Annotated in this window: 42 protein-coding genes and 1 pseudogene (1 of these 43 running past the window's edge); 21 read left to right on the top strand and 22 right to left on the bottom strand. The window is 72.3% G+C overall.

The features are described from left to right. The 5 genes from ABD481_RS04350 to ABD481_RS04330 all read left to right on the top strand — a co-directional run. Positions 1–334 carry the 3' portion of a carbohydrate ABC transporter permease gene (locus ABD481_RS04350; protein WP_344664384.1) on the top strand. 650 nt of this gene lie to the left of the window's left edge, so only the last 334 of its 984 coding nucleotides appear in the window; its start codon lies beyond the left edge, outside the window; it ends in the stop codon at positions 332–334. Beyond that, positions 331–1,161, top strand: a complete 831-nt coding sequence (locus ABD481_RS04345; RefSeq protein WP_344664193.1) for a carbohydrate ABC transporter permease — start codon at positions 331–333, stop codon at positions 1,159–1,161. The genes ABD481_RS04350 and ABD481_RS04345 overlap by 4 nt, the downstream gene beginning before the upstream one ends. A 14-nt stretch (positions 1,162–1,175) precedes the next feature. Continuing rightward, on the top strand, positions 1,176–2,894 hold the full coding sequence (locus ABD481_RS04340) for a beta-N-acetylhexosaminidase (RefSeq protein WP_344664192.1): 1,719 nt from the start codon (positions 1,176–1,178) through the stop codon (positions 2,892–2,894). A 41-nt stretch (positions 2,895–2,935) separates the two neighbouring features. Next, positions 2,936–3,694, top strand: coding sequence for a GntR family transcriptional regulator (locus tag ABD481_RS04335; protein ID WP_344664191.1), 759 nt, complete (start codon positions 2,936–2,938; stop codon positions 3,692–3,694). Positions 3,695–3,853: 159 nt separating this feature from the next. Then, a complete protein-coding gene (locus tag ABD481_RS04330; protein WP_344664190.1) occupies positions 3,854–4,279 on the top strand; it encodes a universal stress protein in 426 nt (141 codons plus the stop codon). Positions 4,280–4,441: 162 nt separating this feature from the next. Here ABD481_RS04330 and ABD481_RS04325 read toward each other — a convergent pair. Beyond that, positions 4,442–5,098, bottom strand: a pseudogene (locus ABD481_RS04325) (nitroreductase); the annotation flags it as partial. A gap of 167 nt (positions 5,099–5,265) precedes the next feature. Here ABD481_RS04325 and ABD481_RS04320 point away from each other — a divergent pair. From ABD481_RS04320 to ABD481_RS04310, 3 genes are all read left to right on the top strand, one after another. Next, a complete protein-coding gene (locus ABD481_RS04320) occupies positions 5,266–7,578 on the top strand; it encodes a hypothetical protein (RefSeq protein WP_344664189.1) in 2,313 nt (770 codons plus the stop codon). Positions 7,579–7,659: 81 nt separating this feature from the next. After that, complete coding sequence (locus ABD481_RS04315; RefSeq protein WP_344664188.1) at positions 7,660–8,166, top strand: nucleoside deaminase; 507 nt, start codon at positions 7,660–7,662, stop codon at positions 8,164–8,166. 183 nt (positions 8,167–8,349) lie between these two features. After that, a complete protein-coding gene (locus ABD481_RS04310) occupies positions 8,350–12,717 on the top strand; it encodes a KR domain-containing protein (RefSeq protein WP_344664187.1) in 4,368 nt (1,455 codons plus the stop codon). 55 nt (positions 12,718–12,772) lie between these two features. Here ABD481_RS04310 and ABD481_RS04305 read toward each other — a convergent pair whose 3' ends face one another. Then, a complete protein-coding gene (locus ABD481_RS04305) occupies positions 12,773–14,188 on the bottom strand; it encodes an NsdA family TPR-like regulatory protein (protein ID WP_344664186.1) in 1,416 nt (471 codons plus the stop codon). A gap of 333 nt (positions 14,189–14,521) precedes the next feature. Between ABD481_RS04305 and ABD481_RS04300 the strand changes: the two genes are divergently transcribed. Next, positions 14,522–15,487, top strand: a complete 966-nt coding sequence (locus tag ABD481_RS04300) for a hypothetical protein (RefSeq protein ID WP_344664185.1) — start codon at positions 14,522–14,524, stop codon at positions 15,485–15,487. A gap of 87 nt (positions 15,488–15,574) precedes the next feature. Here ABD481_RS04300 and ABD481_RS04295 read toward each other — a convergent pair whose 3' ends face one another. The 7 genes from ABD481_RS04295 to ABD481_RS04265 form a co-directional block, all read right to left on the bottom strand. Beyond that, positions 15,575–17,248 carry an FAD-binding dehydrogenase gene (locus ABD481_RS04295; protein WP_344664184.1) on the bottom strand — a complete coding sequence of 558 codons (1,674 nt, stop codon included), beginning with the start codon at positions 17,246–17,248 and terminating at the stop codon, positions 15,575–15,577. A gap of 10 nt (positions 17,249–17,258) precedes the next feature. Continuing rightward, positions 17,259–18,065: a SigB/SigF/SigG family RNA polymerase sigma factor gene (locus ABD481_RS04290; protein ID WP_344664183.1), complete on the bottom strand. Its 807-nt coding sequence runs from the start codon at positions 18,063–18,065 to the stop codon at positions 17,259–17,261. A gap of 2 nt (positions 18,066–18,067) precedes the next feature. Then, positions 18,068–18,505, bottom strand: a complete 438-nt coding sequence (locus ABD481_RS04285) for an ATP-binding protein (RefSeq protein ID WP_344664182.1) — start codon at positions 18,503–18,505, stop codon at positions 18,068–18,070. A gap of 163 nt (positions 18,506–18,668) precedes the next feature. Beyond that, on the bottom strand, positions 18,669–21,200 hold the full coding sequence (locus tag ABD481_RS04280; protein WP_344664181.1) for a SpoIIE family protein phosphatase: 2,532 nt from the start codon (positions 21,198–21,200) through the stop codon (positions 18,669–18,671). Next, on the bottom strand, positions 21,197–22,018 hold the full coding sequence (locus ABD481_RS04275; protein ID WP_344664180.1) for an ATP-binding protein: 822 nt from the start codon (positions 22,016–22,018) through the stop codon (positions 21,197–21,199). The genes ABD481_RS04280 and ABD481_RS04275 overlap by 4 nt, the downstream gene beginning before the upstream one ends. Positions 22,019–22,277: 259 nt before the next feature. Beyond that, complete coding sequence (locus ABD481_RS04270) at positions 22,278–27,056, bottom strand: HAMP domain-containing protein (RefSeq protein WP_344664179.1); 4,779 nt, start codon at positions 27,054–27,056, stop codon at positions 22,278–22,280. A gap of 168 nt (positions 27,057–27,224) precedes the next feature. Then, positions 27,225–27,890, bottom strand: a complete 666-nt coding sequence (locus ABD481_RS04265) for a PRC-barrel domain-containing protein (protein ID WP_344664178.1) — start codon at positions 27,888–27,890, stop codon at positions 27,225–27,227. 125 nt (positions 27,891–28,015) lie between these two features. Between ABD481_RS04265 and ABD481_RS04260 the strand changes: the two genes are divergently transcribed. Then, positions 28,016–29,539 carry an FAD-dependent oxidoreductase gene (locus ABD481_RS04260; protein WP_344664177.1) on the top strand — a complete coding sequence of 508 codons (1,524 nt, stop codon included), beginning with the start codon at positions 28,016–28,018 and terminating at the stop codon, positions 29,537–29,539. A gap of 82 nt (positions 29,540–29,621) precedes the next feature. Further along, complete coding sequence (locus ABD481_RS04255; RefSeq protein ID WP_344664176.1) at positions 29,622–30,773, top strand: glycosyltransferase; 1,152 nt, start codon at positions 29,622–29,624, stop codon at positions 30,771–30,773. A gap of 235 nt (positions 30,774–31,008) precedes the next feature. Here ABD481_RS04255 and ABD481_RS04250 read toward each other — a convergent pair whose 3' ends face one another. The 3 genes from ABD481_RS04250 to ABD481_RS04240 form a co-directional block, all read right to left on the bottom strand. Continuing rightward, positions 31,009–31,272 carry a hypothetical protein gene (locus ABD481_RS04250; RefSeq protein WP_344664175.1) on the bottom strand — a complete coding sequence of 88 codons (264 nt, stop codon included), beginning with the start codon at positions 31,270–31,272 and terminating at the stop codon, positions 31,009–31,011. Positions 31,273–31,307: 35 nt separating this feature from the next. Then, positions 31,308–31,751, bottom strand: coding sequence for a sugar:proton symporter (locus ABD481_RS04245; RefSeq protein WP_344664174.1), 444 nt, complete (start codon positions 31,749–31,751; stop codon positions 31,308–31,310). A 113-nt stretch (positions 31,752–31,864) separates the two neighbouring features. Continuing rightward, complete coding sequence (locus ABD481_RS04240; protein WP_344664173.1) at positions 31,865–32,596, bottom strand: hypothetical protein; 732 nt, start codon at positions 32,594–32,596, stop codon at positions 31,865–31,867. 163 nt (positions 32,597–32,759) lie between these two features. Here ABD481_RS04240 and ABD481_RS04235 point away from each other — a divergent pair, with 163 nt between their 5' ends. Further along, on the top strand, positions 32,760–33,200 hold the full coding sequence (locus ABD481_RS04235; protein WP_344664172.1) for a hypothetical protein: 441 nt from the start codon (positions 32,760–32,762) through the stop codon (positions 33,198–33,200). 33 nt (positions 33,201–33,233) lie between these two features. On the opposite strand, the gene mscL is transcribed toward ABD481_RS04235, so the two are convergent. Together mscL and ABD481_RS04225 are read right to left on the bottom strand one after the other, a co-directional pair. Continuing rightward, a complete protein-coding gene (gene mscL / locus ABD481_RS04230) occupies positions 33,234–33,701 on the bottom strand; it encodes a large conductance mechanosensitive channel protein MscL (protein WP_344664171.1) in 468 nt (155 codons plus the stop codon). 114 nt (positions 33,702–33,815) lie between these two features. Further along, complete coding sequence (locus ABD481_RS04225) at positions 33,816–34,229, bottom strand: hypothetical protein (protein ID WP_344664170.1); 414 nt, start codon at positions 34,227–34,229, stop codon at positions 33,816–33,818. 119 nt (positions 34,230–34,348) lie between these two features. Here ABD481_RS04225 and ABD481_RS04220 point away from each other — a divergent pair, with 119 nt between their 5' ends. The 3 genes from ABD481_RS04220 (at position 34,349) to ABD481_RS04210 (ending at position 37,021) form a co-directional block, all read left to right on the top strand. Next, complete coding sequence (locus ABD481_RS04220) at positions 34,349–35,188, top strand: patatin-like phospholipase family protein (RefSeq protein WP_425559111.1); 840 nt, start codon at positions 34,349–34,351, stop codon at positions 35,186–35,188. Next, positions 35,185–36,237 carry a 1-acyl-sn-glycerol-3-phosphate acyltransferase gene (locus ABD481_RS04215; protein WP_344664168.1) on the top strand — a complete coding sequence of 351 codons (1,053 nt, stop codon included), beginning with the start codon at positions 35,185–35,187 and terminating at the stop codon, positions 36,235–36,237. Before ABD481_RS04220 ends, ABD481_RS04215 begins: the two co-directional genes overlap by 4 nt. Before the next feature lie 241 nt (positions 36,238–36,478). Continuing rightward, positions 36,479–37,021 carry a response regulator transcription factor gene (locus ABD481_RS04210; protein WP_344664167.1) on the top strand — a complete coding sequence of 181 codons (543 nt, stop codon included), beginning with the start codon at positions 36,479–36,481 and terminating at the stop codon, positions 37,019–37,021. Between the two features lie 109 nt (positions 37,022–37,130). Here ABD481_RS04210 and ABD481_RS04205 read toward each other — a convergent pair whose 3' ends face one another. Beyond that, positions 37,131–39,056, bottom strand: coding sequence for a PAS domain S-box protein (locus ABD481_RS04205; protein WP_344664166.1), 1,926 nt, complete (start codon positions 39,054–39,056; stop codon positions 37,131–37,133). 177 nt (positions 39,057–39,233) lie between these two features. Continuing rightward, on the bottom strand, positions 39,234–40,253 hold the full coding sequence (locus tag ABD481_RS04200; RefSeq protein ID WP_344664165.1) for a YihY/virulence factor BrkB family protein: 1,020 nt from the start codon (positions 40,251–40,253) through the stop codon (positions 39,234–39,236). A 226-nt stretch (positions 40,254–40,479) separates the two neighbouring features. Between ABD481_RS04200 and ABD481_RS04195 the strand changes: the two genes are divergently transcribed. Further along, complete coding sequence (locus tag ABD481_RS04195) at positions 40,480–41,010, top strand: ATP-binding protein (RefSeq protein ID WP_344664164.1); 531 nt, start codon at positions 40,480–40,482, stop codon at positions 41,008–41,010. 150 nt (positions 41,011–41,160) lie between these two features. Here the strand turns inward: ABD481_RS04195 and ABD481_RS04190 are convergent, their stop codons facing one another. Further along, positions 41,161–42,759, bottom strand: a complete 1,599-nt coding sequence (locus ABD481_RS04190) for an FMN-binding glutamate synthase family protein (protein ID WP_344664163.1) — start codon at positions 42,757–42,759, stop codon at positions 41,161–41,163. A 186-nt stretch (positions 42,760–42,945) separates the two neighbouring features. Here ABD481_RS04190 and ABD481_RS04185 point away from each other — a divergent pair, with 186 nt between their 5' ends. Continuing rightward, the gene (locus tag ABD481_RS04185; RefSeq protein WP_344664162.1) at positions 42,946–43,815 is read left to right on the top strand and encodes a class II glutamine amidotransferase; all 870 of its coding nucleotides are present in this window, start codon (positions 42,946–42,948) and stop codon (positions 43,813–43,815) included. A 201-nt stretch (positions 43,816–44,016) separates the two neighbouring features. Here ABD481_RS04185 and ABD481_RS04180 read toward each other — a convergent pair whose 3' ends face one another. Continuing rightward, positions 44,017–44,190 carry a hydrophobic protein gene (locus ABD481_RS04180; RefSeq protein ID WP_344664161.1) on the bottom strand — a complete coding sequence of 58 codons (174 nt, stop codon included), beginning with the start codon at positions 44,188–44,190 and terminating at the stop codon, positions 44,017–44,019. A gap of 196 nt (positions 44,191–44,386) precedes the next feature. Between ABD481_RS04180 and ABD481_RS04175 the strand changes: the two genes are divergently transcribed. Continuing rightward, a complete protein-coding gene (locus ABD481_RS04175; protein ID WP_344664160.1) occupies positions 44,387–44,887 on the top strand; it encodes an SRPBCC family protein in 501 nt (166 codons plus the stop codon). A gap of 178 nt (positions 44,888–45,065) precedes the next feature. Here the strand turns inward: ABD481_RS04175 and ABD481_RS04170 are convergent, their stop codons facing one another. Then, the gene (locus tag ABD481_RS04170; RefSeq protein ID WP_344664159.1) at positions 45,066–46,793 is read right to left on the bottom strand and encodes a thiamine pyrophosphate-dependent enzyme; all 1,728 of its coding nucleotides are present in this window, start codon (positions 46,791–46,793) and stop codon (positions 45,066–45,068) included. A 183-nt stretch (positions 46,794–46,976) separates the two neighbouring features. Between ABD481_RS04170 and ABD481_RS04165 the strand changes: the two genes are divergently transcribed. The 3 genes from ABD481_RS04165 (at position 46,977) to ABD481_RS04155 (ending at position 49,144) form a co-directional block, all read left to right on the top strand. Then, positions 46,977–48,092: a carboxylate-amine ligase gene (locus tag ABD481_RS04165; RefSeq protein WP_344664158.1), complete on the top strand. Its 1,116-nt coding sequence runs from the start codon at positions 46,977–46,979 to the stop codon at positions 48,090–48,092. Between the two features lie 10 nt (positions 48,093–48,102). Continuing rightward, positions 48,103–48,504, top strand: a complete 402-nt coding sequence (locus tag ABD481_RS04160; RefSeq protein ID WP_344664157.1) for a hypothetical protein — start codon at positions 48,103–48,105, stop codon at positions 48,502–48,504. Between the two features lie 103 nt (positions 48,505–48,607). Next, entirely contained in the window at positions 48,608–49,144 is a 537-nt protein-coding gene (locus tag ABD481_RS04155) for a dihydrofolate reductase family protein (protein ID WP_344664156.1), read from the top strand. Between the two features lie 286 nt (positions 49,145–49,430). On the opposite strand, the gene ypfJ is transcribed toward ABD481_RS04155, so the two are convergent. The 3 genes from ypfJ to pulA form a co-directional block, all read right to left on the bottom strand. Continuing rightward, positions 49,431–50,327, bottom strand: a complete 897-nt coding sequence (ypfJ, locus tag ABD481_RS04150; protein ID WP_344664155.1) for a KPN_02809 family neutral zinc metallopeptidase — start codon at positions 50,325–50,327, stop codon at positions 49,431–49,433. A gap of 255 nt (positions 50,328–50,582) precedes the next feature. After that, positions 50,583–51,407 (bottom strand): SAM-dependent methyltransferase, encoded by an 825-nt coding sequence (locus ABD481_RS04145; protein ID WP_344664154.1) that lies wholly within the window; start codon positions 51,405–51,407, stop codon positions 50,583–50,585. 131 nt (positions 51,408–51,538) lie between these two features. Continuing rightward, on the bottom strand, positions 51,539–57,076 hold the full coding sequence (pulA, locus tag ABD481_RS04140; RefSeq protein WP_425559110.1) for a pullulanase-type alpha-1,6-glucosidase: 5,538 nt from the start codon (positions 57,074–57,076) through the stop codon (positions 51,539–51,541). Between the last annotated feature and the right edge of the window lie 595 nt (positions 57,077–57,671).

The raw sequence follows: 57,671 nt of genomic DNA, 5'->3' as shown, positions 1-57,671 counted from the left end.
CCCCGGCGACTACTACGAGGCCGCCGCGCTCGACGGCGCCGGCTACTGGCGGCGGGTGCGGACCGTCACGCTGCCGTTCCTGCGGCCGGTGCTGACGCTGGTCACCGTGATGTCGGTGATCTGGGACTTCAACGTCTTCAACCAGATCTGGATCCTGACCAAGGGCGGTCCGGACGGCGGCACCACCACCATCGCCATCTGGTCGTTCACCAAGGCCTTCGCCTCCCAGTCCTACGGCCAGGGCGCCGCGATCGCGGTGTTCTCGGTGGTGCTGCTGGCGGTGCTGGCCGGCTGGTCGGTACGCCGGCTCGTTCTCTCCGGGGAGGAAGCATGAGGACCTCGCGCCGTTCGCGGACGCTGCTGAACGCCGCGGCCACGCTGTTCGCCGTCGTGTGGGCGTTCCCCGTCTACTGGATGGTGACCACGGCCTTCAAGCCGCAGCACGACATCCTGACCTCCACCCCGCACTTCCTGCCGTTCCCGCTGACGCTGGCGAACTTCGCCGACGCCGTGAAGAAGCCGCACTTCGGCTCCTACGTCGTCAACAGCCTGGCGGTCACGCTGACCGTCGTGGTGGTGGCCACCACCGTCGGCTTCCTGGCCGCGCTGGCGCTGGCCCGGTTCCGGTTCCTGGGCCGGCGGGCGATCCTGGTGACGATCCTGGCGATCCAGATGATCCCGGCGCCGGCGCTGGTGATCCCGCTGTTCCTGACCATGAAAAGCATGCACCTGCTGAACAACCTGCTCTCGCTGGGGCTCACCTACACCGCGTTCGTGGTGCCGCTGACCATCTGGATCCTGCGCGGCTTCGCCCAGGGCGTGCCGGTGGAGCTGGAGGAGGCCGCGCGCCTGGACGGGGCGAGCCCGGCGCAGGTGATCCGGCACGTGCTGCTGCCGCTGCTGGCCCCCGGCATCATCGCCACCTCGATCTTCGCGTTCATCACCGCCTGGAACGACTACGTGTACGCCTACGTGATGATGAAGGACGACGCGCACTACACGCTGCCGGTCTGGCTGGCCACCTTCTCCACCAACACCGGCACCGACTACGCCGGCCTGATCGCCGGCTCCACGCTGTTCGCGCTGCCCGCCGTCGCCTTCTTCATGATCGCGCAGACCAAGCTGACCGCCGGGATGACCGCCGGCGCCGTCAAGGGCTGACAGAAAGGCTCCTTGTGATAATCCCCCGCCCCGCCGAGCACACCGCGCTGCCGGGAGAGTTCGTCCTGGGACCGGCGCTGACCCTGCTGGCCGGCCCCGGCACCCAGCGCGCCGCCGACCTGCTGGCCGAGTACCTCGGCGCCGGCCGGACCCGCAGCGCCGTCGGCCCGCCGATCCTGCTGCGCCTGGACCCCGCCGCCCACGACCACCCGCACGGCTACGACCTGCTGATCGAGCCGGACCAGGTGACCCTGGCCGCGCCGGCCGAGGCCGGGCTGTTCAACGGCGTGCAGACCCTGCGGCAGCTGCTGCCCCCGGAGGCGCTGGACCCCGCGACCGCCGCTTCGGACCGCTGGCGCTGGCCGGCCTGCCGGGTCCGCGACGCGCCCCGCCTGGCCTGGCGCGGCATGATGCTGGACACCGTGCGGCACTTCATGCCGATCGGGTTCCTGCACCGGCTCGTCGACGAGCTCGCGCTCCACAAGCTCAACATCCTGCATCTGCACCTCACCGACGACCAGGGCTGGCGGATCGAGATCGACGGCCTGCCGCTGCTCACCGAGATCGGCGCCACCCGGTCCGAGTCGATGGTCGGCCGCGCCGGCTCCACGGTCTTCGACGGCGTCCCGCACAGCGGCCACTACACCCGCGCGGAGCTGACCGAGCTGGTGCGGTACGCCGCCTCGCGCGGCGTGACGATCGTCCCGGAGATCGGCATGCCCAGCCACACCCGGGCGGCCCTGGCCGCCTACCCCGAGCTGGGGAACCGGCCGGACGTCCGGCTGCCGGTGTGGACGTCCTGGGGCATCAGCGAGGACATCCTCGGCGTGCACGACGCGGCGCTCGACTTCGGACGGCAGGTGCTGTCCGAGGTCATGACGATCTTCCCGTCGCGGAACATCCACATCGGCGGCGACGAGTGCCGCACCGCGCAGTGGGCCGCCAGCCCGGTGGCCCGGCAGCGCGCCGCGGAGCTCGGGTTGTCCGACATCTCGCAGCTGCTGGGCTGGTTCCTCCAGCAGATGCACTCCTTCCTGGGCGAGCACGGCCGCCGCGCGGTGTGCTGGAACGACGGGGTCGGCAACGACGCGCTCGACCCGTCGATCGTGGCCACGGCGTGGCTCAAGCCGGAGCACGCGGCGGAGGCGATCGCGCGCGGCCATCAGGTACTGATGTCGCCGCACGAGCAGACCTACCTGGACTACCGCCAGACCCTGCACCCCGCCGAGCCGCCGTCCCCGGACGACCGGGTGCTGACGCTCGCCGACGCCTACGCCTTCGACCCGCTGCCGCTCGGCCAGCGCGGCGTCGGCGCGGCGGCCCTGGACGACGGCTCCGGCGGGCCGGGAGTGCTCGGGACGCAGGCGCAGCTGTGGACGGAGTGCGCGCCGACGCCCGAGGTGGTGCGACACCTGATCTACCCACGGCTGTGCGCGCTGGCGGAGGGTGCGTGGAGCGACGAGCGGCGCGACCCGGAGGAGTTCACCCGCCGGCTGCGGCACCACCTGCGACGGCTGGCGGCCGTCGGGGCGCTGCCGGAGACGCGGCCGGAGGGATGGGACGACGGGGTGTCGGTGACGGGCGGGTCGGACGAGCGGGGCGGGTCGGACGAGCGGGGCGGGTCGGACGAGCGGGGCGGCTCGGACGAGCGGGGCGGCTCGGGAGGTTCTGGCGGCTCCGGCGATTCCGGCGATTCCGGCGGCCCGGCCGGTACCGACCTCCCGGTCCGATGATCGACTCCTCGTCGACTTCGACATCGACTTCGACATCACCGTTGACGGACCCGGCGCGGCAGGCGGGTCTTCCCGACCGCCGCGCCACCGCCAAGCGCGACCTGGTCCGGGCCCACCTCTTGCAGTTCGCCGACGGCGCGGAGGCCGGCACGGCGATCGTCTCCGAGCGCGAACTCGCCGCCCGGCTCGACGTCTCGCGCCCCACGGTCCGCGCCGCCATCGAGGACCTGGTCGCCGAGGGCCACCTGGTCCGCCGCCCCGGCCGCGGCACGTTCACCAGCCCCCGGAAGGTCACCCAGCAGCTGTCGGCCGACGCCTCCAGCCCGCTCGGCGTCCCGCCCGCCGAGGGCGCCTGGACCAGCCGCGTCGTCGCCCTGCGCACCCGCCAGGCCGGCGCCGTGCGCGCCGCCCGGTTCGCGGTGCCGTCCGAGGACACCATCCTGCACGTCACCCGGGTCCGCCTGGTCGACGCCGAACCGATCGCCATCGAACGCCTGGAGCTGCCGCAGAACCTGGTCCCCGGCCTGAGCATGACCGACCTGGAATCAGGCAACTTCTACCACCTGCTGCGCGAGCGCTACGGCGTGGCCGTCAGCGACGCGATCCAGACCCTCGAACCCGCCGTCGCCAACCCCCACGAGGCCGAACTGCTCGACATCCCGGTCTACTTCCCGCTGCTACGCATCGAGCGCACCACCGCCGACGTGCTCGGCCGCACGGTCGAGTTCACGCAGTCGGTGTACCGCAGCGACCGGTACCGGATCACGTCGCGGCTGCGCTTCGACCAGAGTTCGGGGTGACGCCGGAGGCGGACCTGTCGGAATCCCTGTCGGAATCATGAGGCCTGTTATCTAAATCCTTCACACCAGCACCCCTCCCCGATTGAGCGACTCCGGCCCGCGGGCGATCATGGACGGACCGGACGGACCGGACCGGACGGAGCCACCGAAAGGCCCACCATGAGCGGCATCGTCGTCGGAGTCGATGACTCCCCCTCCTCCCGAGCCGCCCTGCGCTGGGCCGTCGCCGAGGCCGAGCTCCGCGGCACCGGCCTGCACGTGGTCTCGGCCTGGGAGATCCCCTTCGCCAAGGCCGGGCAGGACGACGATGACGACCCGCTCCCCGCCGTCCCCTCGCTGGAACAGGCCGCCCTCAGCGAACTCGCCGCGGCGGTCGCCGAGGCCGGCGGGGACCCGGCGGACCCCGCGACGAGGATCGAACTCGTCCACGGGTCCCCCTCCCGCGTCCTCATCGACGCCGCGAAGGACGCCGACCTCGTGGTCCTCGGCTCCCGCGGCCGCGGCGGCTTCTCAGGCCTCGTCCTGGGCTCGGTCGGCCGGCAGGTGATCCACCACGCGGCGTGCCCGGTCGTGGTCGTGCGGTAGGGCGGCCGGCGGAGCCGCGGTCGCCGACGGAAGCGGGCTTGGTAACTGCGGGCTTGGTGACTGCGGACTCGGTGACTGCGGGCTTGGTATTTGCGGGCTTGGTATTTGCGGGCTCGGTGATTGCGGGCTCGGCGCCGGCAGCGCACTCGCCGGCAGCGCGTCCACGAAGCGGACCGTCTCCCCCACCTCGGCCCGCCCGGTCCGCAACGCCGGCACGTCCGGCCGCTCGTACCCGACCGCGACCCCGCACACCAGCACGAGTCCGTCGTCGGCGCCGACGATCTCGCTCACGGTCTTGCGATACATGGTCCACATCACTTGCGGGCAACTGTGCAGTCCCTCGGCGCGCAGCAGCAGCATGACCGTCTGCAAATACATCCCCGCGTCAGCCCACTGCCCGGGACCCATCACGCGGTCCACGTAGCAGAACAGCACCACCGGGGCCCCGAACGCGCCCGAGTTCAACACGCCGATCTTCCGCGGCCGCAGCGGATCGTCCCGCTCGATCACCAGCGCCCGATAGCGCTGCGCCGCCGCGGCCGCCATCCGCTCGCTGTACGGCGCGCCCATCTCCTCCGGATACATCGGATATTCCCGCTCGTCGCCGGGATCACCGGCCCGGGCGCGCAGCGTCGCGCGCCGCTTCACCTCGGCCAACGGCTCCCCGCTGACCACGTACAACCGCCACGGCTGCACATTCCCGCTGGACGGCGTCCGGGCGGCGGCGGCGAGCACCCGGTCCAGAGCCTCGCGCGGTACTGGTCTGTCGCTGAATGCCCGCACCGAGCGGCGGGTGTCGACGGCTTCGTACACATCCACGACTTTCGACGATAGGCCATGGCGGAACCCGGTTCGCGGGGTGGTCCGCCAGCGGCGATCACGCTCTGTAACTCAGTGTTCTCCCATATAGCCATTGTCCCTCGCCGTCACCAGGATGACGTCGGACGAGCCCCGGGAAACTCCCGGGGACGTCATCAGGAGGATCCATGGGCGCAACGGAACAGTACAGATCCGCCGGGGTCCCACCCCGGCGCCGACGGCTGGTCGCCGCGCTGTCGGTGATCGCGCTGGCGCTGGGCGGAACGCTGGCCGCGCAGGCGGTGAAACCGTCCGCCGCGCAGGCGTTCGGCACCATCAACGGCCTGGGGCAGCGCTCCGAGCATGAGCGGATCACGCGGGCGGCACTGGCGTGCGCGCCGGGGGTGAAGTCCACCGGGGACTGCTTCGAGCCGCGCTCGATGGACCAGCTGGCCGGGCACTCCGGGACGTTCGGCGCGGTCGGGTCGCCGGACCTGGACGAGTTCAACGATCCGACGGCGCACTGCGACAACGCCGACTACCTGAACGTGGCCGGGTATCCGCAGTCGCGCGCCACGGCGACCGCGAACCTGATGGCGTGCGTGAACCACCTGCGCCAGCGGTTCGGCCAGGGGGTGGACGGCGCGGCAGGGCTGTTCGACACCAACGGCGACCTGCGCGGCGACCAGGTGGACCTGACCTCGGACTGCACGTTCGGCGGCGGGTTCTCCGGGCGGGCCAAGTGCAACGCGATCGAGGGCCTGGGCCGCGCGCTGCACGGCGCGCAGGACTTCTACTCGCACAGCAACTGGGCCGACCAGTCGGACCCGAGCAAGCCGATCAGCATCTCCAACCCGCCGGGGCTGGGCCTGCCGGGCCCGTCGCCGATCCTGGACCTGGCCGGGACCTCCACGCCGGCGGTCCCGACCGACCTGACCACCGGCTACTACGCCGGCATCTTCAGCGACAAGTGCCCGGGCGCGACCCGGATCACCCACGCGTGCATGAACAAGGACGAGGCGCTGATCGACCCGGTCTCGGGCACCGCGACCGACCCCAAGACCGTCCGCGGCAGGGTCGGCTCCAACGAGCAGGCCGCGGTGTCCGGCGCCGTCGCCGAGACCCGCCGGCAGTGGTCGGACTTCAAGAACGCGATCATCTCCCGCTACGGCGCCGACCTCGGCAACCGGATGATCCTGGCGATCTGCCAGGACGTGCCCAAGGTGGACCTGGTCTTCGCGATCGACACCACCGGCAGTATGAGCCCTTACATCAACGCCACGGTCTCGGCGGCGAACACCATCCTGGACGACCTGTCCGGCAAGGGCACGCCGGCGCGCCTGGCCGACTTCCGGATCGGCCTGGTCGACTACAAGGACGTCGACTCCGAGATCCCCGGCTGCCCGCCGGACTATGACGCGGTGACGGACCTGGGCTTCGCCACCAAGCGCGCCGACATCGTCAACGCCCTGGGCACGCTGCCGGGCAAGGTCGGCGGCGGCTGCGACATCCCGGAGGACGTGCTCTCCGGCGTGCAGACGGCCGTGAACTTCCCCTGGCGGCCCGGCGTCACGAAGGCCATCGTCGCCATGGGCGACGCGCCCGGCCACGACCCCGAGGCGCACAGCGGCCTGTCGTCGGCGTCGGTGATCGCCGCCGCGAACGCCGTCGACCCGGCCTCGGTCTACCCGATCCTGGTCGGCTTCGACTCCTCGGCCACCAGCTTCCTGACCAACCTGGCCACCGGCACCGGGGGCCAGACCTTCAGCAGCAACGCGCCCGGCGGCGTCGGCGGCGCGCTGGTCGCCGCGATCACCCAGATCACCAGCACTCCGCCCGGCGGCGACACCAGTCCGCCCAAGGTCGACTTGTCCTTCCCGACCGCGCCGGGCTCCCAGCAGGGCGTCTTCAACGCCTCGCAGACCCCGGTGACCGGAACGGTGACGGCGAGCGACCCGTCGGGGGTGACCGCGATCGACTGCTCCGACGGGCTCGGCGGCCTGACCGAGGGCCCGTTGAGCGTCGACGCCTCCGGCAAGGCCAGCCGCACGCTCAGCGTCACCGGTGACGGCCAGCACATCGTGGTGTGCGGGGCGACCGACAACTCGCCCGCGCACAACACCGGCGCCACCGACGGCTCGAACTACGCCGCCGCGCTGGAGCTGGACTCGGCGCCACCGACGGTGACGTGCAGCGTCACTCCGACGACGATCTGGCCACCGAACAAGAAGCTGGTCCCGGTGACCGCCACCGTGACCGTCGACGACGCCTTCTCCGGCCCGGCCGGCTTCACGCTGAAGTCGGTGACGGCGAACGAGCCGCTGGACCCCTCCGACGTCCAGGGCTTCACCCCGGGGACCGCGTCCACCACCGGCGCGCTGCGGGCCGACCGGCTGGGCCCGGGCTCCGGCCGGATCTACACGCTCACCTATCAGGGCACTGACCAGGCGGGAAACAGCGCGACCTGCTCGGCGACGGTGACCGTACCGCACAACCAGTAACCGCCAACCGCTTCGGACAGCCCGTCGCCGGGTGCTGAGACACCGCGAGGCACCCGGCGACGGGCCCGTTACCGTGCCCGAATGACACCCGAGGAGATGGTGGCGGCCGCCCTGGAGGTCGCCCGCGAGGGCCTGAACGCTGGCGAACTGCCGATCGGCGCGGTGGTGATGATGGGCGAGGAGGTCGTCGGACGCGCCTTCACGCAGGACCGGGCCCAGCGGCGGATGCTGGCCCACGCCGACCTGGCGGCCCTGGTGCAGGCCGACGAACTGCTGCGCTGGGAGCGCCGGGCGCACCCGCTGCGAATGGCGGTGAACCTGGAGCCGTGCGTCATGTGCCTGGGCGCGGTGATGTCACTGGGAGTCGCAGAGGTCTACTACGGGCTGGAGTCACCCGCGGACGGCGCCGCCCGGATCGCCCAGACCTGGGATCCGGGCAACAACGACTTACCCGGGTACGGAGCCCCGCTCGTGGTGGGCGGCATTCTGCGGCACGAGAGCCGGGAACTGTTCCGCGAGTTCTGCGAATCCGCGCCGGAGTCGGGGGTTCGGCGATGGGCGCGGACGTTAGTGGATCTGCCTGACTAGGAACACATAGTCCTGAAACGGCTCTCCCCGCCCCACCCACTCCCGCCGTTGATCTTGCCGACTTTCAACACGCCCCAGACTTTCAACACATCACCCGGATTCGCCAGGGGCCATCGCTCCAATAACAGGGCAGCATCGCCTCACCACATAACGCACGGAAGAAACTCGGCGGAGGGGTGAGCGATGGAACCCATGGCGATAGTCGGGATGGCGTACCGGTCGCCGCAGCCTGACGGGCTGCCGGCGTTGTGGGAGTTGCTTCAGGCCAACCACGGCGTCCTGCGCAAACCGGCCGTCGAGCTGTCCGAGCTGGCGCGGCGGGCGTTCGCGACCATCGTGCCCGACGCCGATCCCGCCATCGCGCCTTCCCCCGCCGACGCCGACGCCGTGCCTCCCACCACCGGCGTCTTCATCGGCATCACCCGGGGCGACCCCCACCGCGTGGCGCAGGCCCTTTCCCAGGCCCTGGACCTGTCCGGGCCGAGTTTGGGCGTCAACACCGGTGCGTCTTCCTCGCTGGTCGCGGTCCACCTCGCTCTGCAGGCCCTGGACGCGGGCGACTGCCCGCTCGCCCTCGCCGGGGACGGCAATGTCCTCATTCTCCTCAAGCCGCTGACCTCGGCCCTCGCCGATGGCAACCACGTGCACTGCGTCCTACTCGGCTCGGCGGTCGCCTACGACGCCGCCGCGACCCGGGAGACGCTGGCCCGGCGGGCCCAGAACCGGATCAGCCGTGCCAGGGCCCGCGGCGATCTCACCGAGGTGGCCTCGGTCGGCGTCGGCACGGCTAACTGCCTCATGTTCGTCGCGGCGCCGACCCCCGAGCAGCACCCCTTTCTCAGCGCCCTCCCGCACGAGGATCCCGCCGGCACGACCACGCTCACCGGCCTGATCTCCACGCGCCGGCATCCCTGGCTGCTCGACCACGCCGTATCAGGCTCCTGTGTCTTTCCGCCGGCCGGCCTGCTCGACCTCGCTGTCCACGCCGCCGAGAGCGCCGCCCCGGGCAGCAGCCTGCACGATCTCGCCCTTCGGAATCCGTTGCCCCTCGAACCGGACTGCGAGCGCCCCGTCCGCGTCGTCCTGGCGCCTCCGAGCCCCGAGGGACTGCGTCCCCTGACGATCCTCGCGCGCGTCCGCGCCGACTGGATCGAGCTCGCGACCGGTACCGCCGCGACGACCGGCGTCGCCGAGCCGCTCAAGCAGGCCGCGGCCGTTGCGCCGAGCGGCCCGTCGGGCGAGGCCGTCTCTCCGCAGGACCTCTACGCGCACCTGGCGGCCGCCGGCCACCACTACGGCCCGTCCTTCCGGACGATCACCGCCGCCTCCCACTCGATCGACGAGGCGGTGGCCGAGTTCGCGCTGCCCGACACGTTCCCCACCACCGGCTTCACCCTCCACCCGGTGCTGCTCGAAGCCGCGCTCCAGCCCGTCCTCCCGGCTTCGCACCGCCCCCTGCTCCCCACCGCGTGGTCCGGCGTGACCAGAACCACCGACCCCGCCGCGGGTCCCCCGGCCCGCGCCCGCGTCCGCCGCACCGAGTCCGACGCCGTCTCCCTCACCTGCTACGACGCCGCGCACCGGGCCGTCCTGCACATCGCGTCCATCGACCTGCGCCCCCTGCCGGCGGCCCCCGACCGCCCGCACACGGACCGCCACTACCGCCTGGTCTGGCGCCCCTGCCCCCGCGGCCGCTTCACCCCGCGCCTCACCGGGACCCGCGTCCTCGTGATCGCCGACGATCCCGACGCCGCCTCCACTCTCGCCGCCGCCCTCGAACGCGCCGGCGCGGCCTGTGCCGCCATCCCCACGGGCGACCCGCTCCCGCCCGGCGACTGGCAGCATGTGGTGTTCGCGCCCTCCGCTCCCCCGGGACCCAGGGCGACCGCCGACTCCGCACAGCAGGTCCTCGCCGCCACCGACCTGGTCCGGCGGCTCGCTGCGCGATCCCGGCCGCTGCGCCAGACCCAGGGCCGACACCAGACCGAGGTCCAGGGCCAGGCCGAGATCCAGGGCCAGAACGAGATCCAGAAGCAGGCCGAGGTCCGAGCCCAGGCCGAGGTCCAGGTCCAGGGCCAGATCCAGCCTCACCGCCCGCCCCGTCTCTGGCTCGTCACCACCGGCGCCCACCAGGTCGGCGCCGGAACCAGCACCCCGACCCCGGCCCTCGCGGCCCTGCGCGGCCTGGTCCGGGTCGCCGCCCAGGAAGCCCCGGAGCTCCGGTTCAGCGCCCTCGACCTCGACCCGCTCGACCCCGACCCCGCCGAAGTCGCCGCCGAACTCGCCGACGACTGGGACGACGACGAGATCGCCGTCCGCAACGGCCGCCGCTGGACCGCCGTCCTGGAGCCCGCCGACCCGGCCCGGCCTGCGGAGCCCGCGGTGCGCACCGTCTACTTCGGACGCGACGCCTTCCGGCTGCGCCCGCTCCCGCCCGGGGACCTGGCCTCGGTCCGACCCGCCGTCGGGCGCCGTCGCCTCCCCGGTCCCGGGCAGGTCGAGATCCGGGTCCGGGCGGCCGGACTGCACTACCGCGACGTGCTCGCCGCCCTGGACCTGCTCGGATCCGCCTCCGCCACGGCGTCCGGCATTGGCAATGGCACCGGCACCAGCACCAGCACCCCCGCGACCTACGAGCCCCCCATGCTCGGCCTGGAATGCTCCGGCGTCGTCGAGCGCGTGGGCCCCGGCGTCCCCGGACTCACCCGCGGCACCGAGGTCGTCGCCCTCGGCACCGGCGCCCTGGGCTCCTTCCTCACCACCGACGCCGAACTCGTCCTGGCCCGCCCCGAGGGGGTCACCCTCACCGCGGCCGCCGGGCTCCCGATGGCCTACGCCACCGCCTGGCACGCGCTCGTCGACCGCGCGCGCCTGCACGCCGGCCAGCGGGTCCTGATCCACTGCGCGACCGGCGGCATCGGCCTGGCCGCCGTCCACGTCGCCCGGCTGCTCGGCGCCGAGGTGCTGGCCACCGCCGGGAGCGAGGACAAGCGGCGGCGCCTGCGCGAGATGGGCATCGCCCACGTCTTCGACTCGCGCAGCGTGGCCTTCGCCGGCGCGGTGCGCGAGGTCACCGGCGGCGCGGGCGTCGACGTGCTGCTCAACGCGCTGCCCGGCGCCGGGCTGGAGGCCGGGTTGGAGGCCCTGGCCCACGAGGGCCACTTCGTCGAGATCGGCAACCGCGACATCCTCGCCGACGCCCGCATCGGCCTGGCGCCCTTCCGCCGCAGCATCAGCTTCGCCGCCGTCGACATGGTCGAGCTGCTCCGCACCCGCCCGGCCCGCCTCGGCGAGGTGCTGCGCAGCGTGTTCGCCGAGCTCAACGCGGGCCGCCTGCCGGTGCTCCCCTACACCGCGTACCCGTTCGACCACGGTGTCAGGGCCCTGCGGACGATGGCCCGGGCCGCGCACTTCGGCAAGGTGGTCCTGGAACTGCCCGAGGAGGACCGGATCCGCGCCGTGCTGCCGTTCGGCCCGGACACCGTGGTGCGCCCGGGCGGCGCCTACATCGTCACCGGCGGGCTGGGCCGGCTCGGCTCGGCCTTCGCCCGCTGGCTGCTGGACCGCGGCGCCGGGCGGGTCGTGGTCAACGGCAGGTCGTGGACGCCCGCCGTGGACGAGCTGCCGTCCGGGGCGGTGGCGGTGTTCGGCGACATCGCCGACGAGGGCGTCGCCGAACACCTGGTGGCGGCCGCGACCCGGGACGGCCTGCGGCTGTGCGGCGTGCTGCACGCCGCCGCCGTCCGGGACGGCGGCCCGCTGCGGACGGTCGGCGCGGAGCAGGTGCGGCGCGTGTGGCGGCCGAAGGTGGCGGGGGCGTGGCGGCTGCACGAGGCGCTGGCGAATCAGACGCCTGACTGGTTCGTGCTGTTCTCCTCGGCGACGGCGATGACCGGGGCGGCAGGCGAGGTGGCGACCGCGACCGCCGCGGCCTGGCTGGACGCCTTCGCCGAGTGGCGCCGGGCCCGGGGCCTGACCGCGCTGAGCGTGAACTGGGGGACGTGGAGCGACGCCGGGCCGGGCAGCGCTGCCGGGGCGGCCGAGGGCATCGGGACGGCGGAAGGCATCGCCGTGCTGGCCGACCTGATCGCCCAGGGACGCGGCCGGGCCGTCTACTTCGGCGGCACGGTGGAGGAGCGGACCGGAAAAGCCGCCTACCGGCCGGTGTTCGGACTCTTCCACACCTGGCCGGACAAGGACGCGGCGTCGGCGCGCCAGGTCGCGGAGCATCCGCGTGATCTGCGCAGCCGGGTGGCGACGGTGATCCGGGACACCGTCGGATTGGCGCCCGGGACCCCGATCGACGCCGACGCGCCGCTGCCCGCCGTCGGGGTGGACTCGCTACTCGCACTCCAGCTGCGGAAGGCACTGGAACGAGACCTGGGGCTGCATCTGTCGGCGTCGTTCGTCGTGCGCCATCGGACGCTGGCGGCGCTGACGGTCGAGCTGGCCGAGCTCATCGGGCAGAGCGATCGGGCGGGTGACAGGGCAGCTGACAGTGCAGCTGACAGGGCACGGAACCCGGCGCACGGCGCGGCCGATGTGGCCTAGTGCCAGGCCCGCCGGCGGGGCTCTGCGGCAGCGGACCGCAAGCCCCTCCGCCGCCCTACAACCCCGCCGCCCGCGTCAGCAGCTCCGCGGCCCCCGGGTGCCGCCGCAACGGCAGCAGCCGGGACCGCATCGACGCCAGCGCGGCGTCGACCCGCCCGGACTCCAGCGCCGGCACGTCGTCGCAGAACCGGCGCCACGACGACAGCGCCGCGTCGATCTGGCCGTCCGCGAGCTGGATCTCGGCGAGTTGCGCGCTCAGCACCGCGCGCGAGCGCCGGCCGGTGTCGTGGCGGTCGCGCAGCGACGCGGACAGGCGTTCGATGGCTGCTTTGCGCCGGCCGCCCGCCGCCGCGACCGAGGCCTCGGCGTGCGCCAGGGCGGCCGAGTCGTAGCGGCCGATGGCCACCGGCTCCAGGGTGGCCTGGGCCAGCAGTTCCGCCGCGGTGTGCAGGTCCCGCGCCGCCCCGGCCGGATCGTCGGCGGCGGCGCGCGCCACCGCCGTCTGGCCGATCAGGAACGCCCTGGTCAGGGCCGGCGCCCGGGTCCCGACCGCGGCGGTCGCGGCCTCGGCGAGGGTCACCGACTCGGCGTGGTGGCCGAGCAGCCGGGCCTGCACGCTCATGGCGCGCAGCGCGATGCCGTACCCGACGGTGTCGCCGGCCTCGTGCATCAGGCGCAGGGAGAGCAGGTAGTAGCGCTGCGCGGCAGCCTGCGAACGCTGGTCCAGACACGCGAAGCCCGCCAGGTAGCACAGGCTGCCGGCCACGCTGAGCAGCGCCTGGTGGTCGGCGGCCCGGGACGGACGGCGCAACCAGCCCGAAACCACTGTCGACAGGTAGCCGGACAGCGCGGTCAGCGCGCGGCCGCCGCCGAACGCGGCGTCGGCGTCGGAGAAGAAGCTCAGTATCGCGGTGGCCGCCTCGACTTCCGGGCGTCCGATGCGCGCCGCGACGGCGCCGTCGGCGACGGCCTGGAAGGCGGCGGGCCAGAGCTGGGGTTCGGGCACTGCCAAGGCCGCGGCCCGGAACGGGCCGATGGCGGCGTCGGCCAGTGCTCCGGAGGCGGTCAGTGTGGCGACCGTTTCCAGGTCCTCAGGCGTGCGGGGCATTTCATCAGGAGGTAGCGCGGCGGGGTGGTTGTAGTGGCCGGACGCCGGGTAGCTCACCTCCACAACCCCTTGTTCACCTGCCGCGGCCCCCGGCGTTCCCGCCTGCGGCTGCGCCGATCCGCCGCCGAACCCGAGCTCCTCCACGGCCACGACGCGCTCCAGCGCCCGGGAGAAGACCTCGGCCAACACCCCGCGCACCGCTGCCCGCGGACGCGTCCCCTCCACCCAGTGCGCCACCGCGGTCCGGTCGTAGGACAGCGCGATCCCGGCTTCCCGTCCCGCCGCGTTCACCGCGGCCGCCACGTTCTGGTACGTCCACCCGGACGCGGCGATCAGGCGCCGCAGCTCAGGATTCTCCGGCATCGGACGACCCTCCCCACCTGGTGCGATATTCACTATGTCGGGCTAATCCGGGCTTGGACAGGGCGCATGGGAGTGTGGGTGGCCGCCCCGTGGCGATTTCCCTGACGACAATCTGTTGAGCTCCACGTACCAGCTTGGAGGGCCCGCCCGGTGAACCGCTCCTTGATACTCCAACGCCTTGTCACGACCGTTCCGGTCCCCGCCGGCACCGTGGTCGTACCGGACCTGTTCACCCACCCGGAACGGGGTCCCGTACGGTGCGACGCTGCGGAGCTGGTGCGGGCGCGGGTGGCGGTCGGGGGTGTTCCGGTGGTGTCAGGCGAAGTCCGTAACGTGAACGATACCGGGACGGCGGGGTATCAGGACACGGTTCTGTTCGCCGCAACCTATTTGGATCCGAAACGTGGCACAGTCGGGTTCGCCGCCGCGGCGCGCCTGGCCGACACGGTGGCGGCCCGCGCGGCACGCGAAGCGGTCACCGCGTACGCCTCGGCGCTGCGCACCCGCCAAGTGATCGTCGCCGACGCCGGGCCGTCCTGCGAGTGCCTGACCGCCGACGGCCTCGCGCTCGACGACGTCGGCGCCGCGCCCTGCCCGGCCGTGCCCAAGGCGCTGGACGCGGTGCGCCGCTTCACCGAGCGCGGCGACACCGTGGTGGTCATCGGATCCCCGGCCAAGGCGACGGTGCGGCGGCTCGTGGCGCAGGCGCCCGCGCGGACGGTGCCGGTCGTCGACGCCGACGGCGTGCACGCGCTGGATGTCGCCGATCCGGGAGCGGTGGCGTACGTGCCCGCTCCGGGACTGACGTTCGCGCAGGCGGCGCCGGTGGTCGAGGCCCTGCGGTCGCGGTTCGGGCGGATTCCGTTGCAGAGCCCTGAGGACTATTGCCCGGCGCCTTCCGAGCAGTCCGCGATGCTTGCCGCGTTGGCCGCCGCCTGTGACACGGTGATCCTGCTGGGAGCTCCGAGCGCGGACGCGGGCCTGGGCCTGGAGCCGGGCCTCGGCACGCGTACCGGCGCGGGTACCGGCATGACCATGGCCATGGACGCGGGCCTGCCCTACGCCGGCACCGCGACCGTCGCCGCGCCGCACCGGATCATCCCGGTCCCGGCCCTGGCCGGCCTCACTCCGGAACTGCTCGCCCCGGTCCTCACCCTGGGCCTGGCCGACACCGGGGCCCAGTCCGCGCTGTCGGTGTCCGTGGTGCTCCAGGTGCTGTCCGGACTCGGGCCGATCGCCGTTCGCCGGATGCGCGTCACCAGCGCGCTGACCCGGGCCCAGCAGACCGTGTCCCGATGACTCGGGCCAGCTCGGCCCGCGGACGTCCCGGGCCAGTCCCCAGTCAGCCCCCGGTCAGTCCACAGTCAGTCCCCGGCCAGCCCCCGGTCAGTCCACAGCGCTCCCCGCGGCCCGCCCGGCGGCGCGCCCGGAGAACAGACACCCGCCGAGGAACGTCCCCTCCAGAGCGTTGTATCCGTGCATCCCGCCGCCGCCGAAACCCGCCACCTCCCCCGCCGCGTACAGCCCCGGAATCGGCCGGCCGTCGGCGCCCAGAACCCGCGACTCGAGGTCGGTCTGGATGCCGCCCAGCGTCTTGCGAGTCAGGATATTGAGCTTCACCGCGATCAGCGGCCCCGCTGCGGGGTCCAGGATCCGGTGCGGCGTCGCCGTGCGCCCCAGGCGGTCGCCGAGGTAGCGCCGGGAGTTGCGGATGCCCTGGACCTGCGCGTCCTTGCTGTAGGCGTTGGCCATCTGGAGGTCGCGGGCCTCGATCTGCGGGCGCAGGGTCGCGGCCTCGAGCAGGGCGTCGGGGGCCAGCGTGTTCATCTTCGCGACCAGCTCGTCGAGCCGGTCCGCCACGGCGAAGTCGGCGCCGTGCTCGACGAAGGCGGCGACCGGCGCCGGGGCGCCCTTGCCCAACAGGCGCTCGCGCAGGAAGGCCTTGCGGTCCCCGGCGGTGATGTCCGGGTTCTGCTCCGAGCCGGACAGCGCGAATTCCTTCTCGATGATCTTGCGGGTGAGGACGAACCAGGAATGGTCGAATTTCGCCAGGTCCGGATCGGTCCGGAGGTGCCGCAGCGTGCCGAGAGTGTCGTAGCCGGGTAGGTACGGCGCGGGAAGGCGGCGCCCCAAGGCGTCGAACCACAGCGAGGACGGACCGGGCAGGATCCTGATGCCGTGGCCGGGCCAGACCGGAGCCCAGTTGCGCAGGCCCTCCGTGTAGTGCCACATGCGGTCGCGGTTGACCAGGCGGGAGCCCGCCCGCTCGCTGATTTCGAGCATCCGGCCGTCGACGTAGGCGGGGACGCCGGTGACCATCTCGGCGGGCGGCGTGCCGAGGCGCTCGGGCCAGAAGCGGCGGACCAGGTCGTGGTTGGCACCGATACCGCCGCTGGTCACGATCACGGCCTGCGCGGCGAGTTCGAAGTCGGCGACCTCGGTGCGGTTGGAGGGGGCGCCGCGGGGCGCGTCGTCCGGCGCGAGGACGGCGCCGCGGACGCCGGTGACGACGCCGCCGCTGACGAGCAGTTCGTCGACCCGGTGGCGGTGCAGCACGGTCAGCAGGCCGGAGGCGGCGGCGTTCTGGGCCGAGCGGACGAAGGGCTCGACCACGCCGGTGCCGGTGCCCCAGGTCACGTGGAAGCGGGGCACCGAATTGCCGTGGCCGTCGGCGCGCAGGTCGCCGCGCTCGGCCCAGCCGACGGTCGGGAGGAACTTCAGTCCCAGGCCGGTGAGCCAGGGCCGCTTCTCGCCGGCGGCGAACTCGACGTAGGCGCGCGCCCAGCGCCGCGCCCACAAGTCCTCGTCGTCCGACCGGTCGAACTGCGCGCTGCCGAGCCAGTCGCTCCAGGCCAGGTCCAGCGAGTCGGTCACGCCGAGCCGGCGCTGCTCGGGCGAGTCGACGAAGAACAGGCCCCCGAACGACCACCAGGCCTGGCCGCCCAGGTTGGCGGCGTTCTCCTGGTCGACCAGCACGACTTTGCGGCCGAGCGCGGCCAGCTCGTGCGCGGCGGTGAGCCCGGCCAGTCCGGCCCCGACGATGATGACGTCTGCGTCCACGGAGAAGACGTTACCCGGCTTCGGGATCAACGCCCGCCCGCAGCCGGGTGATGATCTGCGTCAGCAGGCGGGAGATCTGCATCTGGGAGACGCCCAACTCGGCGCCGATCTCGGCCTGCGACATGCCGCGGAAGAAGCGCATCAGCAGGATGCGCTTCTCGCGTTCGGACAGGGCCGCGAGCAAGGGCTTGAGGCTCTCGCGGTCGACCACCATGGTGAACCCCGGATCGTCGGCGCCGAGGAGTTCGCCGAGGGTGACGCCCTCGCCGTCGGGCTGGGCGACCGGGACGTCGAGCGAGGCGGCGCTGTAGACGGCGGCGGCCTCCAGGGCGTCGATGACCTCCTCGGGCGTGGCGCCCAGGTGGGCGGCCAGCTCGGTCAGGGTCGGGTCGCGACCGAGCTTCTGGTTCAGGAGCTCCTCGGCGGGGCGCAGGGCCGCGGACAGCTCCTGGAGCCGGCGGGGGACGTGGACGTCCCAGGTGGTGTCCCGGAAGTGCCGCTTGATCTCGCCGACGATCATCGGCGTGGCGTAGGTGAGGAACGAGGTGCGGTAGGCGGGGTCGTAGTTGTCGACCGCCTTGACCAGGCCGAGATAGGCGACCTGGTCAAGGTCCTCGGAGGTCTCGCCGCGGTGCTGGAAGCGGCCGGCCAGGTATCGCGCGTAGGACATGTACTCGCCGATGACGTGCTCGCGCAGGGCTGCGCGTTCGGGGTCGTCGGGAGCCAGGCCGGCGAGCCTGCGCAGACCGGCCAGGGCCGCGGCGCGCCGGCGGCCGCGGTCCGGTCGGAGGTTCGTCTCCTCGGGCGGGCCGGGCATCGTCAGCACAGCTGCGTGCGGTGGCGCTTCACCAGGTCGACACGCACCATCGCGCCGTCCCGCACCCAGGTCATGGTGTCCACCAACGCGGTCAGCACCTTCCATCCGAAGCCGTCCCGGTCGGGCTGGCGCACGCCGACGGCGGAGCCGAGCACCGTGACTTGCAGCGTGCCCGCGCCGAGGCCGACCCGGCATTCGAGGAAGCCGCTCGGTGGGCCGTCCGGGGGACCGGAGCCGATCAGCAGGTTGCAGGTCTCGCCGACGGCCAGCCGCAGATCGATGATCTCCGCGACGGTGTAGCCGAGGCGGGCGCCGAGCTGGGCCAGGGCCGAGCGCACGACGACGATGTAGTCGCGGTGCGCGGGCACCCGGATCAGGACGGACTCGATCCCGTCCAGGGCGGTTCCGTCCGCAAATAAGGTCTGGGCCTTGTGCGCCATCGTGTCTCTCCCGCGGTCGCCGACCCGGCGGAGAGGGTGGTGGAACGTGCTGGCGAATCCGCCGGGCGTACTGCTGGCCTCCGCTTGACCCGTCGACGGCGGATCAAACGCGCCGGCGCCGGACCGTACCCGGGCCCGGGACGAACCGCCGCCGAGCCGCCGGTCAGTCGAAGCGGACCGCCACGACGCAGACGTCGTCGTCGGTGTCCGAGCGGGCTCCGGACAGGATCCGGTCCAGGTAGCGGTCCAGGTCGGCGTCCGGCTCGCGGGCCTGGCCGAGCAGGTAGGCGGTGGTCTCGTCGTCGCCGACGCGGCGGCGCTCGACCAGGCCGTCGGTGTAGAGCAGCAGCACGTCGCCGCTCTCGACGGCCAGCTCGGTGTCCTCGTAGACGGCCTGCGAGTCGGCGCCGAGCATCGGGCCGACGTGGTCCTCGATCGGGCCGGCCGCGCCGCCGCGGACCCGGATCGGCGCCGGGTGCCCGGCGTTGCCCCAGCGCAGGGTCCGGGTCGCCGGGTCCCACAGCAGGCAGCAGGCGCTGGCGATGGTGAAGTCGGGCATGGCGTCGACGAGCTCGTTGAGCAGGGTCAGCAGGCGGCCCGGGCGGGTCTCGGCCAGGGCCATGCCGCGCAGGCCGTGGTGCAGGTCGGCCATCGCCGAGGCGGCGGGCAGGCCGTGGCCGGCGACGTCGCCGATGGCCAGCAGCAGCTTGGCGTCGCGCAGCGGGAAGACGGAGTACCAGTCGCCGCCGACGCCGGCGGCGGTGCTGGCCGGGCGGTAGCGCGCGGCGATCTCGACCCCGGCGTGCGGGGGCTGGTTGCGGGCCGTGCCGGGGATGATGGCCTGCTGGAGCGCGGAGGCCAGCTGGCGCTCGGTGTCGGCGCGGGAGCGCTGTGCGGCCAGCTGGACCCGGGCCACCTCCAGCGCGGTCTCGCTGCGGCGCCATTCGGTGACGTCCTGGATCACGCCGACGGCCCCCGCGGCGTCCCCGCGGTCCGTGCCGACCGCCTCGCCGGCCAGCCGCACCCGGGTCGGCTCCCCGCCGTAGTGCACGATCCGGAACTCGACCTCGGCGGGCCGCCCCTCGGTGGTCAGGGTCTTGACGAACCGGCGCTCGGCGTCGGCGTCGTCGGGGTGCACGGTGTACGGTGGCCGGCTGATGCTGCTGGGGTCGCCGAGCGCCGGGGCGCCCATGATCCGCAGCGCCTCGGCCGACCAGTGGACCCGGTCCCCGGCGGCGTCCCAGGTCCAGGTGCCGAACCGGCCCAGGCGCTCCAGGGTGGCGTCCACCTCGGCGGCCGGCTCGGGGGCGGCGTGCCCGACCACGAGCACCGCGCCGGGGTCGGCGGCGACCCGCACGGCGGAGACCGCCTCGACGCCGAGGCGGCCGCTCTCGATCCGGTGGCGGCGCGGGGTTCCGGTGCGCGCGACCAGGGACAGGGTCTCCAGCAGGTCGGCGGCGGCCAGCCAGGGCGCGGACACCGTCAGGCTCGGGTCGGTGGAGCCGGGGACCATCAGCGCGGTCGCGGCGCCGTTGCGGGCGACGATGTGGAGCCGGTCGGCGGCGGCCGGGGCGGCCGGGGACAGGCCGGTGACGACGAAGGCGGGCACGTCGAGCAGGTCGACGACGTCCTGCCAGGCGGACTCGCCGAGGGCGGCCGGACCGGTCACGTTTTCGGAGGGTCCTGACACACCCGGCGCGGCGGACCGGCCGGACCGGTGGTCGGACCAGCCTGGTGATCCGGAGGGCCCGGCGGACCTGGACGGCACGGCGGCCAGGATCGCGGCAGCGTGGGGCCCGTCGCCGAGCAGGCGCAGCAGCGCCGGTCCGGCGGCCTGCACCACCGCCTCCACTTCGCGGCGGGAGCGCTCGTCGAGGTCGATCGCGCCCGAGCCGCCGGAGCCGCCCGAACCACTGGAACCGCCGGAACCGCCCGAGCCGCCGCCGGGCGGCCAGGCCACGACGATGACGCCGATCAGCACCCGCCCGGAGCGCAGCGGGACCGCGACCCGGAGACCGTGCGCGCCGGCGGCGCCGGTCTCGCCGATGAACACCGGCCGGTCCTCGTCACCGTCCTCCACCCAGACCGGCTCCCCGGCCCGCACCGCCCGGTTGACCAGGGTGTCCACGGCCGGCGGGATGCGGCGCCAGCGGCGGATCTCGCGGGCCGGGAAGCCGGAGGAGCCGACGATGGCGATGGTGCCGTCGTCGTCGAGCACGCCGATGACCGCAGCGGCGGCCCGGGCGAAGGCCAGGGCCTCGGTGACCAGGCCGCGCGCCAGCTCGTCGCCGTCGGCGGAGCGGTCCAGGCCGGCCACCTCGGGGTGCAGCCGCAGGGCGTCCGCGTCGGGCGCGGCGTCGGCCGCGGTGCCGGAGGCCTCGGCGACGACGTCGGCGGCGATGGCGCGCAGCGGCCGTCCGGAGCGGCGGGCTACCGCCGCGAGCTGCGCGACGGCTTCGGCGGAGCCGCAGCCGGAGCGCGCGATGATGACGCCGGCGGCCTGGTCGACCAGGGCGTCCCAGCGGTGGTCGCGGCGCTCGCGCAGCAGGCGTTCGCGCAGGTGGCCGAACTCGGAGGCGGCGTCGGAGGACGCGGCGTCCGGGCCGTGCTCGACGACGTCGCGGCGCTCGGTCCGCTCCTCGGTCCGCTCCTCGGTCCGCTCAGCGTCCGGGGCGCCCGCACTGCCGTCGCTCACGATGACGCACCCTTCCGCTTCTCCGCGCGCACGCCGCAGGTGCGGTCGCCGGCCTCCCATTCGATCTCGTCGACCAGGGCCTGGAGCAGATGCCAGCCGAAATCCCCGGTGTCCGGCGGGCGTCGGGCCGGCACCGCGGCGGTCATCGCCAGGCCGACCCGGCCGGGGCCGACCAGGAACCGGCTGGTGATCGCGGCGCCGGTCGGCACGGCCGGCCGCTGCGCGAACAGCAGGGCGAAGATCTCGTCGGCGGCCAGCCGCAGGTCCTCCATCTCGCGCCGTTCGAAGCCGGCGCGCACGGCCAGGTGCGCGACCGCCGAGCGGACCATGCCGACCATGTCCTTGTCGAAGGGCAGCTCCAGCACGACCTCGTCGGCCAGCTCGGGCTCGGCCGCGGGCCAGGGCTCCTCCGGCAGGCTCAGCCGGGCCCAGACAGTCTTGCCGGAGCCGTCGGGGCGCACCGAGCAGCCCCAGGCGTCGGCGAGCCGGTCCACGATCGCCAGGCCCAGGCCGCCGCTGGCGGTGCGGCTGCCGGCCGGCACCAGGCGCGGCTCGCGCGGCTCCCCGTCGTCGACCTCGACCAGCACGCCGCCGTCGGCCGGCACCAGCCGCAGCGCGGCCGGCGTGCCGGCGTGCCGCACGGCGTTGGTGACCAGCTCGCTGACCACCAGCCCCAGCGGCTCGCCCCAGTCCGGGACGCCCCACCGCCGGACCGTGCCCGCGGCGAAATCCCTGGCCGCGCGCGGTGCGTCCGCGTCGGGAGCCAGCACCGTCTCCGAGGTCTGGCGGCTTGTCGCCAGCCCACCGCTGCCGCTCACTCGGCCTCCCGACTCGTGCCGGACCGACTACCGGACCCCCATGCTGCCACGGCAGGTGGGGCCGCACATTCGGAAAGCACGAGAAACCTCCCCGGTGAGGGTCGTACGCGTACGCCTTGGAGCCGAACGGGAGGCCGCGGCATGGACGAGTTCACTGTATCGACGAAGCACCGCGCAAGGCCGGGCCCGCGGCGCACAACCTTCGGCGCGCGCCGCGGGCCCGCCTCTGCGCGGCCGGCTCACCCCGGCTCACCCCGGCTCACCCCGGCTTGATCAGGTCCTTGATGAGCAGCAGCAGCAGGTCCACGTCCACCGGCTTGGTGACGTGCTCGTTGGTCCCGGCGGCCAGGCTTTTCTCCCGGTCGCCCTTCATCGCCTTGGCGCTGACCGCGACGATCGGCAGGTCGCGGAAGGGCTCCAGGGCGCGGATGCGGGCCGTGGTGGCGTAGCCGTCCATGCCCGGCATCATGATGTCGACCAGGACCAGGGCGACGTCCTCGTTCTGCTTCAGCAGCTCGATGCCCTCGCGGCCGTTGCCGGCGTAGACGACGGTGAGGCCCTGGAGCTCCAGGGCGCTGGTGAGCGCGAAGACGTTGCGGATGTCGTCGTCGATGACCAGGACCTTCTCGCCGTCGAACCGGGGCAGTTCGCGGCCGGTGCGGCCGCTCTCGCCGGCCGGTCCGGTGGGCCGGGGCCCGCCGGTGAGGACGTGCAGGGTCAGGCGCTCGGCGACCTGCGGGATGGAGTGCGCCACCTCCAGGCGGGCCGGGTCGCGCTCGGCGCGGCGCAGGGAGTCGGCCACGCCGTCGTTGGCGGCCGACTCGTAGAGCATCACCGGGGTGCTGGAGGCGGCCTTGGCGACGGCGTCGAGCAGGGCCCGTACCTGCGGGGCCGGGCAGCCGGCGTCGACGACCACGCAGATCGGGCGGGCCGTGTCCAGGGCCGGGCGCAGGTCGTCGGCGGCGGCCAGGGAGACCACCTCGACCTGGTCCTTGACGCCGGCCAGGCTCTCCAGCGCGGAGGCGGCGGCGTCGGCCAGGACCGTGGTGCCGAGCGGTTCCATGACGACGATGGCGGTGGCGGCGACCGGCAGGCCGTCGTCGTGGTGGGATCCGGCGGCCGGCGGAGCGGAAGCGGACCAGGGCGCGTCCGAGGGCCGCGTGCGGGACGGCCCGTGGGACTGGCCGTGGGACTGGCCGGGGGACTGGCCGGGGGACGGCGCGTGGGACGGCGCCGGAAACTGCCCGTGAGGCTGGGCGTGCGCCGGCACGTGGGCCTGCGGCTGCGCGGGCAGCCCCATCCGGCCGCGCGGGGCGTAGGAGGCCTCGGTCTCGGGCGCCGAGGGCACCGTCGGCAGCAGCAGTGTGAAGGTGCTCCCCCGGCCCGGCGCGCTCTCCACCCGCAGCTCCGCACCGAGCAGGCGGGTCAGCTCGCGGCTGATGGACAGCCCGAGGCCGGTCCCGCCGTACTGGCGGCTGGTGGTGCCGTCGGCCTGCTGGAAGGCCTCGAAGATGAGCTCCAGCTTGTCCTCGGCGATGCCGATGCCGGTGTCGGTGACGGCGAAGGCCACGGCCGGCTCGCCGCGCGAGCCGCTCGCCGCCGACACCCGCAGCCGGACCTCGCCGCTGTCGGTGAACTTCACCGCGTTGGACAGCAGGTTGCGCAGGATCTGCTGGACCCGCTGGTTGTCCGCGGTGACCATGGCCGGGGCGTCGGGGCGGACGTCGACCCGCAGCGCCAGGCCCTGGTCGGCGGCCAGCGGCTCGAAGGTCGCGGCCAGCGCCTCCACCAGGTCGGCGACCGGCCAGGACTCGTTCTGGATCTCCATCCGCCCGGCCTCGATCTTGCTCAGGTCCAGGATGTCGTTGATCAGGCCCAGCAGGTCCGAGCCGGCCGAGTGGATGGTCTGGGCGAAGTCCACCTGCCGGGACGTCAGGTTCTGCTCGGCGTTGTCGGCCAGCAGGCGGGCCAGGATCAGCAGGCTGTTCAGCGGGGTGCGCAGCTCGTGCGACATGTTCGCCATGAACTCGGACTTCACCTTCGAGGCCAGCGCCAGCTGCTGGGCGCGCTCCTCCAGGGTCAGGCGTGCCTGCTCGATCTCGGCGTTCTTGATCTCGATGTCCTTGTTCTGCTTCGCCAGCTGCGCGGCCTTGTCCTCCAGCTCGTTGTTCGACTCCTGGAGGTCCTCCTGCCGGGACTGGAGCTCGCCGGTGAGCCGCTGGGACTCGCGCAACAGCGCGTCGGTGCGGGCGTTGGTGGTGATGGTGTTCACCGCCACGCCGATGGTCTCCTTCAGCGCCTCCAGGAAGTCCCGGTGCACCTGGGTGAACTCGTTCACCGAGGCCAGCTCGATGACGCCGAGGGTCTGCCCCTCGAAGGGCACCGGCAGCACGATGACGTTGGTGGCCCCGGTCTCCCCCAGGCCCGAGCGCACCCGCACGTAGCCGGCCGGCGCGCCGGTCAGCGCGATGGTCTTCTTGCCGACCGCGACCTGGCCGACCAGGCCCTGGCCCGGGGCGAAGACCGGCTCGGAGCCGGGGGCGGCGGCGTAGCCGAAGCCGGCGATCATCCGCAGCCGCACGGCCGCCGCGTCCTCGCCGGTGCCGACCGGGCCGTCGTCGGTCTCGGCCAGGAAGAAGGCCGCGCTGTGCGCGGAGACCAGCGGCGCCAGCTCGTCCAGGATCAGCCCGGCGACGCTGGCCAGGTCGCGGCGGCCCTGGAGCAGGCCGGCGATCCGGGCCAGGTTGGTGTTCAGCCAGTCCTGCTCCTGGTTGGCGCGGGTGGTGGCGCGCAGGTTGCCGATCATCTGGTTGATGTTGTCCTTGAGCTCGGCCACCTCCCCGGAGGCGTCGACGGTGATGGCCCGGGTCAGGTCGCCGGTGGTCACCGCGGTGGCCACCTCGGCGATGGCGCGCACCTGCGTGGTCAGGTTGCCGGCCAGCTGGTTCACCGACTCGGTGAGCCGCTGCCAGGTGCCGGAGACGTCCTCCACCGTGGCCTGGCCGCCCAGCTTGCCCTCGGTGCCGACCTCCCGGGCCACCCGGGTGACCTCGGAGGCGAACGCGGAGAGCCGGTCCACCATGGTGTTCAGGGTGGTCTTGAGCTCCAGGATCTCCCCGCGCGCGTCGACGTCGATCTTCTTGGTCAGGTCGCCGTTGGCCACCGCCGTGGTCACCTGCGCGATGTTGCGGACCTGGCCGGTGAGGTTGTCGGCCATGACGTTGACCCGGTCGGTGAGCTCCTTCCAGGTGCCGGCCACGCCGGGCACCCGGGCCTGACCGCCGAGCATGCCCTCGGTGCCCACCTCGCGGGCCACCCGGGTCACCTCGTCGGCGAACGCCGACAGCGTGTCCACCATGCCGTTGAAGGTCTCGGCCAGCGCCGCGACCTCGCCCTTGGCCTCCACGGTGATCTTCTTGGTCAGATCGCCCTGGGCCACCGCCGTGGCCACCCGCGCGATGCTGCGGACCTGGCCGGTGAGGTTGTTGGCCATGACGTTGACGTTGTCGGTGAGGTCCTTCCAGGTGCCGGAGGCGCCGCGGACCTGCGCCTGCCCGCCCAGGTTGCCCTCGGTGCCGACCTCGCGGGCCACCCGGGTCACCTCGTCGGCGAACCCGGAGAGCTGGTCCACCATCGTGTTGATGGTGGTCTTCAGCTCCAGGATCTCCCCGCGGGCGTCGACGTCGATCTTCTTGGTCAGGTCGCCCTGCGCCACCGCGGTGGTCACCTGGGCGATATTGCGCACCTGGTCGGTGAGGTTGTTGGCCATGCCGTTCACCGAGTCGGTGAGGTCCCGCCAGCTGCCGGCCACGCCGGGGACCTGGGCCACGCCGCCGAGCCGGCCGTCGGTGCCGACCTCGCGGGAGACCCGGATGACCTCGGAGGCGAATCCGGAGAGCTGGTCGACCATGGTGTTCAGGGTGTCCTTGAGCTCCAGGATCTCGCCGCGCACGTCCACGTCGATGGTCTGGGTCAGGTCGCCGGAGGCCACCGCGGTGGCCACCTTGGCGATGCTGCGCACCTGGGCCGTCAGGTTCCCGGCCATCCGGTTCACCGAGTCGGTCAGGTCCTTCCAGGTGCCGGCCACGCCGGGCACCCGGGCCTGGCCGCCCAGGATGCCCTCGCTGCCGACCTCGCGCGCCACCCGGGTGACCTCGTCGGCGAAGCCGGAGAGCTGGTCCACCATGGTGTTCAGGGTGGTCTTCAGCTCCAGCAGCTCGCCGCGGACGTCGACGGTGATCTTGTGGGACAGGTCGCCCTGCGCCACCGCGGTCGCCACCTGGGCGATGTCGCGGACCTGCGCGGTGAGGTTGCCGGCCATCAGGTTCACCGCGTCGGTGAGGTCCTTCCAGGTGCCGGCCGCGCCGGGCACCTGGGCCTGGCCGCCGAGCTGGCCGTCGCTGCCGATCTCGCCGACCACCCGGGTGACCTCGGAGGCGAAGGTGCGCAGCGTCAGGCGCATGGCGTCCAGGGTGCGGCCGAGCTCGGCCAGCTCGCCGCGGCCGTCCACGACGACCTCCTGCGACAGGTCGCCCTCGGCGATGGCGGCCAGCACCCGGCCGGTGTCCAGCAGCGGCCGGGCCAGGTCCTCCAGCAGCGCGTTGACGGCGGCGCGCTGCCGGTCCCAGTCGCCGCCGGCGCCGGAGCCGACGCCCGAGCCGACGCCGGAACCGGTCCCGGAACCGGTCCCGACACCGGAGCCGAAGCCGGCGGCGCCGGGGAAGCCGCCGCCACGGCCGCTTCCGTTCGCGGCCCCGGGACCGCCGACCCCGCCGGTCGGCACCGGCGCCAAACGTTCGCCGATCAGCCCGTCGCGGCCCACCGCCGAGCCCACTCGTTCCAGCTCCGCCAGATAGGCCTGGTTGGCCGCGGCGATGTCGTTGACCAGCGCGCACACCTGCGCCAAATCGTCGTCGCCGCTGACCATCACGCGGCGGCGGAAGTCGCCGTCGCGCATGGCGCGCAGCGCACCGAGGAGCCGTCCGAGACGGGCGTCCGGGACACCCGGCCGCTCGGGCCGGTGCTGGGGGGAGTCCATCAATTCCGCCGTTCCTGCGTCAGGGCGCGCCGGCCACGCCCGATAGTCCCATCCTGTACCGAACCGGCGCCGCCAGGAAGCCGGTCCCCGACACTCGGATCCGCCGGCCGGCCGTCCGGCCGCGCCCCGGCGGCCGCCGATCGGGGGCGTCGGGCCAGGTCCGCGCCGTCACTCCAGGCCCGCCACCGCCACCGGCGGCAGATCCTTGATCTCGTGTTTGGACAGCCGGACCGCGACCTCTTCCTCAGTGATGTCGCCGACCATGCCGATCGGGATCGCGACCAGCTTGCGGCCCCACAGGTGGCCCTCGTCGAGCAGCACGTGGGTGACCGCCTCGTCGGCCGGGTCCACCACCAGGCCGCGGACCCGGCCGATCCGGCCGTCGCGGGCGTGCACCGGCTCGCCGCGGCGCACCCGCACCTCGCCGAGCGGGACCCGGTCCTCCAGCTCGATGGCCGGGGTCAGGAACGGCCCCGGGGCGCCGAACCCCGCCATCGGGCGGGCCGGCCCGAGACCGAAATAGGGCCAGGACACGACCTGGTCGTCGCGGTAGCCGTAGCGGGCCTCGGCGTCGGCGGCGTCGACGAAGTGGGTCCGCACGGCCGGCTCGAAGCGGTCGAACTCCGCGCGGGTGCAGTCCAGCACGATCGCGCCGGCCCGGAACCCGGCGCGCTCCACCGGCACCAGCCGCGACGCGCCGCCGTGCCCGGGCACCACGATCAGATGGGCGAGCCGGTCGGCCACCGGGTCGACCACGACGTACGCCAGCTCGCCGCATTCCCCGTCCGAGCAGCGGACGGCGCTCCCGATCTCGTACCGCTGCGCGGCGGCCATGCTGACGCTCCTTCCGGTCGGCCCGGCCCGTGTGACCGCCCCTCCGGCGGGGTAAATGGTTCCTCTTTGATCGTGCGCGCCCGCGATCGACGTTTCAACTCGCCGAGCGCGGTTACCGGTCGCCCATGAACGAGTCGTTTTGGACCGGCACCAGCGGTACCACCCGGTACCCGGCGCTGGACGTGCGCAGCACGGCCGACGTGGCCGTGATCGGCGGCGGCCTGGCCGGGTTGTGGACCGCTTGGGAGCTGGCCCAGGCGGGTCGGCGCGTCGCGGTGATCGAGGCCGGGCGCGTCGGAGCCGCCTCCACGGGGAACACCACGGGCAAGGCCTCGGCCCTGCAGTCGCTCAATTTCAGCGCCATCGCGCGCGCCGCCGGCCGGCAGGCCGCCCGCCAGTACGGGCAGGCCCAGATGCTGGCCGTGGAGCGGGTCGCCGAGGTCACCGCCGCGCTGGCGGTGGACTGCGATCTGGAGCGGCGGGCGGCGTACGTCTATGTGACGCGCGACCAGGCCCTGCCGGAGCTGCGCGACGAGCTCGCCGCGGCGGTGGCGTCCGGGGTGCCGGCGGTCTTCCGCGAGGAGATCGACCTGCCCTTCCCGGTCGCCGGGGCGCTGCGGCTGGAGGGCCAGATCCAGTTCCATCCGCGCAAGCTGCTGCTGGCGCTGGCGCAGGACCTGGTGCGGCGCGGGTCGGCGGTCTACGAGGACAGCCGGGTGGTGGCGGTCGACGACGGCGAGCCGTGCGTGGTGGTGACCGGCGCCGGGGCGTCGGTGACGGCCGAGCACCTGGTGATCGCCACCGGCTACCCGATCAGCAGCACGCCGGCGCTGCGCCGGGCGCTGCGTCCGCGGCGGGAGCTGGTGCTGGCCGGCCCGGTCCCGGCGGAGCGGGCGCCGGAGGGCATGTACATCACGCTGGAGGACTCGGTGCGCTCGGTGCGCACCGCCCCGCTGGCGCCGGGGCGGCGGCTGCTGATCGTGGCCGGGGAGAAGTTCGAGCCCGGCGCCGGCGGCATCGGCGGGCGCTTCGCCGCCCTGGCCGGCTGGGCCGCCGCGCGGATGGGCCTGGAGGAGGTGACGCACCGCTGGTCGGCGCAGGACTACGAGACCGGGGACCGGGTGCCGCTGATAGGGCGGGCCGCCGGCTCCCCGGAGCAGGCCCACACCTGGATCGCCACCGGCTTCGGCGGCTGGGGCCTGACCAACGCGGTGGTGGCCGGGCGCCTGATCGCGGCCGGGATCGCCGGCGGCGGGCTGCCGGAGTGGGCCGAGGCCTTCTCCCCCGGCCGGCTGGAGGACGCCGGTTCCGACGGCGGCGCCGAGGCCGGCAGCGGCCGCTCGGTGGTGCGGCACCGGATCGAGCCGGACGAGCGGGCCGCGGTGGCCGCGATCCAGCCCGGCGAGGGCGCGGTCGTGGACATCGGCGGCGAGCACTGCGCGGCCTACCGGGACGCGTCGGGGATCCTGCACCTGGTCTCGGCGGTGTGCTCGCACCTGGGCGGCACCGTGGGCTTCAACGACGTGGAGAAGACCTGGGAGTGCCCGTGCCACGGGTCGCGGTTCGCCCCGGACGGGGCGGTGTTGCAGGGGCCCGCGGTGCGGCCGTTGGCGCCGGTGGCGACGCATTTGGGGGTCGCAGCGCACTGAGGGGAGCGTCGCGGTGCTGATACTCCTGTTTAGTCAGTCCGTCCACTGGCTACACGGAACCTTCCCGTAGGAAGGACTAATCATGGCCACTTTCGGCATCCTCAGCACTTATCCTCCGGCTCGGTGCGGACTGGCGACGTTCAGCAAGGCACTGCGGGACCACCTCACCGCCGATCCGGGTTGCGATGTCGGGGTCGTCCAGGTCCTGGACGGAGCGCTGCCCGCGGACGAGCCGGTCCGCGACGAGGTGGTCGCGATGGTCGGCGGCGAGGGCCGCGAGGACACCGCCGCGCTGGCGGCCCTGAACCGGTTCGACGCCGTGATCGTTCAGCACGAATACGGGATCTACGCAGGCCAGGACGGCGAGCAGGTGCTCGACCTGCTGGACGCGGTGCGGCGGCCGGTGATCGTGGTCCTGCACACCGTGCTTGCCGAACCCACCCCGCACCAGCGCGAAGTGCTGGAGCGGCTCATGCACCGGGCGGACCGCGTGGTCGTGCTGTCCCGGACGGCGGGGCACCGGCTGGGCAAGGTCTATGGCGTGTCGGCGCTCGATGTCGAGGTCATTCCGCACGGCGCGCGCGTGGCGCCCCCGCGCCAGCGGGCCTACGGCAGCAAGGTGATCCGCCACGCGAAGCGGCCGACGATCCTCAGCTGGGGCCTGATCGGCCCGGGCAAGGGCATCGAATGGGCCATCGACGCGATCGCCGAGCTGCGCGCGATGGGGGTGGAGGCGCGCTACCTGGTGGTGGGCCGCACCCACCCGAAGGTGCTGGAGCGGCAGGGCGAGGCGTACCGCGACTCGCTGAAGACCCGGGCCCGGGACCGCGGGGTCGACGACCTGGTCGAGTTCGACGCCGAGTACGAGGGCGAGCGCCGGCTGCAGGAGATCGTCGACGCCTCGGACGTCGTGCTGCTGCCCTACGACAGCCGGGAGCAGGTGACCTCCGGCGTGCTCATCGAGGCGGTGGCGGCGCAGCGCCCCATCGTGGCGACGGCCTTCCCGCACGCGGTGGAGCTGCTCGGCGATGGGGCCGGCGCGGTGGTGCCGCACCAGGACCCGGTAGCGATGGCGTGGGCGCTGCGGCGGGTGCTGACGGTGCCAGGGGTGGCGGCGGACATGGCGACGCAGTCCGGCCTGATCGCGCCGACGCTGGCGTGGTCGGCGGTGGCGCAGCGGTACCGGAAGCTGGGTGAGGCGCTGGTGGGAACGGCGGCGCGGATGGCCGCCTGAGCGGATGTTCCGCCGCTCAGGCGGAACACCGTGGGGCCCGCGGCCTCGGACCGAGTGATCGGTCCGAGGCCGCGGGCATGACCGGGGCCGGCGCGGATACGGAGGGGTCCGAGCGGCCGGCGAGTCGTCGCGGCACGACACGCCAACGCCAACGCCACTGGGCCGCCGAACAGCTTTTCGGCTGTTCGGCGGCCCAGTGGCCGTCTTCAACGCACTACATCAGTTCGACCGCGCGTCACGCCGCCTTCTTGTTCTTCCGGCGCATCACCAGCGCGCCGAGGAAGGCGAGGACGGACGTCGTCGACGCCACGATCCCGGCGGCCCGTTTCCGGCCGCGCGCCCGGTCTCGTTTCTTGCTTTTCTTGGTGGCGTGGACGAGCCGGTCGCCCGCCTCCGCCGCTTCGTGGCGGACCTCGCCGGCCGCGGTCTCGACCCGGTCCAGCACCCGCTGTCCGGCCGCGCGGACGGCGTGAACGCCGTCGTTGATGCTCTGGTTCATGTCGTTGCCTCCTGTGTAGCCGCTGCGCCGGACCGTCACTCGTCGATGATCACGGGCCGCCCGCGTCCGAAGCCGCTCAGGCCGGCCGCGACGCACAGGACCGAGCCGGCGAGCGCGAACCACAGACCGGTCTGCAGGCTGTGGTCGGACGAGCTCTGGACCTGGATGATGAACAAGATCGAGCCGACGATGCCGACCGCGCCGGCGAAGCGCAGCAGCCAGCCGCTGGCGTCGGCCAGGCCGAGCACGGCGAGCAGGCCGACCAGGATCGACGCGCCGCCGATCGACTTCACGATGTTGTCGGTGCCGCCGAACGTGTCCTGATAGACCGCGTGCCAGGACACGTGGGTGCCCTGGGTGTCGCGGGTCCAGTCCAGGAACGCGCCGACGACCAGGCCCGCGGCACCCAGGCCCGCGAGCAGGATCCGGGACGTGACGCCGGTCGAGCCGACCCGCGACGTCGTGTGATGCATCACCATGTGCTGTTCACCTCCCTGCGGCGCCCTTCGAACCCTGACAGGGTTCCCGCTGATGCGAGGGGCCGCTCATCTCGGTTGTCCGGTTTGCTGGGGTCGAAACGGGGGGCCGACGTTTATTCGCCGGAGTCCACCCCCTCGACGTCGACCGGCGGCAGATCCTTGATCTCGTCCTTGCTCAGCCGCACGGCCACGCCGTCCTCGTCGATGCCGGAGACGTCGCGGATCGGGATGGCCACCCGCTTGCGCCCCCACAGGTGGCCCTCGTCCAGCAGCACGTGCGTCACGGCGCTGTCCGGAGAGACCACCACCAGGCCCTGCACGCGGCCGATCTCGCCGTCGGTGGCGTGCACGCGCTCCCCGCGCCGGACACCGACCTCGCCGACCGGGATCCGCTCCACGACGGTCGTCGCCGGCTGGGGGTCCGCGCCGGGCGCGGCGCCGGCGACGGCCGGCGTCAGCGCCAGCCCGAAGAAGGGCCACTCCAGCACCCGCTCACGCCCGGGCAGCGGCGTCGCCGCACCGGGCAGGAACCGCGTCTGCACCGCGGCCTCGAACTCTTCGAACCGGGCGCGAGTGCAGTTCAGGTCGATGGTGCCACCATCGGGTCCGGGCACCGCGATGTGCACGGGGACCAGGCGCGACGCGGCACCGGGCTCGTCGGGCCGGACCACCAGGTGCGTGATCCGCCCGACGACGGGATCGACGACGATGAAGTCGACAACGCCGCACTCGACGGTCTGCGCCAGACCGAGATTGTTGTCGACCTCTGCGACGTCCGCACTGGCCGAGTCGTCAGCGGCGCAGCGAACCCGGGTGCCTATTACGTATTCGAGGGTGTCCTGCATGGCGGATTCCTCTCGGCGTTGTTTGTAGACACCTCGTATAGCCAGCACGGCACAGAGCAAACCACTGAGCGACGTGGCTCGAAAATCAGGCGTTAGACAGCCGCGCGCCTGGGTACCCGGCTGCCACCGGAGCCAGGGACCAGGAGCAGAAGCAGGAGCAACCATGGGACCGTGGAGAATCAGAAGAAGGCGAGCCGCCTACTCCCGGCTGGTCGCGCAGATATCCGAGCACGAAGTCGTCGCGGCGGCCGAGGAGATCGTCGGCGGCGCGTGGATGGAAGGCTTGCGCGACGCCGAGAACCAGGCCGAAACCGCCAAACGCGTCTGCACCGACATACGCGACACCGCATATGAGGCCTACTGCTCAGCCAAATCAGGCCAGGACCCCGACCGCCTCTCCGAGAGCTACCAGGAACTGGCAGCCACCCAGCAGGCCTTGGGCCGCGTCCGCGACCGCCATGACAGCCTCCGCCGCTTCGCCGACCGGGAACGCATCGCGTGGGCCGAAGCCGCCAAGACGCGCGCGCAGGAGATTCTCACCGACCAGGAGCTGCTCTCAGCAGCGGCGTATGAGCGGGAGAGTCGGACGCGAAACGCTAGATGAGCGAAACCCTTTGCAGGACCCCGGGCGCGGTGATCACCGCGCCCTAACTATGTCCTTGTCGTCCTTGTCCTTGTCTTCGAACTCGTCGTGCAGAATCGCTGTACAGAACGCACACCGCCTCGCGCCCACAGGTATCGAGCTCAGGCACTCCGGGCAGTCCCGCTTCGGCGTCGGCGGCAAGTCCGGCTCGCCCTGGAAGCGGGTCAGGAGGCGGTTGGCCGGCTCGACGACAAAGTAGTACAGAGCCATGGCCGTGAGTATGAACGCTATAAGATTGTTGATGAAGGCGCCGTAGGGGAAATCCGTGCCCGCGACGCGCACAGTGCGCGCGCTGAAGTCACCGACATTACCGGTCGCCAGACCGATCAGGGGTGTCAGGAACGCCTTCACGAAGGCGTTCACCACTCCGGTGAAGGCCGCGCCGATGACGATGCCCACTGCCAGGTCGACGACGTTGCCACGGAGGACGAACTGGCGGAAGCCCTTCCCTTTCGCTGCCATGAGCGTGTGTTCTCCTTGTGTTTCGGGGCGTTTCGGGGTGTTTCGGGCGCGTGGAGGCCCGCCGACTCAGGGGTTGTCGGCGGGCCGGGTGCCTGTTAACCGCGAGCCCGGAGGCTAAACGGCCTCTCGGCTGTCTCGTGCGCCACTGAGGGCCCCGGCCCCGGTGAGGTCGTTGACGATGGCCTCGTACCGGAGCAGCTCCTGCCGCAGCTCCTCCGGGCTCGCCGAGTCGACGTTGTCAGGCATGGCGGGCACGCGCACGGAGTCGATCCCCCGCGAGTTCAGGACGGAGGCCACGGCGTTGTGGGCCACGTCCAGGGCGACCTTCGGATTCTGCGGGAACATGCCCGCGGCGTGCTTCCACGACTCCTCGATGTACCGACGGTCGTCAGACGTGAGGCGCTGGCGGTAGTCGGTGACTTGCGGGCCGTTGGCTGCCGATCTCTGCATCCGCTGGGCCTTCACCGCGCCGCCGATGAGCAGCACGGCCAGGGCCAGCACGAAGATCACCATAATGGCGGTCATCATATGCCGTACCTCCTTCTGATCCGCCTCCTGATACCTGGGCCTCCGGAGTTCAAACAGCGCCCGCGGACAGCATCACGAGCCTGCATGATCCGCACGCCGCCGGGTACGCGGGCCCGACTATGACCGGACCTGTGGTTTTCGTACTCGGCGGCGGCGGGCCGCTCGGCGCCTACGAAGTGGGCATGCTCAAGGCGCTGATGGAGCGGGGCATCCAGCCCGACCTGGTGCTCGGATCGTCCGTGGGCGCGCTGAACGGCGCCGTCGTCGCGGCCGACCCGCGCCCGGCGGCGGTGCACCGCCTGGAACAGCTGTGGGTGTCGCTGCGCGAGCGCGGCGTCTTCAAGGACACCCTGTTCGCGCAGATGGGAACCGCGCTGCGCAGCCGGACGCACCTGTTCTCCAACGCCGCGCTGCGCGGGCTGCTGGAACGGGAGTTCGGCGACCGGCGCATCGAGGACCTGGCGGTGCCCTTCGAATGCGTCGCGGCCTCGATCGAGCGCGCCACGGAGCACTGGTTCTGCTCCGGATCCCTGGTCGAGGCGGTCCTGGCGTCCTCGGCGGTGCCCGGGCTGCTGCCTCCGGTGCCGATCGGCGGGGAGCACTTCCTGGACGGCGGGCTGGTGGACAGCGTGCCGGTCGACCGCGCGCTGACCTCCGGCGCCGGAACCGTCTACGTGCTGCACGTCGGCCGGATCGACCAGCCGTTGAAGCCGCCGCGGACGCCGCGCGAGGTCGCCGTGGTCGCGTTCGAGATCGCCCGGCGGCACCGGTTCGTGCACGCCCTGAACAACCCGGTGCCGGGCGTCGAGATCCACGTGCTGCCCACCGGCGCGCAGGGCTCGGCGGCCGATCCGCGACTGCGGTACGGACGACGCGGGCTGGGCCTGGTCCAGGAGCGGATCGAGCGGGCGTATCAGGCTTCTTCGGTCTATCTGGAGAAGCAGGGGCACGCGCGGTGAGCCACGACGAGGGCGACAGCGGGCCTGAAAGCCGGATGCGGGCCGCCGGACGGCGGCTGCTGGGAATCTGCTTACTGATCTTCGTGTCGGCGATCGTGGTCCCGGTCGCGGTCGTGGCCGGCCTGTACACCGTTCTCACAACCCCGCTGAGACTCCGCGTCGGACGCTATCGGCGCGTCCTCGCAGTCGCCGTGATCTACGCGGCGCTGGAGATCACCGGGCTGGCGGTGGCGGCATGGCGCTGGATCCGGTTCCACGTCGACCACGACGCGGTCCGGGACCGGGACGAGCGCCGCCGGTCGCTGACCACGGCGCTGAACGGCCTGCGCCGGGCGGCACGCCGCTACGGCGGACTCGACGTGCTGCTCGTGGCACCGTCGTCCGACCAGCGATCGGCGCCGCCGGAGATGCCTCCGGGCCCGCTCATCGTGTGCGGACGGCACGGCGGCGTCGGCGGGGCCTTCCTGCTGGCGCACCTCCTGCTGGCCGAGTACGGGCGGCTCCCCCGCGTCGTGTTGAAGGACACCCTGGCTTGGGACCCGCTGATCGACGCGCTGCTGAGCCGGATCCCGCACGCCTTCATCGACCCCCAGCCGGGCGACCACGGCGCGACCGCCGCCCGGGTCGGCGAACTCGCGCAGGGCATGGCTGCGGACGACGCGCTGCTGATCTTTCCCGAGGGCGGCAACTTCACGCCGAGGCGGCGCCTGCGCGCGATCCGGCGTCTGCGCCGGCGCGGCCTCGGCGCGGCGGCGGCGCGCGCCGAGCAGTTGCACAACGTCATGCCTCCGCATCCGGACGGCGTCTTCGCCGCGATCGAGTCCTCGCCGCGCGCCGCGGTGGTGTTCGTCGCCCACACCGGTCTGGACCATCTGCAGTCCGCCTCCGATGTGTGGCGTGCGCTGCCGTTGCGCGAACCGGTGGTCTATACGTGGTGGGCCGTGCCCGCCACCGAGATACCGCAGCAGCCTGAGACCCGGATGGGCTGGTTGGAGGACAACTGGGCGCGGATCGACGGGTGGGTGGCGCGGAATCAGGTCGCTTTGTGAGCGGTGGGAATCCGCCATCCGCGAGCCGCTCTCGCAATCCGCGCGCATGATCTCCGGCGGCCCGGACAAGAGGCGCGCGCCGCACGCCCCTGAATCTGGAGGTTCCTCGATGACGGTCATCGATTCCCCCCGTACCGTTCCGACCCGCGCTGTTCCGTCCCGTACAGCTCCGTCGCGCGCAGTTCCGTCGCGCACGGCTCCTTCGCCTAGCGCTCCGCCGCGCACGGTTCCGCCGCGCGTCGTGGTGCGCGGTCCGGCGCGGTCCGGGGCCCCGGCGCCGCGGACCGGCCTGGTGCGGCTGAAGGTGAGCGCCGACGACACCAAGCGGCGCGACCTGAGCGTGCGGGAGTTGGAGGTGCTGACGCTGATCGCCGGCGGCAGCACCAAGTACGAGATCTCCCGCCGCCTGGGGATAACGCCGCGCACCGTGGCCAGCCATATGTCGCGCATCTACCGGGCGCTCGGCGCCCGCAACGCCGCGCACGCGGTGGCGCTGGCCCACGGCTCGGGGATCATCACGGCGCGTCGGCAGCCGCCCGGGCCGATGGTGTCGCGGCGGGAACGGGAAGTGCTGGCGGGATTGGCGCACGGGCTCACCTCGGCGCAGGTGGCCTGGTGCCTGTCGTTGTCGAGCGAGACGGTCAAGACGCACTTGCAGCGGATCTACCGCAAGCTGGAGGTCACCTGCCGGGCGAACGCCGTCGACGCCGCGATCAGCCGGCGGCTGCTGGCGATCGTGGTCGACACCAGCGCGCCCGGCTCGGGGACTCGGAGCCCGAGGTAGCAGTAGCGGCCCTGCGGCCCGGTGGCCCTGCGGCCCGGTAGCGGCCCAGCGGCCCGGTAGCGGCCCGATGGCGGCCCGGAGCGGCCCAGGGACAGCCCGCCAGCAGTCCTCACACCCGCTCGGGCACCACGGTGAACCACACCGTCTTCCCGCCGCCGGTCGGCCTCGTCCCCCACGCCTGCGCCAGCGCCTCGACCAGCATCAGCCCGCGCCCGGACTCGTCGCCGACCCCGGCGGTACGGGCCCGGGGCTCGCGCGAGCTGTGGTCGGTGACCTCGACGGTCAGCCGGTCGTGGAAGCACAGCAGCCGCAGCGTCACGGACCCGGCGCCGCGGCCGTGCCGGACCGCGTTGGTCATCAGCTCGGAGGTCAGCAGTTCGATGGTGTCGCGGGTGTCGGTGTCCGGGCACTCCCAGGTGTCGACGGTCTCCACCGCGAACTGGCGGCCCACGGCGACGCTGCGGTGCTTGCACGGCAGGTCCACCGCCGCGGTCTCGGTCGGGGTCTCCGGCATCCGGATCAGGACCAGCGTCACGTCGTCGCACCAGTCGCCGTCGGCGGTGACGGTGTCGACCACCGACTTCACCGTCAGGTCCAGGCTGTGGCCGCAGGCCGCGGACGCGCACAGCGCGGCGGCCAGGGCGTCGATGCGGTCGTCGATGTCGCTGCGCGGCGTCTCGACCAGGCCGTCGGTGTAGAAGGCGAGCATGGCGCCGGAGGGGATGGAGAAGCGCGCCTCGCGGTAGACCGAGCCGCCGACGCCGAGCGGGACCGAGGTCGGGACCGGCAGCCGGTAGACGCCGCGGCCGCCCTCGGTGACCACCAGGGTCGGCAGGTGGCCGGCCGAGCAGCCGGTGACCTTGCCCTGGTCGGCGTCGATCACCAGGTAGGAGCAGGTGACGAGCTGGTCGGGCAGTTCGGCGACGATGGTGTCCAGGATCTGCATCAGCCGGTCCGGGGAGGCGCCGGCCCGGGCCAGGGCGTTGGCGGCCGAGCGCAGCTGCCCCATCACCGCGGCGGCCTCCAGGCCCCGGCCCATGACGTCGCCGATCAGCACCCCGATCCGGCCGTCGGGCAGCGGCACCAGGTCGAACCAGTCCCCGCCGACGCCGGCGCCGGCCGTGGCCGGGAGGTAGCAGTGCGCGGACTGCAGGCCGGGGATGCGCGCCGGGGTGCCCATCAGCGCGTGCTGGAGCGTCAGGGCGATGTGTTGCTGCTGCTGGTAAAGGGCGGTCAGCTCGCGCTGGGCGCGGGACAGCTCACTGATGTCGCGGGCGATGGCCGCGGCGCCGACCACCTCGCCGGCGGCGTCGCGCAGCGGGGACAGGGTGACGTCGACGTCGACCGGCCGGCCGCCCTTGGCCACCCGCAGGGTCTCCACGTGCTCGACCTGCTCGCCGGAGGCCAGGCGGTGGATCAGGCGCGAGTATTCGTCGTAGCGCTCCGGCGGCATGAGCATCGCCATGGTCCGGCCGACCGCTTCGGACTCCTGATAGCCGTAGAGCCGCTCGGCGCCCATGTTCCAGAACGTTATCCGGCCGTCCAGGGTCTTGGTGATGATGGCGTCCTGGCTGGAGGAGACGATGGCCGCCAGGTCCCGGATCTTCTTGTCGGCCGCCATCCGCTCGGTGACGTCGCGGACCGCCGCGGAGAACAGCGGCCCGTCGTCCTCCTGGAGCGGGCTCAGGGAGATCTCGACCGGGAACTCCGAGCCGTCCTTGCGCAGGCCGAACAGCTCCAGCCCGGCGCCCATCGGCCGCACCTGCGGGTGCGAGCTGTAGCCCTCACGGTGCGACTGGTGGGGTGCCCGGAACCGCGGCGGCACCAGGATCTCGACCGGCTGCCCCAGCAGCTCGCCGCGCGCGTAGCCGAACATGCTCTCGGTCTGCGCGTTGACCAGCAGGATGCGGCCGGTCCGCTCCACGATCACCATCGCGTCCGGCGCCGCCTCCAGCAGGGCGCGGAAGCGTTTCTCGGCGTCGACCAGCTCACTCGCTCCGTCGGCGACCGATAAGTCCTCACCATCGAACGGCATTCGAACCCTCCGGCGGCGTAGACGGCGATCACGCTGACAGGAAGACGGCCCCGCCCCGCCGTCCGCCATTCAACCATTGGCGGTCACGCTGCGTCCGGGGAACGACGCGATCCGTGAGAAACCGTCGCGTCGCCGCAGATCGCGGCGGCGAAGTCGGCGGCGAGGTCGGCGGCGGGATCAGGCCGCCGGCGGCCGGCTCGTCGGCACCGGGTCCGCGTCGACCGGCGGGCGGCTCTCCGGCACGGCTTCCGCCTCGGTCGGCGACCGGTCCTGCGCGGCCATCGCCGCGTCCCAGGCCCGGCGGTCCCCGGCCGTCGCCGGCGGCGGGAACAGGCTGCGCGGCCAGAGCCGGCGGGAGCGGACCACGTCCACCGCGACCGCGTAGAGCGTCACGCGGGCCTGGAGGTAGAGCCAGGCGATCAGGCCGAGCACCAGGCCGAAGGCGCCGTACAGGGCCGAGGCGTGGCGCAGCTGGTGGGTGATGTAGTAGCCGCCGACCGCTTGGAGGATCTGCCAGCCCAGGGCGCCGAGCAGCGCGCCGGTCCACAGCTGGCGGCCGGGCACCTGGCCGGCGATCGCCAGGCGCAGGGCCAGCCAGTAGGTCAGCGTCCCGATCACCAGCGCCAGCAGCAGGGCGCCGACGCGGACGGCGATCCCCAGCGGCGCGCTGCCCGCGCCGGCGGCGAGGTCGGTCACCAGGCTGGTGGCCGCCATGCCGACGCCGACGGTCGCGATGAAGCCGTAGCTGCGCAGCCACGACCAGGGGAAGCCGGGGCGGCGGTTGTAGGGGACGGTCCACAGCCGGTTCAGGACGTTCTGGGCGGCGTCGGCCAGCCCGCGCGCGCCGAGCACCGAGCCGATCAGGCCGACCACGAGGCCGGCCGGGCCCCGGCCGACGGCGTGGATGTCGCCGCGCAGCTCGCCGCCGATCACCGGGAAGTCGGCGAGCGCCGAGTTCAGCACCCACTGCTGGAGCGCCGGGTCGCGGTGCAGGGCGAATCCGAGCACGGTGATCAGGAGCAGCAGCAGGGGGAACAGGGAGACGAAGGCGTAGAAGGTGAGGAGCGCGGCGAGGTTGCCGACCTGGTCGTCGGAGAGCTTGCGCCATACCGCCACCGGAAAGGCCAGCCAGCGGCGGTGCTGCTGGTAGGAGTCGATCCGGTGGGTCAGGGCCTGGATGCGGTTGCCGAGGCTCATGGGCCTCCCCCTCCGGTGCCGGACTGTGCGAACGCTCTCCGCTATGTCCCTCACGTGCGGAGTCAAACCGTCCTGGGTGCGGCGGCGATCGCAGACTTTTGAGATCCGGGGCGGGGATCAACGCTGATCAGCGGTGTTTAGGCGCGGATATCCCGGACATCCCGAAATACCGGACGAGACATGGACGACTGACCAGACGACGCAGATCCCGATCCTGCGAGGGCGCATGACGCAGCAACACCGATCACCCGGACCGATCCCCCACCGCGGGCTGGACCGCCGCGACCACGAGCACCGCGACTCCGAGCGCCGCGGCCAGGCGCGCCGCGACTCCGACCGGCGCCGTCCGCACCAGTCGGCCGGACGTCCGGGCGTCAGCTCCCTGTCCTGGTCGTTCCCCGGCACCGCGGCCGACGTGTCGTGCTCCCGCCGCTGGCTGGCCGCCGCCGCGGTCGAGCTGTGGGGCGAGGGCGAGGACACCGACCGCCTGGTCCTGGCCTACAGCGAGATAGCCACCAACGCCGTGGTGCACGGCGCCGGCCCGGTGTCGGTCGCGGCGCGCATCTGCCCCACCGGCGCCCACTGCGAGATCGCCGACCGCTCCTCGCGCCTGCCCCAGGCCCGCGGCGCCGGCCCGGAGGACCTCGGCGGCCGCGGTCTGGAGATGGTGCGGGCCACGGTGGACCACCTGCGGGTGGCCAGCGACGCGGCGGGGAAGACGGTGTCGTTCGAGGTGGGGCGGCGGGACCAGTCGTGAACTTCCGGGCGACGCGTCCCGGGGCGCGGCGCCCCACCGACGCGTCCCCGGGCGCGGCGCCCGCGGTCGGGCGCCCCCTCGGCACGTTCTGCCTGAGCTGAAGCCGCTTCACGCGATGCCCGAGGGCGCGGAGCCCCCGGGCGAGGTGCCTCAGGCCGCCGCGAACCGGTCCGGATCCGCCGCCGCCCAGTCGGCGGCCCAGCTCTCCGGCGCCTCGCCGAGCAGCTGCCCGGGTTCCAGCCACTCGAACAGCTCGGCGTAGGTCCGCACGGTGTTCCGGTCGATCCGGCGCAGCAGGTGCCGGGGCCGCAGCTCGTTCGGCTCGCGCATCCCCATCGCGGCGAGGATCTGCTGGGCCTGGGCCACGGTGTTCTGCTGGTAGCTGCGGACCCGCTCGGTCTTGTCGGCCACGTCCAGCGCCCGCGCGCGGGCCGCGTCCTGGGTGGCCACCCCCACCGGGCAGCGGTTGGTGTGGCACATGCGCGCCTGGATGCACCCGGCCGCCATCATCATGGCGCGCGCCGAGTTGGTGTAGTCGGCCCCCTGGGCCACGCGCTTGACGATGTCCATCCCGGTGGCGACCTTGCCGCCGGCGCCGATCCGGATCCGGTCCCGCAGGCCGGTGCCGACCAGGGCGTTGTGGACCGTCATCAGGCCGTCGGTGAGCGGCTGCCCGACGCTGTCCTGGAACTCCAGCGGCGCCGCGCCGGTGCCGCCCTCGGCGCCGTCGACGACGATGAAGTCCGGCGTGACCCCCTCGGCGGCCATGGCCTTGCAGATCGCCAGGAACTCGCTGCGCCGGCCCACGCACAGTTTGAACCCGACCGGCTTGCCGCCGCTCAGCTCCCGCATCCGCGCCAGGAACAGCACCAGTTCGCGCGGCGTGCGGAACACCCGGTGCGCGGCCGGGCTGACGCACTTCTCGCCCTCGGGCACCTCCCGGAACCGCGCGATCTCGGCGGTGACCTTGGCGGCCGGCAGCACTCCCCCGAGCCCCGGCTTGGCGCCCTGGCTGAGCTTCAACGAGGTGCACTTGACGTGCGGATGGGCCGCCTTGTCGCGGAACTGGTCGGGGTCGAAGTCGCCGTCGCGGGTCCGGACGCTGAAATACCCGCTGCCGATCTCCCAGATCAGGTCGCCGCCGCCTTCCAGGTGGTACGGCGTCAGGCCGCCCTCGCCGGTGTCGTGCGCGAAGCCGCCGCGCGCCGCCCCGGCGTTCAGGGCGCGGACGGCGTTCGCGCTCAGCGAGCCGAAGCTCATCGCCGAGACGTTCAGCATCGCCATGTCGTAGGGCTGGGTGCAGTCCGGGCCGCCGACGCGGACGCGCGGCTGCTCCGGGGCGGGCTCCAGCGGGGCGGTGGTCTGCTCGACGAACTCGTGGCCGGGAGCCATCACGTCCAGCTCGGTGCCGAAGGCGCTCTCTTCGTGGATGCCTTTGGCCTGTTCGTAGACGACGGTGCGGGTGTCGCGGTCGAACGGCCGGCCGTCGTAGTCCCGCTCGACGAAGTACTGCTGCATCTCCGGGCGGATCGCCTCCAGCAGATAGCGCAGGTGCCCGAGCAGCGGAAAGTTGCGCAGCACGGAATGGCGCCGCTGGAGGACGTCCCGGACGGCGACCAGCGCCAGGGCCCCGACGATCCCGACGGCGATCAGCCACCACGGCGACCACGCCGCCGCGGCCCAGATCGCGGCCAGGGTCAGGAGGGTCAACACCACGGGAACGCTGACGACCGACAATCTCACTCGCATGAGTAAGTCCTCACTTCTACTCGGTGTGCCGGGAATACGCGGCGAGCACGCGCGCGTGCGCGCGGCGGCGGTCCGGCCGCGCCCTCGTAACCGGGATCGGCCTGGCGAAACGAGGCCTTGGCAGCGCGGCGCCGGCCGGCCGGTCCGGCAGCGTTTGACACGCCCCAGCGCGGGCACGCGGCCACCATGTGCCGCCTGTTCGGGATGACGAGTGCCCCTGACCGCGTACGAGCGACGTTCTGGCTCCTCGAAGCCCGGGACAGCCTGGCCGAGCAGAGCCACCGCGACCCGGACGGCACCGGCCTGGGCCACTTCGACCGCGACGGGACCCCGGTGCTCCACAAGGCCCCGATCGCGGCCTATCAGGACCGTGCCTTCGCGGAGGAGGCGCGGACCGCCGAGTCCTCGACCTTCATCGCCCACGTCCGCTACGCCTCCACCGGCGGCCTCGACGAGCGCAACACGCACCCGTTCTGCGCCGACGGCCGGATGCTGGCCCACAACGGCGTCATCGAAGGCCTCGAAGAACTCGACCGGTACCTCGGCGACGCCAGGTCCCAGGTCCGCGGCGACACCGACTCGGAGCGCTTCTTCGCCCTGGTCAACCGGGAGACCGAGGCGGCCGGCGGCGATGTGACAGCCGGTTTGCGGACGGCGGCCCGCTGGGTGGCGGCCAATCTGCCGCTGTTCGCCCTCAACATCGTCATGACCACCGCCGACGGCCTGTGGGCCCTGCGCTACCCGGACACCCACGAGCTCCACGTCCTGGAGCGCCGCGCCGGCGGCCACCACCGGACCCGCCACCTCGACCAGTCCGGCCGCGACGGCCGGCTGCGGGTGCGCGCCGACGGTCTGGCCGACGTGCCGTCCGTCGTGGTGGCCAGCGAACGCCTCGACGACAACCCGGCCTGGCGCCTGCTGCTGCCCGGCGAACTGCTGCACGTGGGGCCGGACCGGCGGATCGTCAGCCAGATCGCGCTCCCCGAGCCGCCGGCGCACCGGCTGACGCTCGCCGACCTGCACCCGCAGGCGGCCGCGTCGCAGAACCCGGCGTGACGGCGGAACGCCGGGTCCCCGTAATCGCACTTCGAGGAGATCGCACTTCGCGCGACACCTCACCAACACCTCACCAACACCTCGGGCAGCAGCCAGGCAGCACTTCGGGCCGACAAGGCACTCGCACCTTGTCGGCCCATCGCATTGCTATTCAGCGGCGCGCATAGCGCATCGCTTATCGGCCACCGCGGCCGTGATTGTTCACCAACGGCCATACCAGCGGCGTCGCCCGCCTGCCATCTCGCCGCGCCCCAGGCCGAAGCCGACCAGCCAGGCGATGAACACGATCGCTGCGATCCACCACAGCACGTGCGCGGCGAAGCCAAGGCCGCCCAGCACCAGCGCCAGCAGGAGAACCAGCAATATGACACCCATGATATGAGCCTCCTTGTCGTGCGGACTGCGGCGGTCGTTCGCGATCCGGGGTCCGCCTCACGATTTCGATGCCATCTCTTATCCGGCATCACGCCGATGAAACAAGAAGAATTCACGATGTGACGCGGAAGGCATCGACCCGTTTGACGGCAGTTCGCTCGGGCAGGCGGAGAACTCCCATAGAAGGAGGATCACCATGAGCACCGTCGAAGCAGCCGTGGAAGTCGACGTCCCGATCAGCACGGCCTACAACCAGTGGACGCAGTTCACCTCGTTCCCGCAGTTCATGAACGGCGTCGAGGAGGTGCGCCAGCTCGACGACACCCACAACCACTGGGTCGTCAAGGTCGGCGGCGTGCGCCGGGAGTTCGACACCGAGATCACCCAGCAGCTGCCCGACCGGCTGATCTGCTGGCAGACCGTGGGCGGCGACGTGCGGCAGGTCGGCAACGTCGGGTTCGAGCGGCTCGACGACGAGCACACCCGGGTGGTCGTGCAGATGGAGTGGACGCCGGACGGCCTGGCCGAGAAGCTCGGCAGCACGGTGGGCCTGGACACCCGGCAGGTGAAGGCGGACGTCGAGCGGTTCAAGACCTTCATCGAGCACCGCAACACCGAGACCGGCGCGTGGCGCGGCGAAGTCGGCCCGCAGGCGCCGCAGGCGCGCGAGGCCGGTTTCCGGCAGGACCCCATGTGAGGCGCGGTCCGCGAACCCGGGCACGGACTCATGACGACTCATGACGAGCGGGCCGACCAAGACATATGTCTTGGTCGGCCCGCTCGTTCCGGCCGCGATCAGCCTCGTTCTCGATCAGCCCCGGTCTCGATCACTCTGGTTCTCGATCAGCCTCGGCCGTCGCGGGCCGGAACCACCCTCACTTCATGCCCCGGCTGACGATTTCCTCCTTGGCCTTGGCGATCGCGAACCCCCAGGCCTGATCGACGCTGGTCTTCGGCGGCAGCGCGATCTCCTCCGGGTTCGTGACCACGTCCAGCAGATACGGCCCCGGCGCCGCGAGCGCCGTCCGCACCGCGGCCTCCAAGTCGCCCGGGTCCGTGACCCGCGCGCCCGGTATCCCCACCGCCGCCGCGACCGCGGCCAGATCAGGGTTCGCCAACTCGGTGCCGAACTCCGGCAGGCCGCCCTGTTCCTGTTCGAGCTTGACCATGCCGAGGCGCCCGTTGTCAAACACCACGATCTTGATCGGCAGCTCGTAGGCGACCGCCGTCAGGAGTTCGCCCAGCAGCATCGTCAGTCCGCCGTCGCCGCAGAACGCGATCACCGGCCGTTGCCGCTCGGTGGCGGCCGCGCCCAGCGCCTGCGGCAGCGCGTTGGCCATGGAGCCCAGGTTGAACGAGCCAAGCAGCCGCCGGGTGCCGCGCATGGTGACGAACCGGGCCAGCCAGACCGTCGACATGCCGGTGTCGGTGGTGAACACGGCGTCGTCGGCGGCGTGCCGGTCGATCATCGCGGCGAGCGCCTCGGGGCGGATCTTGTCCTCGGTGTTGTCGAAGACCGCGCGGACCCGGCCCAGCAGCGAGTGGTCGAAATCGGGCTCGGTCAGCCGCTGCTGGTTCTTCTGCCAGTCCTGATAGGCCGAGACGGCGTGGTTCAGGTGGCTCTGGTCGTCCTTGGCGTGCAGGCGCTCCAGCAGCGCGTCCGCGCTCAGGCCGGCGTCGCCGACGATGCCGACGTCGACCGGGGTCCGGCGCCCGATGTGGTCGGCGCGGGTGTCGATCTGCACGGTCGGGGTCCCGGCCGGCAGCCACTGCGGGTAGGGGAAGTCGGTGCCGATCATGAGCAGCGCGTCGGCGGACTCGAAGGCCTGGCGGGTCGCGGGGTTGCCGATCAGGCCGCTCTGGCCGATCTGGAAGGGGTTGTCGTGCTCCAGGCCGTCCTTCGCCTTGAGGGTCAGGACCATGGGTGCGGCCAGGCGTCCGGCCAGGGCCAGCACCGAGGAACGGCTCGCCCGCGCGCCGATGCCGACCAGCATCGTGACCTTGCCGGCGTCCTCCAGCACCCGCGCGGCGCGGTCGATCTCGCCCTCGTCCGGGGCCGGGCGGGCCGGAACCCGGGTGATGTGGACGGCGCTGTGTTTGGCGACGTCCTGCGAGCCGATGTCGCCGGGCAGGGTGAGCACGGAGACGCCGGGGGTGGCGTAGGCGGCCTGGACGGCCTGCTCCAGCAGCCGCGGCATCTGGCTCGGCGAGGTCACCGTCTGCCGGAAGGCCGCGACGTCGCGGAACACCAGGTCGTTGTCGACCTCCTGGAAGTAGTCGGCGCCGAGTTCGGCCAGCGGGACCTGGCCGCAGACGGCCAGGACGGGGGCGTGGGACTTCTTCGCGTCGTACAGGCCGTTCAGCAGGTGCAGCGAGCCCGGCCCGACGGTGCCCATGCACACGCCCAGCGTTCCGGTCAGCTGCGCCTGCGCGCCCGCGGCGAAGGCCGCCGCCTCCTCGTGCCGGGTGCCGATCCATTCGATGCGCTCCTCCCGCCGGATCGCGTCGGTCACCGGGTTCAGCGCGTCGCCGACGACGCCCCACACGGTGCGGACGCCCAGGTCGGCCAGGGCGGTGACGATCTGTTCGGCCACAGTGGTCATTGGCACGGTCCTCTCACCGGGAACGGTCCGGGCCCCGGTGCCCCGGCGGCCGGGCTTGAAACGACCGTTCGGTGCGTCGGCCCAGGGTGCTTGTTTGGTGTCCCGGGGCCGGGGAACACGGGCACCGCCGCGCTGGGCTCCTCCGGGCGGGGCTGAGAGCACCGCTGAGAACGGAGACGGACCATGGCACATCAGCATCGGTTCGAAAAGCTGACAGTCGGCGTGGAAGAGGAGTTCCTGCTCGTCGACCCCACAACCCGGAGCACCGTGCCGCGCTGCCCCGAGGTCCTCAAGGTCGGCGCCGACCGCCTGGGCGACCGGGTGTCGTCCGAGCTCTACGAGACGCAGATCGAGGCGCACACCCGCCCGATGGCCGAGGCGCTGGAGCTGCGCGCCGACCTGGCCGAGGGGCGGCGGGTGCTGGCCGAGGCGGCGGCGCGGAACGACTGTCTGATCGTCGCGTCGGGGAGCGCCGTGCTCACCGGGAAGCCGTTCCCGATCAGCGAGGGCGCGCGGTACGAGGAGATAGCGAGGCGCTATCCGGACGCCGTTTTCGGCGTGGACAGCGAATCCAGCGGCTGCCACGTGCACGTCGGCAGCCTGGACCGCCACGAGGCCGTCCTGCTCGCCTCCCACCTGCGTCCCTGGCTCCCGGTGCTCCAGGCGCTGGCGGTCAACTCGCCCTTCGCCGCCGGGGTGTTCCGGCGGTGCGCGAGCTGGCGGCATCACGACCAGCAGGCGTGGCCGACCATGGGGCCGACGCCGCCGCTGGCTGGGGACTGGTACGAGGCGCTCGCCGAGGACCTGGTCGCCTCCGGCGCGGTGCTGGACCGCAGGATGATCTACTGGTACGCCCGGCCCTCCGAGCACCAGCCGACGCTGGAGGTCCGGATCGCCGACGTCAACGCCGATGTCGACGCCGACCTGCTGGTCGCGCTGCTGATCCGGGCGCTGGCCATGGTGCTGCTGGAAGAGGTGCGGGCCGGGCTGCCCGGTCCGGCCGGGACGGGCGAGGACGTCGACGAGGCTCACGAGCAGGCGGCGGCGCTGGGTCTGGCCGGGGTCTGGAACGATCCGCGCACGGGACGGCCGCTGCCGCTGTCCGGGGCGGTGTGGGCGCTGGTGGAGAAGGTGACGCCGGCGCTGGAGGAACTGGGCGAGGTGGCGCTGATCGACACCCTGCTGGCCAATGTGACCTGCGGCGGAACCGGGGCCCAGCGGCAGCGGGCCGTGTACCGGCGGCGCCGGGCGTTCACGGACGTGGTCGACGACCTCGCGGCCCGGACTGTTCGGGTGTGATCATCGAATCATGGCCTCCTCTGTCGACAGACTCACGAAGCAGGCGGTGCGGCGGGTGCCGTCGCCGCTGCTGCGCTGGACGTTGCGGCTGGGCGTGAAGCTGCTCCTGCCGCTGGCCGGGGCGGCCGCGACCGCCGGGGCTCAGCGGTTGCGGGAGCGGTTCGGGCACGGCGACCTTCGCGACAACGGGCCCGCCGGGACGGTGACGGTCGAGATCAATCGGGAATTGCGCGATATCGCTCCTTCGGCCGAGAACCCCGCCGAACCGCTGCGGGTCCTCGCCGAACGGGCCGATCTCACGCTGACCAGGGTGCCCGGCAGCTCGGTCACCTGTCTGCGAGCCGTGCCGAAGCGGGCCGGCGACGACATCCGGCCGGACGTGCTCCTGGCCAAGCGCATGCTGGAGCCGTGAGAACTCGGCCGGGAGGGACCGATGAGTTCCGGCGGGGCGAGTCGTCTGAGTGGGCAGAGAACCCACTGAGTGGACAAGAACCCGCTCGATCCGAGGAGTAAGCATGCGCAAGGTGGTCCTGACCGAGTTCCTGTCGCTCGACGGCGTCGCCGAGGACGCCCACAAGTTCACGTTCGACTGGGACGACGTGGTGGACGCCCACGGCGAGAACGTCATCGCCACCCAGGACGCCGTCATCCTCGGCCGCCGCACCTACGAGGACTGGGCCGCGTTCTGGCCGACCAGCGAGATCGAGCCGTTCGCCACGTTCATCAACAAGGCGCCGAAGTACGTCGCGGCGTCCACTCCGCTGGAGCAGGACTGGGACAACACGATCAAGATCGACGGCGACCTGGCGGAGTTCGTCCAGGACCTGAAGAACTCGACCGGCGGCGACATCGGCATCCACGGCAGCATCTCGGTCGCGCAATCACTGCTCGCCGCGGGGCTCGTGGACGTGGCCCACTTCGCCATTCCCCCGGTCATCGCCGGCCAGGGACGGCGGCTGCTGGAAGGGCTGCCGATGATCCGCCTGGAGCTGCTGCACGGTGTGGCGTCGCCGACGGGGTTCCTGGTGGCCAGCTACCGCGTTCTGCACTAGATCTCGCGCCTGGCGCAGCGTTGAACAGAGCTGCGCCAGGTCGCGATTGTTCACCGCTGCGTGCTTGGCGCAGGAACGCGGCCGAGGCGGCATCAAGATACCTGCAGGCCGCCACGCTTCAAGGGCATGCCTCCGAGCCTAGCTCCGAACCCGCGTGAATCAGAGCTCTGTGTCTCGTTGTCCGCATCCTGCGGCGGATCCTCGCACCCGATCATCCAGATCCCGCACCGCATCCCGCACCGGCGGCCCGGTCCGCGCCGACGCCCGGACCGGGCCGCCGGTGGTGTCACACTCCCCCGGCGAAGGTGTCGCAGGCCTTCAGCTCGCCGGTCTGATAGCCGGTGGTGAACCACTTCTGCCGTTGGGCGGCCGAACCGTGCGTCCAGCTCTCGGGCGAGACCTTGCCCTGCGTCTCCTGCTGGATCCGGTCGTCGCCCACGGCGGACGCCGCGTCGAGCGCGTCGGCGATGTCCTGCTGGCTGAGGGCGTCGATGAAGGGCCGGCCGTTGGCGTCCTTGGTGGTGGTCGCGAAGTGCGCCCAGATGCCGGCGTAGCAGTCGGCCTGGAGCTCGGTGCGCACGGATCCGCCGGTGGGGCCCTGCGCGTTCTGCTGCGCGCGGCCGAGCGTGCCCTGGAGGTCCTGGATGTGGTGGCCGTATTCGTGGGCGACGACGTAGGCCTGGGCGAAGGGGCCGCCCTTGGCGCCGAACTTGGAGCGCAGCTCCTGCCAGAAGCCGAGGTCGAGGTAGACGGTGCGGTCGCCGGGGCAGTAGAAGGGGCCGACCTGGGTGGTCGCCGGGCCGCAGGCGGTGGAGGTCGAGTTGGTGAACAGGACGGTCTGCGCCCGCTCGTACTTCTTGCCGGAGTTCGCGAACTCGCTGGTCCAGTAGTTCTGGACGGAGTCGACGACGGCGACCACGCGGCAGTCGTCGTTGGCGTTGGCGTCGGCTCCGGTGCGGCACTTGGCGGCCAGCGACGACGAGTCGACGACGCCCGGGGCGGCGGAGCTGCCGCCGGAGCCGCTGCCGCCGCCCATCGTGGCCACCGGGATGCCGACCGCCGCGGCCACCAGGGCCAGAAGCAGGCCTATGACGCTGCCGCGGCCGCCGGGGAAACCACCGCCGCCGCCGCGCTGGTCGACGACGTCGCTGGTGTCCAGTTGCGCGTCGGGGTCGAAGGTCATGGGGCGCCTCCCTCTGCTGTGCCGGCGGTGGTCCGGATCGAAGCACCGGGTATCCGAACGCTGGCAAAGGAAACGGGGCCGGGGGCTGCAAACCAGCCTGGTCGCGGGCGGAGCCTCGGGCCTGGCGGCGGGTATCGCCGCAGTTCTCGCCGCGAGTCGCCGCGAGTCTCCTCGTGGGTCGCCGCGAGTCACCGCGGATCCCGCTTCGGGCCGCCTCCAGTCGCCGCAGACCAGCCGCAAACCAGCCGCAAACCCTCAGCCGCGTCGGCGGCCGACCCCCGCGATCAAGCTGTACCGCGCCACGTCGCCGCCCAGCGGATCGGCAGCGAGCGCCGCCGGCTCCGGGCGCCAGTGGATGATGTCCACCAGGCCCGGCTCCAGCAGCTCGTAGCCGTCGAAGAAGCGCTCCACCTCGGTCTTGCCGCGGAACACTCCCGGCTGCGTGGTCTTCGCGTAGACGTTCTCGACCTCGCCGACCTGCTTGGGGCGGTAGTCGTTGGTCCCGTGGCTGATGGCGAGGTAGGAGCCGGGGACGGTGGCGTCGCGGTAGGCGGCCACGATCCGGGCCGGGTCGTCCTCGTCCGGCACGAAGGGCAGGACCGAGACCAGCAGGACCGCCGTGGGGATGCTCAGGCCGAGTTCCCCGGTCTCGACCGCGCCGCGCAGCACGGCGTCGGGGTTGCGCAGGTCGGCGTGGACGACCGCGACCCGGTCGGTGTCGCGGAGCAGGGCCGAGGCGTGGGCGACGGCGACCGGGTCGGAGTCGACGTAGACGGTCCGGGCGCCGGAGCGGTGGGCGGCGACGATCTCGTGGACGTTGCCGACGGTCGGGATGCCGGAGCCCAGGTCGAGGAACTGGTCGACGCCGAGCGCGCAGAGTGCGGCGACGGCGCGGCCGAGGAAGGAGCGGTTGGCGCGCACGACGTGCGGGGCGTCGGGGAAGACCTCCTGCGCCTGCTTGGCGAGGTCGCGGTCCGAGGCGAAGTTGTGCGAGCCGCCGAGGAAGTAGTCGTACATGCGCGCGACGGAGGGGCGCTCGATGTCGACGTCGTCCGGTGTCCAGGCCAACCCGTGCTGCATCGTGCCCTCCTCGGAATCGACACGGCATGCTACCGGGTGCGACCTGGCCGCGGCGGTCGGAACCGCCGCGACCAGGTCGCTTTTCTTTCGGGGCCGCTGTGTGGATCAGCCCCGTGGATCAGCCCCGTGGATCAGCCCTGGACGAACACCGCCACGCTTCGCGCCGGAACAGTGAACGTCCCGGTGCCGGTGTCGAAGGCCGAGGTCTTGACCACGGCGTCCGAGCCCGCCGCCTGGATCGGGTCCAGCACCTGCGTCGTCCCGGCCAGCGCCGGGACGGCCTGGGTCTGCGGGCTCGGCGTCGCGTTGAAGACCACTGTCAGGGACTTCGCGCCGGTGCCGAGCCGCATGGTGATCACGCCTGGCGTCTCCGTGCTGCCCGAGAGCGGGAAGGACAGGGCGGCCTGCACGGCCTGGGCGGTCCCCAGGGCGAACAGCGGCGAGGACTGCTTGATCCGCAGCAGGTCCTGGTACGCCGCCGAGGTGGCGGTGACCGTCGCGCAGTCGGGCTTCAGCGCGGCGTCCGCCAGCAGGGGCCGCATGTACGGCCACTTGGACTGGTTGGCGGCGGCCGGCGGCAGGCCCTGGCCGAAGCCGGTGCCGGTCGCGCAGTCCCAGTGGATCGCGTTGAACCAGTCGCCGGAGTCGTAGGAGTTGCCGTCGAAGGACTTGGACCGCAGCAGGTCGCTGCCGGCGGCGCTGAAGCCCGGGCCCTGCGAGAGGACCGTGGTCGCCAGCGCGAGCACCTGCATGCGGGCCCGGTCGGCGGTCGACGTCGAGGCCGGCAGTTTGTAGGCCAGGGCGTCGAACAGGATCTCGTTGTCGTGGGCGTCGACGTAGGTGATCGCGTCGGCGGGGTTCGCGGCGTAGCCGGCGGGTGAGCCGTTGTAGTCCACCTGCGCGCCGGTGACGGGCTTGCCGGTGGAGTCGGTGAACGCGTACGACGCCAGGGCGCCGGTCAGCCCGACCTTGATCAGGTCCTGGTCGTGCAGCAGGCGGGCCTTCTGGTCGGCGGTGGCGCCGTTGACGGCGTCGCCGTTCGGGTCGGTGTAGAGGCCGGAGGCGAAGCCCTGGATGCGGGGGTCGGCGTCGAAGGGGCCGCCGCCGCGGACCGCGTCGCGGAGGCGGTCGTTGAAGGTGCCGATGCCGGTGCCGGCCATGTTGGTCTGCGAGGCGTTCACGAAGCGGGCGTTGTCGGCGACGGTTCCGAAGTTCCAGCCCTCGCCGTAGAGGTAGAGGGCCTTGCCGTCCACGCCATCGCGGGCGAGCGTCAGGTTGCCCAGGGCGGACTGCACGTCCAGCATTGTCTGCTTCGGGTCCAGGCCCATCAGGTCGAAGCGGAAGCCGTCGACGTGGTACTGCCGGGCCCAGGTGGTGACCGAGTCGACGACGAGCTTGTCCATCATCGCGTGCTCGGGTGCGGTGTCCGCACAGCACGAGTCGGTCGTCACCGCGCCGGCGTCCGACAGCCGCTGGTAGTAGCCGGGCACGATCCGGTCCAGGACCGAATGCGGGTCCTGGCCCGCGGCTGCGGTGTGGTTGTAGACCACGTCCAGCACCACGCGCAGCCCGGCGGCGTGCAGGGCGGCGACCATCTGGCGGAACTGGACGATCCGGGGCGTGCCGTTGGGGTCGGTCGAGTAGGAGCCCTCCGGAACGGTGAAGTGGTAGGGGTCGTAGCCCCAGTTGTAGGCGTCGGTCGCCGCGGTCTTGGTGACGCAGGCCTGTTGCTGGTCGGAGTCGCTGGGGAAGGACGGCAGGTCGCAGGGCGGGGTCGACTGCTCGGACTTCGGCTCCGGAACCGAGCTGAAGTCGAACACCGGCAGCAGGTGGACTGTTGTGACGCCGGACTGGGCCAGGGCCTTGAGATGCTGGAGGCCCAGCGAGGTGCTGTCGGTGAAGGCGAGGTAGGTGCCGCGGTCGGCCGCCGGAACCGAGGTGTCCGCCGCTGAGAAGTCGCGGACGTGGAGCTCGGTGATCTCCTGCTTGGCCGCCGGGATCGGCTGCGGTGCGGGGGTCTTCTTCCAGGCGTCCGGCGCGAGCTTGCTGTCGGAGAGGTCGACGATCTGGCTGCGGGTGGAATCCGCGGACAGCGACAGCGAGTAGGGGTCCGTCACCTCGTTGACGACGAGTTTCTGGACCGAGGGCGCCCAGACTGTGACTTGGTACAGGTAGTACTTGCCGTTCCAGTCCGGCTTGCCGCGGACGCTCCAGACGCCGGTGCGGTCGTCGGCGTCCATCGGGACGACGGTGGGTTTGGTCGTGGCCTTGGCGTCGTCGAAGAGTTCGAGCTTGACCGACTGCGCGGTCGGCGCCCAGACCGACAGGGTCGGCTTGTTGTGGTCGAACACCGGTCCGAGCGCGGCGCTGCTCGCCGCCGAGTAGAGGGCGTCCAGCACGCCGGGGATCTGCACGCCGGTCGCGGCGAGGAGGTTTCCGCTCCCGTCGCGCTCGGTGGCCAGCAGCTGCGATCTGAGGGCGGGCTTCACGCGGGCGGCGTCGCGCGGGTCCACGGTGAAGGCGCTGTATCCGGCGAGGTTCGGGTACTTCGCCAGCTGCGCGGCGGTCAGGCCGCCGGGTACCTGGTTCAGCCGGATCCAGTAGCCCGGGTCGGAGAGGTCGCCGTTGGCGATGGTGATCCCGCCGGAGGGTGCGTAGACGAGCTGGTAGTGCAGCGACGCCGACAGCGGCTTCTTCCACGCCACTGTTGTGGCGTCGATCCACTGCGCCTGCGCCTTGGTCAGGTCGGCGTCCAGTGTGGTGGCGGCCGGCAGCGGCAGCAGATATCCCGGCTGGCCGCCGAGGATCCAGATCTCGCGGCCGTGGTCGGCGAAGGTCAGCGACTGGTCGTCGGGCAGGTCCTTGGTGTCGCCGTTGTGCAGGATGTAGGACAGGCTCGACGCCCCGGGTGCCAGCGGCACGGTGAAGACGTCGCCGAACGCGTCGGTGCCCGACGGCGCCAGGGGTGCGGACCATGAGGTGGGGTTCGCCGCGCCGGTCCAGTCGTGCAGGCCCCAGCCGGCGTAGGCGCCGTCCGCGCGGTGGTAGTGGATGACGGCGGTGTCCGGCGGGACTGGCGGGTAGGTGATCGGCGAGGTGGTGCTCACCGTCGCGTCGCCCTGCTTCACCCAGACCTCGCCGGACTTGGTGAGGTCGATGGAGCGGTCGCTGTCGACGTCCTTCGTGCCGTTGTTCTCGATGATGAAGCCGACGCTGGAGGCGCCGGGCTTCAACTTCACGTAGGCGAAGGCGCCGTAGGCGTCGCGGCCGACGAACGGCTGCCCGGCCGGCCAGGTGGTCTGCATCGAGGGGTCGATGTCGCCCCAGGTGTAGAGGTTCCAGCCGTCGTAGTTTCCGTCGGGACGGGTGTAGTGCACGACCGCGTAGGTGTATTGGACGGTGCTGCGCGGTGGTGCCGGTGGAACGGTTCCGACGGTGGTCGAGCCGGTGGCCGACGCGGTCTTGCCGGCGCTGTCGGTCACGACGGCTTTGTAGCGGACGACGGCGCCTGGGGCGGTTTTCGAAAGGTCCTGTGTCACCTGGTAGGGGGCGTGGTCGGCGGTGCCGAGGATCTGCCATGGGCCGGTGCCGATGGCGGCGGCGAAGGTGACGCGGTTGAGGGTGCTGGTGGAGGTAGGGGTGGCCGTGGTGCCGGACGTGGGGGTGGGTACCGTGGCGCCGATGGTGGCCGTGCCCGTCACGCCGGCTGCGGGGGTGGTCAGGGTGAGCGATGGGGGTGTGGTCGGGGCCGCGAGGCGGGCGCCGGCCTTGTAGACGACTGATGTCAGCGGGGGGACGGTGACGGTCAGCGTCGCGTCGGTGGCGGTGGTCAGTGAGGCCGTGCCGGACGGGTAGAGCTGGCCGAAGGTCGCAGAGGCCGAATACGTCGGGATCCGCACGGTCTGCGCGGTGGTGGCGTTGTTCACCGCGACGACGTACTCGATCTGCTGGGTCTGGTCGATGCGGGAGAAGGCGTAGACGCCGGGGCCGTCGGCGGCGTACCGCTCGACCTGGACGCCGTCGGCGAGTGCCGGGTTGGTCTTGCGGAGCTGGGACAGCGTGGCAATGGCCTGATAGAGGGGGTGGGTCGGGTCGTACTCGGCGGTGGCGTCGGTGCGGGTCGTGCCGATCTGCGGGTCGGCCAGGTAGTCGGGGGTCCGCGAGGGGAACATGTCCTGGCGTGCGTCCTTGTCGCCGCCGGCGCCGATGAAGCCCTGCTCGTCGCCGTAGTAGACGACCGGCTGGCCGCGTGTCAGGAACATGAGTTGGTTGGCGAGGATGTCGCGCTGCAACAGCTCCGACTGCGACGCGTTCGGGTTGTCCTGCTTCAGGAACGAGCCGATGCGGCCCATGTCGTGGTTGCCGAGGAAGGTCGGCTGCTCGTAGGCGTTGCTGGTGGCGGAGGTGTACAGCGAGTCCTTCGCGTAAAGCGCGGAGAGCCGCTGCGACGACGCACCCTGCGACGCGAACGCGCGGGCCGCGTCCTGGAACGGGAAGCCGAGGGTCGCGTCGAGCTTGCCTTGGGTGACGTACGGCGCCTGGACGGTCGGATCCGCGTCATAGACTTCGCCGAACATGAAGAAGTTGGGCTTGCCGTGCTTCGCGGCGTAGGACTTCAACGCTGTGGACCACTGGGTCCAGAAGGGCAGGTCCACGTTCTTGACGGTGTCGATGCGGTAGCCGTCCACGCCGAAGTCGACCCAGGACTCGTAGATCTGCTCCATGCCCTTCACGACCTCGGGGCGCTCCGTCCACAAGTCGTCCAGGCCGGAGAAGTCGCCCTCGTCACCGCTCTCGCCGGCGAAGGTGGAGTTCCCGCGATTGTGATACAACGTCGGGTCGTTGAGCCAGGCCGGGGTCTTGGCCGTGGCATCGCTCGGCGTGTCGAACACCGGCTGGTAGGGGAACGACGCGGTGGTGACCTTCGGGAAGGGCTTGGAGCCGTCGGCGTAGTCCGAGTCGTCGAAGGGGCGCCCCGAGGCGTCCAGGTAGGGGTAGGCGGCCTTCGACCGGTAGTCGTACTGGCCCTCCTTGTAGTCGATGACGTCAGCGGTGTGGTTCGTGATGACGTCGAAGAAGACCTTCATCCCCTTGGCGTGCGCCGCCTTGATCAGGTCTTTGAGGTCCTGATTAGTGCCGAAGTGGGGGTCCACCTGCGTGAAGTCGGTGACCCAGTAGCCGTGATACCCCGCCGAGGCGTTGGCCCCGGTGCCCTGGACCGGCTTGTTCTTGAAGATGGGTGCCATCCATATAGCGGTGGTACCCAGGCCCTTGATGTAGTCCAGCTTCGAGGCCAGGCCCTTGAGGTCGCCGCCGTGGTAGAAGCCCTTGTCTGTGGGGTCGAAGCCGGTCAACATCCGATCGCCGGTCAGGCCACCTGTCAGCCCGCCGGTGTCGTTGTCGGTGTCACCGTTCGCGAAGCGGTCCGGGAGGACGAAGTAGTACTGCTCGCGGGTCAGGCCGGGGCGGTCAGCGAGTGCGGTCGTCAGCGAGGCGTCGGAGGGGGCTGCCACCAACGGTGCTGTAGTCAACCCCGCTGCGGCGTTCTGCGGCTGACCGAAACCGAAGGCGGGGAGGCTCAGTCCAGCGACTGTCGCGGCGGCTGTGGCGATAACTGTGGCCGCTGCTATGACGCTGCGGCGTAGGCGCCTTCTGCGGGCTGGGGGCACGGTGGTTCCCTCTCGTGGGCGGCGGGCACGGCTCCTGGGCAGCGTGCGGGCGCGAAACTACTCGCCTTGCAATCCTTCAGCAATATTCAGCAAGGAGTTTCAGGGAGGGGCAGGTCAGGGGGTGTGGGGGTGAGGGGTGGGTGATCCTGGGCAGGGCTTTTCTTGCAGAGATGGGAGATGGGATGAGATGAGAGATGGGGAAGCAAGGGCCAGGCAAAGTCAAGAGCTGGGTAAGGCAGGCGCCTCCGGCGAGGACCTCTGATCCCTCGGAGAACTGGCGCTAGTCCATAGGAGGGCCCGGTCAGTCCCTGCGCTGGCGGTTTGTGAGGTGGGGGTTTGTTCCCCTCGCTCACGTCGGCAGCCCTACGGGTACAGCACCGCCGCCCAGGTATCAAGTCCATGCCGGAACCTTGTTGTTCTAGTGCTGCGGTTGGGCTTGCATGAACTTGACACCTGGTCGGCGGTACTCAGGGCTTTTGCGTTCTCATGGGTTGGTTTGTATGCCTAGTAGTTTCAGGGTGTGGTTGCGGTGGTCGCGCATGTGGTCGGTGGCGGCGGCGATGTTGGTCCAGCCGGTGAGTTTGAGTAGGGCGAT

It is taken from the genome of Catenulispora yoronensis (assembly GCF_039531695.1).
Lineage (GTDB): Bacteria > Actinomycetota > Actinomycetes > Streptomycetales > Catenulisporaceae > Catenulispora > Catenulispora yoronensis.
This window is presented reverse-complemented; position numbering and strand designations above follow the sequence as displayed.

Bases quoted from the DNA above. Each gene is read 5' to 3' on its own strand.
- ABD481_RS04345 (WP_344664193.1), top strand. From the start codon at position 331: ATGAGGACCTCGCGCCGTTCGCGGACGCTGCTGAACGCCGCGGCCACG.
- ABD481_RS04330 (WP_344664190.1), top strand. From the start codon at position 3,854: ATGAGCGGCATCGTCGTCGGAGTCGATGACTCCCCCTCCTCCCGAGCC.
- ABD481_RS04320 (WP_344664189.1), top strand. From the start codon at position 5,266: ATGGGCGCAACGGAACAGTACAGATCCGCCGGGGTCCCACCCCGGCGC.
- ABD481_RS04315 (WP_344664188.1), top strand. From the start codon at position 7,660: ATGACACCCGAGGAGATGGTGGCGGCCGCCCTGGAGGTCGCCCGCGAG.
- ABD481_RS04310 (WP_344664187.1), top strand. From the start codon at position 8,350: ATGGAACCCATGGCGATAGTCGGGATGGCGTACCGGTCGCCGCAGCCT.
- ABD481_RS04305 (WP_344664186.1), bottom strand. From the start codon at position 14,188: ATGCCGGAGAATCCTGAGCTGCGGCGCCTGATCGCCGCGTCCGGGTGG.
- ABD481_RS04290 (WP_344664183.1), bottom strand. From the start codon at position 18,065: ATGCCCGGCCCGCCCGAGGAGACGAACCTCCGACCGGACCGCGGCCGC.
- ABD481_RS04285 (WP_344664182.1), bottom strand. From the start codon at position 18,505: ATGGCGCACAAGGCCCAGACCTTATTTGCGGACGGAACCGCCCTGGAC.
- ABD481_RS04270 (WP_344664179.1), bottom strand. From the start codon at position 27,056: ATGGACTCCCCCCAGCACCGGCCCGAGCGGCCGGGTGTCCCGGACGCC.
- ABD481_RS04265 (WP_344664178.1), bottom strand. From the start codon at position 27,890: ATGGCCGCCGCGCAGCGGTACGAGATCGGGAGCGCCGTCCGCTGCTCG.
- ABD481_RS04260 (WP_344664177.1), top strand. From the start codon at position 28,016: ATGAACGAGTCGTTTTGGACCGGCACCAGCGGTACCACCCGGTACCCG.
- ABD481_RS04255 (WP_344664176.1), top strand. From the start codon at position 29,622: ATGGCCACTTTCGGCATCCTCAGCACTTATCCTCCGGCTCGGTGCGGA.
- ABD481_RS04250 (WP_344664175.1), bottom strand. From the start codon at position 31,272: ATGAACCAGAGCATCAACGACGGCGTTCACGCCGTCCGCGCGGCCGGA.
- ABD481_RS04245 (WP_344664174.1), bottom strand. From the start codon at position 31,751: ATGGTGATGCATCACACGACGTCGCGGGTCGGCTCGACCGGCGTCACG.
- ABD481_RS04240 (WP_344664173.1), bottom strand. From the start codon at position 32,596: ATGCAGGACACCCTCGAATACGTAATAGGCACCCGGGTTCGCTGCGCC.
- ABD481_RS04235 (WP_344664172.1), top strand. From the start codon at position 32,760: ATGGGACCGTGGAGAATCAGAAGAAGGCGAGCCGCCTACTCCCGGCTG.
- mscL (WP_344664171.1), bottom strand. From the start codon at position 33,701: ATGGCAGCGAAAGGGAAGGGCTTCCGCCAGTTCGTCCTCCGTGGCAAC.
- ABD481_RS04225 (WP_344664170.1), bottom strand. From the start codon at position 34,229: ATGATGACCGCCATTATGGTGATCTTCGTGCTGGCCCTGGCCGTGCTG.
- ABD481_RS04220 (WP_425559111.1), top strand. From the start codon at position 34,349: ATGACCGGACCTGTGGTTTTCGTACTCGGCGGCGGCGGGCCGCTCGGC.
- ABD481_RS04205 (WP_344664166.1), bottom strand. From the start codon at position 39,056: ATGCCGTTCGATGGTGAGGACTTATCGGTCGCCGACGGAGCGAGTGAG.
- ABD481_RS04200 (WP_344664165.1), bottom strand. From the start codon at position 40,253: ATGAGCCTCGGCAACCGCATCCAGGCCCTGACCCACCGGATCGACTCC.
- ABD481_RS04195 (WP_344664164.1), top strand. From the start codon at position 40,480: ATGACGCAGCAACACCGATCACCCGGACCGATCCCCCACCGCGGGCTG.
- ABD481_RS04190 (WP_344664163.1), bottom strand. From the start codon at position 42,759: ATGCGAGTGAGATTGTCGGTCGTCAGCGTTCCCGTGGTGTTGACCCTC.
- ABD481_RS04185 (WP_344664162.1), top strand. From the start codon at position 42,946: ATGTGCCGCCTGTTCGGGATGACGAGTGCCCCTGACCGCGTACGAGCG.
- ABD481_RS04180 (WP_344664161.1), bottom strand. From the start codon at position 44,190: ATGGGTGTCATATTGCTGGTTCTCCTGCTGGCGCTGGTGCTGGGCGGC.
- ABD481_RS04175 (WP_344664160.1), top strand. From the start codon at position 44,387: ATGAGCACCGTCGAAGCAGCCGTGGAAGTCGACGTCCCGATCAGCACG.
- ABD481_RS04170 (WP_344664159.1), bottom strand. From the start codon at position 46,793: ATGACCACTGTGGCCGAACAGATCGTCACCGCCCTGGCCGACCTGGGC.
- ABD481_RS04165 (WP_344664158.1), top strand. From the start codon at position 46,977: ATGGCACATCAGCATCGGTTCGAAAAGCTGACAGTCGGCGTGGAAGAG.
- ABD481_RS04160 (WP_344664157.1), top strand. From the start codon at position 48,103: ATGGCCTCCTCTGTCGACAGACTCACGAAGCAGGCGGTGCGGCGGGTG.
- ABD481_RS04155 (WP_344664156.1), top strand. From the start codon at position 48,608: ATGCGCAAGGTGGTCCTGACCGAGTTCCTGTCGCTCGACGGCGTCGCC.
- ypfJ (WP_344664155.1), bottom strand. From the start codon at position 50,327: ATGACCTTCGACCCCGACGCGCAACTGGACACCAGCGACGTCGTCGAC.
- ABD481_RS04145 (WP_344664154.1), bottom strand. From the start codon at position 51,407: ATGCAGCACGGGTTGGCCTGGACACCGGACGACGTCGACATCGAGCGC.